Origin of the sequence: Phenylobacterium sp., from assembly GCF_031360265.1 — a bacterium.
Classification (GTDB): domain Bacteria; phylum Pseudomonadota; class Alphaproteobacteria; order Caulobacterales; family Caulobacteraceae; genus Phenylobacterium.
Genome location: NZ_JANMBF010000011.1, coordinates 1 through 44205, shown reverse-complemented (window position 1 = coordinate 44205; position 44205 = coordinate 1). Strand labels below are relative to the sequence as shown.

Here is a 44205-nt window from a genome sequence, read left to right as displayed (position 1 = left end):
GTCGAGGGCCTGGAGGCCGGGGCGGACGACTATCTGGTCAAGCCCTTCGCCTTCGCCGAGTTGCTGGCGCGGGTGAATGCTCTGGCGCGACGGCCGCCGACCCAGGACATTCGCACCGAACTCAGCGTCGCCGACCTGAAGCTCGATCTGCTCAAGCGGACTGTCAGTCGCGGCGGGCGTCGGATCGAGCTGCAGCCGCGCGAGTTCCAGCTGCTGGAATATCTGCTGCGCCACGCCGGCCGGGTGGTCACCCGCACCATGCTGCTGGAAAGCGTCTGGGACTTTCACTTCGATCCCAAGACCAACATCGTCGAGACCCATATGAGCCGGCTGCGCGGCAAGGTGGATCGCGGCCACGCCCACGAACTGATCCATACTGTGCGCGGCGCGGGCTATGTGCTGCGCGAGCCGGACTGAGATGTTCCGCTCGACCGCCCTGCGCCTTGCGGCGCTCTACACCGCGGTGTTCGCGCTGGCGGTGGTGGTCCTTGGGGCGATCACCCTGTTCACCATCCGCCGAGCCCTGTCGGACGAGTTCGACGCCCGCATCCGGGCGGAGTCCGCGGCGATGGTCCAGGAATACCGGTCGGAGGGTCTGAAGGGCGTCGTCGAGGCGGTGCGCGAGCGCGACCGCACGCCCGGCGCCATCGACTACGGCGTCCAGGGCCGGGCCGGCGAACCCCTGGCGGGGCGGCTGGCCGCCAGCGTGGGCCCGCCGGGCTGGTCGGTGCTGCGGCGCGGCGGTCGCGGGCGTGAGAGCGAACCGATCCGCGTGCTCACGGTGGTGCTGTCCGACGGCAATCGCCTGCTGGTCGGCGACGAGGAGGAACGCATCGAGGCGCTGGACGGCGCCCTGCTGCGCGGCTTCATCGGGGCGTTTTTGGGGGTCATCGTGCTGGGGGCCGTGAGCGGCTATGCCCTCAGTCGGGGCGTTCACCGGCGGCTGGCGGCGATTTCGACCACGGCGGAGGCGATCATTGACGGCGATCTCGCCCGCCGCGTGCCGGTGCGCGGCGCCAATGACGATCTCGACCGCCTCGCCCTGACCTTCAACCGGATGCTGGACCGGATCGCGGGGCTGATGGAGAGCCTGAAGCAGGTGTCGAGTGACATCGCCCACGACATGCGCACGCCGCTGACCCGCCTGCGACAGAAGCTGGAGGCGGGCCTGGCGGCGCCGGCGGAACGCGGCCAGGCCCTTGAGGGGGCGCTAGGCGACCTCGACTCGATCCTCGACACCTTCGCCGGCCTGCTGCGGATCGCCCAGATCGAGGGGGGCGCCCGGCGCGCCGCGTTTCGTCCCGGGGACCTCGCCGCCATCGCCGCGACAGTGGTCGAAGCCTTCGCGCCTTCGGCCGAGGACGCCCACCAGACCCTTCGCCTCGAGGCCGCCGGCCCGGTCCCGGTGATCGGCGACCCCGAACTGCTGACCCAGATGCTGGTCAATCTGGTGGAGAACGCCCTGCGGCACGCCGGCGTCGGCGCCGCGGTCCGGGTGATCGCCGCGCGCGCGGACGGCGCCTCGATGCTGTCGGTGATCGATAACGGGCCGGGCGTTCCCGACCTTGAGCGCGAACGCCTGTTCGACCGGTTCTACAGACTGGAGGCCAGCCGCTCGACGCCGGGCAGCGGCCTGGGCCTGGCGCTGGTGGCCGCCGTCGCCAAGCTGCACGGCGCCGAGGTGCGGCTGATCGGCCGGACCCCGGGCCTGGAGGCCAGGGTCACGTTTCCGAAACTCGATTGACGGGACGCCGCAAACATTGGGATTTGACAATCTGGCTGTCATCAGCCGGCCAGCCTCCCGCCGCTAGAAGCTCCGGAAACCTGGGAGACCCACCGTATGTCCGCCCCTCGCGTCGCCGCCCGTTTCGCTGCCTTGGGCCTTGCCAGTCTGGCGCTTTCCGGCGCGGCCCAGGCGGCGGGCTCCGGATATCGCGTCCTTGATCGGATCTCGGGTCCGGATGGCGGCTGGGACTATGTGCGGGTCGACAGCGTCAGCAACCGGGTTCTGGTGGCGCACGGCGGGTCGGTGCTGGCGATGGACATCGCCACCAAGGCGCTGACGCCGGGCCTGGCGCCCGGGCCGATGCTGCACGATCCGTTGCCGGTCAACGGCGGGGCGGAGATCATGGTGACCAATGGCGGGTCGGCCTCGGCGGTGTTCATCGACGCCAGGACCGGCGCTGAAGTGGCGCGCGTCAAGACCGGTGTCGGACCCGACGCCGCGACGTTCGATCCCCATTCCGGCCTTGTCCTGGTGATGGATCACGTGGCCGGCGACGTGACGCTGATCGATCCCAAGGCGCACAAGGCCGTCGGATCGATCGCCGTCGGCGGAGCCCTGGAGGCCGCCGCGGTCGATGGCTCGGGCCGGGCCTTCGTCAATGTCGAAAACAAGAACGAGATCGTCGTGCTGGACATCGCCCAGCGCAAGGTGGTGGCGCGCTATCCGCTGGCCGGCTGTGACGGACCCACGGGGTTGGCCTATGACGCCGACGGCAAGCAACTGATCGCCACCTGCGACGGGTCGACCGTCGTGCTGGCCGCGCCGACCGGCAAGATCGTGGCGACTCTGGCGACGGGCAAGGGCGCGGACGGCGTAGCCTTCGACGCCAAGGCGCGCCTGGCCTTCGTGCCGGCCGGGCGCGAGGGGACCCTGTCGGTCGTGGCGGTCGGCAAGGGCAAGGCCGCCATCGTCGACACCGTGCCGACCCAGGCTGGAGCCCGCACCATCGCGCTGGACCCGCGCAGCGGGCGTCTCTATCTGCCCGCCGCCGAGTATGGCTCCCGGCCCGCCGGGGGCGGACGCCCGCCGATGCTGCCCGGCAGCTTTAAGATTCTCGTCGTCGGCAAGTGACGTCGGGCTCAGGCTCCGCCATGCGACAGGCTTCCCCGCGCCCAACGGCCGACGCAGGCCCGGCGCGATCCGCGGCGCGGGGCGTCCTCGGATTGCTGACCGTCGCGGCGGTGGGACTGAGCGGCTGTGCGCTCTATCGGCCCAGCCCGCTTGCCGATGGACCCAACCTGCGCGATTCGGCTCAGCGCCTCACAGCCGATCCCGCACGCCTGCGGCTTGCGCCGCTGAAGGCCATCCGGATTGACGCCCTCGACGGACTGACTCCGCTGGAGATCGCCGTCCTTGCGGTGCTCAACAACCCCGACCTGGACGCCAAGCGCCGGGCGGCCAAAGTCGGCGACGCCCAGGTCTTCGCCGCGGGCCTGCTCCCCGACCCCCAGATCACCGCCTCGGTGGACAAGCCGATCGCCGGCCCCGACACGCAGACCGCCCGCGCGTTCGGCGCCAGTTTCGACCTGGCGGGGCTGCTGGCGCACACCTACGTCCTGCGCGCCGCCCGGTTCACGGCCAAGGCGACGGATCTCAACCTCCTGTGGTCGGAATGGAGTGTGGCCCAACAGGCCCGTCAGCTGGCGGAAACCGCGATGGCGGCCGAGGGGCGCGCCGCGGTTCTGCGGCAGGTCCTGGCGCTGGCTGCCGACCGTTCGGCGCGCTCGACCCGAGCCCTCGACAAGCGCGATGTCACCTTGCAGATCGCCGCCGCCGACCTCGCCGTCAAGCTCGACGTCCAGACCCAACGCCTCACCGCCGAGCACGACGCGCAGAAGGCTCGCCGCGACCTCAACGCGCTTCTGGGTCTGCGCGCCGATGTGATCCTGCCGCTGGTTCCCGCGCCGCCCGCGACGGTCTATGACGCCGCGGCCATCGACCGGGCCCTGGCAAGTCTGCCCGAACGCCGGCCTGACCTGCTGGCGTTGAAGTCGGCCTATGGGGCGCAGGACGCCAACGTGCGCAAGGCGGTCCTGGCGCAGTTCCCTCTGAGCAGCGTCGGGTTGGCGACCGCCCGGGACACGGCCGGGGTCATCACCCAGGGCCTCAGCGCCGCCTTCGCCCTGCCGATCTTCAATGGCGGCCGGGGTGCGGTGAAGGTCGAGAACGCTACCCGCGAACAGCTGCGGGCCGAGTATCAGGCAAGGCTCGATCAGACGGACGCCGATGTGAGGAACGCCGAGCGCGAACGGGCCGGCGCCGCTCGGGCCGCGACCCTGCTGGCGTCCGATGTTCCGCGCTTGGAGGCCCTGGTGCGCCCGGCGATCATCGCCTACGACCGCGGCGACATCGACAGCCAGACCTATCTGACCCTCAGCCAGACCGCCCTGTCGCGGCGCGCCGACCTCGACGACAAGGAACTCGCCGCGCGTCTCGCCGAGATCAGTCTCGAGACGGCGCTCTTCCTGCCACCCGCCGAGTCGAGAGCAACGCCATGAGCCGTCAACGTCAGCTGATGATCCTGGTCGCGGTGGTGCTTCTCGCGGGGCTCGTCGCGCTCTTCATGCTGCGCGGGGGAAAGGGCGCGGACGCAAGCCCCGAGGTCAGTCCGACGGCGGTGGTCACCTTGGCCCCGATCCGCAACCTTCAGTTGGAGAGCCTGGTGTCGGTCTACGGCGTGGTCCAGCCTGACCCCGCCGGCAGCGTCACCGTGGCCGCGCCCAAGGCCTCGATCGTCAGCCTGGTGCTGGTGCGCTCGGGCCAGACGGTGAGCGCGGGCCAGGCCCTGATGGAGATCGCCAACGCCCCGGGCGCCGAGCTAGCCTACCGGCAGGCGTCGGACGCCGTCGGCTTCGCCAGGACGGAGCTTGCGCGCGTGCAGCGACTTTATGACGAGCGGCTGGCGGCCTCGGACCAGTTGACGGCGGCGAAGAAGACCGTCGCCGATTCCCAGGCGGTGCTGGACGCGCAGAAGCAGCAGGGGTCCGGCCGCGCGTTGCAGGTGGTCCACGCGCCCAAGGCCGGCGTGGTCACCGCGGTGTCGGCCGCGGCGGGCGACCATGTGGCCCAGGACGCGCCCCTCGTGGTGCTGGCGCGCGCCGATCGGGCCATGGTGAAGCTCGGCCTCGAACCGTCCGGAAAGTTCGCCGTCGGTCAGGCCGTCACCCTGAAGCCGGTTTTCGGCGGCCCACCGGTCGTCTCGCGCATCGCCATGGTCGGCAGAGCAGCCGACCAACTGACCAAGACGCTTGACGCCATCGTCCCGCTGAACGGCGCCAGCCTGCCGATCGGCGCCGCGGTGGAAGGACAGGTGGTCACCGGAACACACGCCGGAAAGGTCGTGCCCCGCAACTCCGTGGTGTTCGACGAGACCGGACCGCACATCTTTCTGATTTCCGGCGGAAAGGCCCATCGCGCCTTTGTTGGCGTCGGCCTGGACCAGGGCAAGGACATCGAGATCATCGGCCAGTTTCCCACCGGCTCCCAGGTCGCGGTTGAAGGCGCCTTTGAACTGCAGGACGGCATGACCGTCACGGTCCGCGGCAAATGAGCCTCGCGCATCTTGTCTCGCAGCGTCGGCGCTCGCTGCTGACGCTCCTGTCGATGCTGGTGGCCGCCGGCGTCGCCTCGGCCTTCCTGCTGCCGGTGAGCCTGTTCCCGACGGTGTTCTTTCCGCGCATCGCCATCGCCATCGAGGCCGGCGACCGGCCGCCGGATCAGATGGAAGTGACCATCACCCGGCCCGTCGAGCAGGCGGTGCGCGCGGTCCCCGGCGTCCGCAACCTGCGATCGACCACCAGCCGTGGCTCGGCCGAGATGTCGATCAATTTCGCCTGGGGCTCGGACATGGACCTCGCCCTGCAGCGGGTGGAGGCCGCGGTCAGCCGCGCGCAGACCGCGCTGCCGGCCGGTGTGACGTTCAACGTCCGTCGGATGGATCCGACCACCTTCCCGGTGGCCGCCTACAGCCTGACCTCCCAGCGGGCGACGCCGGTGGAACTGCGCCGCTTCGCCGATCGCGTGCTGGCTCCGACTCTTTCGACCATCGACGGGGTCGCGAAGGTCAAGTCGGAGGGCGGAGCGGCCGGGGAGTACCGGATCGAGACCGATCCGGCGAAGCTGTGGTCCCACGGCCTGACCCTGGACGACGTCGCCACGGCGATCGCCGGCGCCAATGTGCTCGCAGCCTCCGGCCGCATCGAGGACCAGGGCAAGCTCCTGCTGGTGCTCACCGACTCGCGCCTCACCGATCCGCGCCAGATCGAGAGCGTAGTCGTCAAGACGACCAACGGAATAGCGGTTCGCGTCCGCGACGTCGCCCAGGTCAAGGCCGCGCCGGCCCCGCAATGGATCCGGGTGACCGCTGACGGGCGCGACGCGGTGCTGGTCAACGTCTATCAGCAGCCCGGCGGAAACACGGTGCAGATCGCCAAGGCGGTGCAGGCCGCGTTCCAGAAGGCGCGCGCCCAGGGTCCCGCCGACATGCAGGTGAAGGCCTGGTACGATCAGAGCGAGCTGATCCTCGACTCCGCCTCGTCCCTGCGCAACGCGATCATCATCGGCGTGGTGCTGGCGGCTCTGGTGCTGCTGGTGTTCCTGCGGGACTGGAAGGTCACCCTGGCCGCCGTGATCGCCGTGCCCGCGGTGCTGGCCGGGACCGCCCTGGTCCTGAAGCTGGTCGGCCAGAGCTTCAACATCATGACGCTCGGCGGCATGGCCGCGGCCATCGGCCTGATCATCGACGACGCCATCGTGATGATCGAGCACATCGAGCGGCGATTGGCGGCGACGGCTGACAAGGGTCGCGCCACCATCGAACGGGCGGTCTCGGAGTTTCTTCGGCCGCTGGTCGGCTCCTCGTCGGCGACGATCGTCATCTTCCTGCCGCTGGCCTTCCTGACGGGCGTCACCGGCGCCTTCTTCAAGGCGCTGTCGATCACCATGGCGGTGTCGCTGACCGTGTCCTTCCTGGTGGCCTGGTGGCTGGTGCCGGTGATGGTCGAACAGCTGGTGAAGACGCGCGGCCATGTTGCCGAGCTCGACCCCAACGGCCGGATCATGCGCCGCTATCGCCGGGCCCTGGAGGCTTGCGTGGGCCGCCCGATCCTGGCGCTGTGCGCGGTCGTCGTGCTGGCGGCCACGGGCCTGCTGGCCTTCATGAATGTCGGCACCGGCTTCATCCCGAAGATCGATGAGGGGGGGTTCATCTTCGACTATGTCGCGCCCCCCGGCATGTCCCTGACCGAGACCAACCGCCTGATGGGCCAGGTCGAAACCATCATCCGCGCGACGCCCGACGTGGACACCTATTCCCGGCGTACCGGCGGCCAGCTCGGCGGCGGTCTGACCGAGCCCAACCAGGGTGACTTCTTCATTCGCCTCAAGCGCACCGGGCGCCGGCCGATCGAGGAGGTGATGGATGAGGTACGCGGCAAGGTCCAGGCGCAGGTGCCGGGCCTCCACGTCGAGACCGCCCAGTTGATGGAGGATCTGGTCGGCGACCTTACCGCCGTGCCGCAGCCCATCGAGGTCAAGCTCTATTCGGACAACGTGGCGCTGCTGCAGCAGACGGCGGTGGTCGTCGCTGACGCCATCGGCAAGGTGCGCGGCGTCGCCGAGGTCAAGACGGGGGTGGTCATCGCCGGCGACGGGCTGGATATCCATGTCGACCCCGTGCTGGCCGAGCTCGAAGGCATCGATTCCCGCGAGGTCAGCCGGCAGCTCAGCGGCCTGTTGAGCGGCAACGTGGCGACCCAGATCCAGTCTGGAGCCAACCTTGCTGACGTTCGCGTCTGGACGCCCGAGGCTTCCCGCGCCCGCATCGACCAGGTCGGCGGGCTGATGCTGAAATCCCCCGCCGACGGGCACCTGTTCCCGGTCTCGCGCGTGGCCACGTTGCGAGTGATCAACGGCCAGGCCGAAATCGCGCGGGAAAACATGCGCCGCATGGACGCGGTCACCGCCCGCGTCACCGGCCGCGACATCGGCTCGACCGCCAAGGACGTTCAGACCGCGGTCGCCAAGGCGGGTGTCCTGCCGGTCGGCGTGACCTTCGAGATGGGCGGCCTGTTCGCCGAGCAGCAGGCGGCGTTCCGCGGCATGGCCCTGGTGTTCGCCGCCGCCGTGGCCGCGCTCTTCGTTCTGCTGCTGGTGATCTATGAGAGTTTCCGAACCGCTTTCACCATCCTGCTGATGCCCTTGACGGCGGCGTCGGCGGTGGCGATCGGCCTGTGGCTTACCGGGGTCGAGCTGAACATCATGGCGCTGATGGGCACCACGATGATCCTCGGCATCGCCACCGAGGTGGCGATCTTCTATTTCACCGAATATGAGGCGTTGATCGAAGAGGGTGTCGAACCCGAGCGGGCGCTCGTCGAGGCGGGCGTCAACCGGCTGCGGCCGATCGCCATGACCACGCTGGCCGCAATTCTGGCGCTGGCGCCTCTGGCGCTGGCGCTGGGCGGGGGCTCGTCCATGGAGCGCCCATTGGCGATCGCCATCATCTCCGGCCTGATCGCCCAGGGGCCCCTGGTGCTGCTGGCCATGCCGGCGCTCTACCGGCTGCTGGGCGGGACCCGGCGGCGACCACCGGCCGCAGCCGCGCAAGGCCCATCGAGCTAGACCTGCTTCGCCAGCACCCGGGCGACCACCGGCGCGAGCCGGCCGGCGATGATTTTCACCCCTTGGGCGTTGGGATGGATGGCGTCGGCCTGGTTCAGCGCGCGGTTGCGCCCCACGCCCGCCAGCAGGTCGGGATAGAGGGTCACGCCGTGGGCCCTGGCCAGGCTCGGGAACACCGTGTCGAAATCGTGGGCGTAGCCCCGGCCGAGTTCCGGCGGCGCCTTCAGGCCGGCCAGCACCACGCCGATATGGCGCTGCTTCAGCCGCACCAGGATGCGCTCGAGGTTGGCCCGCGTGGTCTTCGGGTCCAGGCCCTGCAGCAGGTCGTTGCCGCCCAGCGCCACCACCGCGACCGCCGTGCCGGGCTGGACGCTGAAATCGACGCGGGCCGCCCCGGCGCCGCTGGTGTCCCCGGAGACGCCGGCGCCGCGCACGACGCTGGCCACGCCCAGCCGCGCCAGCGCCAGCTGCAGCTGCGCCGGCAAGGCCGCCTCGGCGGGCAGGCCCAGGCCCGCGGTGATCGAGTCGCCGAGGATCGTGACGATCTGGCCGCGCGCCGCCAGCGCCCTGGCCGGCAGCGCCAGCAGGCCACCCGCGAGGAGGAGGCGGCGCGAAATCGAGAGGGGTCGTGTATCGGCCATGCGCCGTCCTATCTAGGGTGCTGCTGCAACCGTTCAAACTCCGAGGCGTCCGTTTGTCCGAAGCTTTCGATCCGCTGGTCCTTGAGGCCATCTCGCTGACCCTGCCGTCGGCGGCGGGACCGGTGGAAATCCTTCGCGGGCTCGATGTACGGGTGCGAAGCGGCGAGCGTGTGGCGCTGGTCGGGCCGTCGGGTTGTGGGAAGTCCTCGCTGATCGCGGTGGCGGCCGGGCTGGAGCGCCCGACCGGCGGCAAGGTCGTTCTGTTCGGCCAGGATCTGGCGGGCCTCGATGAGGACGGCCGGGCGCGGTTGCGTCGGGGCCGGGTGTCGCTGGTCTTTCAGGGTTTCCACCTGCTGCCCAATATGACGGCCGAGGAAAACGTCGCCGCGCCGCTGGAGATCGCCCGCACGCCAGGCGCCACCGAGACCGCCCGGGTCTGGCTCGACCGGGTAGGGCTCGCCGCGCGGGGCCGGCACTATCCGCATCAGCTGTCCGGCGGCGAGCAGCAGCGGGTGGCCCTGGCCCGGGCGCTGGCCTGTCGGCCCGCCCTGCTGTTCGCCGACGAGCCCACCGGCAACCTCGACGCCGCCAACGCCGGCCATGTCGCCGACCTGATGTTCGACCTGGTGGCGCAGACGGGCGCCGCCCTGGTGCTGGTGACCCACGACGAGACGCTCGCCGCGCGCGCCGACCGGGCGGTGCGCCTGCGCGACGGCCGCGTTGTCGAGGCCGCATGACGCCGCTTTCCCTGCGCTTTGCCGGTCGTGAGCTGCGCGCGGGCGTACGGGGGTTCCGCATCTTCCTGGCCTGTCTGGCGCTGGGGGTGGCGGCCATCGCCGCGGCCGGTTCGACCGCCGAGGCGTTCCGGCGGGGCCTGGCCAGCCAGGCCAGCGAGATCCTCGGCGGCGATCTGGCCTTTTCCATCGGTCAGCGGCAGTTCACCCGCCCTGAGCGCGACGCCCTGGCGGCCCGGGGCCGGGTGTCGTTCTCGGTGGCCACCATCGCCATGGCCCAGGCGCCCGACGGCGAACGGCGGCTGATCCAGATGCGCGGGGTCAACACCGCCTATCCGCTGGCCGGGCAGGTGACTCTGCAAGGCGCGACCTCGCTGCAGGCGGCGATCGCCACCCGCGACGGGGTGGCCGGCGCGGTGGTCGAGCAGCCGTTGCTCGATCGGCTGCGCCTGAAGCTCGGCGATCGTTTCGTCGCCGGCAACCTGCCCTTGATCGTCCGGGGCGTGCTGATGGGCGAGCCGGACCGCTTGTCGCGCGGCTTTGCGCTCGGCCCCCGGGTGATCACCAATATCGCCGCGGTGGAGCAGGGCGGGTTTCTCGCGCCCGGCCTGCCGTTCGGCGAGACGGCGCGACTGGCGCTGCCGCCCGGAACCCCGCTGGAGGCGGCGAAGGCCGACCTGAAGCGGGTGCTCGACCCCAGGGTCCGGGTCCGCGACCGCGAGGACGCCGCGCCCGGCATCCACCGGCTGATCGACCAGCTGGAGTATTTCCTGGGCTTCATCGGCCTGGCCTCGCTGGTGGCCGGCGGACTGGGAGTGTTCGGCGCGGTCAGCGCCTATCTGGAGGTCCGCAAACCGGTCATCGCCACGCTGAAGGCGCTGGGGGCGGAGGGCGCGCTGGTGCGCGACATCTATCTGATCCAGATCGGCCTGCTGGCCGGGCTCGGCGTCGCCATCGGCCTGGGGATCGGGGCCATGGCGCCGCTGATCCTCGGCGCGCTGGTGCAGGACAAGCTGCCGATCCCGGCGCTGTTCGCGGTCTATCCCGGACCCCTGGCCAAGGCGGCGGCCTTCGGTCTGCTTTCGGCAGCGGCGTTTTCCCTGGCGCCCCTCGGCCGCGCGCGCTCGACGCCGCCGGCCTCCCTGTTCCGCAGCGATCTTTCCGGAACCCTGAAGCTGGGCCCGGAAATCGTCGGCGCCGTGTTGGCGGCGGCGGGCCTCGCGGCCCTGGCGGTGGCGACCGCGCCGACGCCGCTGGCGGCGGCGATCATGATCGCCGGCGTGGTGGTGGCCTTCGGCCTCCTGTGGGCGCTGGGCTGGGGCGCGGCGATCCTCGCCGGACGCGCCAGGGCGGGAGCCAGAGGGCCGCTCCGCATCGGCCTGGCCAACCTGGCCGGCCCGCACTCGGCGGCGCGGACCGCCTCGCCGGCCATCGGCCTTGGCGTGGCGCTGCTGGCCGCGGTGGTGCTGATCCAGTCGAGCCTGCTGGCCCAGGTGTCAGAGGTGGCGCCGCGCACCGCGCCGGCCCTGGTTTTCACCGACATCCCTGGCGAGCGCACCGCCGAGTTCGACGCCGCCGTCGCGCGCGCCTTCGGCCAGCCGCTGACGCCGAAGACTTACCTGCGCGAGCCGTTCGTCACCGGCCGGATCACCCGCGTGCGCGGGGCGCCCGTCGATCCCGCTCGACTGCCTCGCGCCGAGCGGTGGGCCTATGACAGCGATATCTCCATGTCGGCGATCGCCGCCGAACCCGACGGCGCGGGCATTGTCGAGGGCCGCTGGTGGCCCGCTGCCTACGCCGGCCCGCCGCTGCTGGCGCTTGATGTCAAGGCCGCCAAGGGCGCCAGGATCAAGCTCGGCGACACCGTCACCCTGTCGGCGCTGGGCCGCGACATCGAGGCCCGCGTGGCGGTGCTGCGCAAGGTCGATTTCGGTGGCTTCGGCGCGAGCTTCCCCCTCGTGCTGACCCCCTCGGCCTTCGCCGGCGCGGACCTGCGTCAGGTGGCCATCGCCAAGGCGTCGAAGGCTCAGGAAGCCGCGGTGATCCAGGCGCTCGGCCCGGCCTTTCCGCAGGTCAATGTGATCTCCGTGCGCGAACAGCTGGAGGCCGCCACCGACCTCTTCGACCGCCTGGCCCTGGCGGTGCGCGGCGCCGCGGCCGTGGCCGCGCTCGCCGGCCTGCTGGTGCTGACCGGGGCCATTGCGGCGCGCGCCCGGGCGCGGACCCGGGAAGCGGCGATCCTCAAGGTGCTGGGCGCCTCGCGGGCGCAGATCCTTGCCGCCTATGTGCTGGAATATGGCGTGGTGGGCTTGATCGCCGGGGCGGCGGGCGTGGCGCTCGGCTACGCGGCGGCCTGGCCGGTGGTGGTCAAGGTGTTCAAGGCCCAGTGGAGCCTGGACTGGGCCGGCGTCGCGGCCCTGCTGGCGGCCGCGGCCCTGGTCTCCGGCGTCGGCGGGCTGCTGGCCGCGTTCCAGGCGCTGTCCAAACGCCCGGCCCCGGCGCTGAGGGCGGACTAACCCTCGAACCCGCTGAGGTCCGGCATGCGGCCGTTCCAGCCGGACACCGTCTCGAAGGCCGCGCCCAGCGCCACCACCATGGCTTCGTCGCGGGGCCGGCCCAGGATCTGCAAGGCCGCGGGCAGGCCGCCCTGGGTCAGGCCGCAGGGCACGGTGATGCCCGGCAGGTCGAGGTAGTTGGCCGCGCGCGTCAGGCGGCTGAGCGGAGACGTGGTCTCGTCGATCTGGTCCAGCGGCGGGCTGGGGATCGGGCAGGTGGGGGTGACCAGTCCGTCATAGCCGGCCAGCCAGGCGTGGAACTGCTGCTGATCCTCGGCGCGCCGGGCGTGGGCCTGGGCCAGCTGTTCGTCGGAGACCTCGCGGCCGGCCTCGAAGCGTTTGACGATCCAGGGGTCCATGACCGCGCCATACGTCTCGATCCGCGTCCGCCAGATCCGCCAGCCCTCGGCGGCCATCAGCAGGCCGTTGGTGGCGAAGCTGTCCTCCAGCGCCCGGTGCGGCCGGACCATCTGTACGGTGACGCCGGTCTTGCGCAGCCGGTCCAGGGCCGCGAGATAGAGCCGGCCGACCTCGCGATCGACCTCGCCCAGGTGCTCCAGCGGGATCGCGGCCAGCCTTCGGCCGGCCACATCCAGGCCCAGGGCCGCCTCGGCGTCGAAGGCCGCGCGCACCGCCTCCGCGCCATCCGGGCCGGAGATTACGCCCAGCATCCGCGCCGCGGTCGCCACGTCCCGGGCCAGCGCGCCGACCGTGTCCAGCGGCGGACTGAGCGGATGGACGCCGACGAGACTGACCAGTCCGCGCCCGGGTTTCAGCCCGACCACGCCGCAGACCGCCGCCGGGATGCGCACCGAGCCGCCGGTGTCGCTGCCCAGGGCCGCGTCGCAGAGCCCGGCCGCCACGGCGACCGCCGAGCCTGACGACGATCCGCCCGGGGCGCGATGGGTCTTGGCGTCCCAGGGGTTCCACGGCGCGCCGACCGCCCGGTTGGTCCCCCAGCCGCCGTAGGCCAGCTCCACCGTGTGGGTCTTGCCTACCGCCCGCCAGCCGGCGTCCAGCAGCCGCTGCACGACCGCCGCATGGGACCCCGGATGCGCCGCCAGGGGAACCCGGGCGCCGCCGCCGGTGGGTGCGCCGGCGACGTCGAACAGATCCTTGATGGCGAAGGTCGGGCCGTCGCCGTCGCCGAGCGCCGGCTCGAACAGGCGCACGAAGGCTTTCAGCCGGCCGTCGTAGCGATGGATGCGCGTCAGGGCCTCTTCGGGCGACATCGGGCGTCCTTTGGCGGGCGTCACATCGCGCGCCGGCGGACTATTGCCGGTTGTGCGCCCGGAAACCAGATGACGCGCGCGCCGGGCTGTGGCTTTTCCTGATCATGGCCTCCGCCGCGCCCGATCCGCTTCGAACCACAGTCCGGTTCCTCGGCCGGGTGCTTGGCGACGTGATCCGCACCGAGGACGGCGAGGCGGTGTTCAGCCAGATCGAGGACATCCGCCAGGCTTCGGTGGCGTTTCACCGCGAGGGAACCACCAAGGCCGCCGGGCTGATGGCCGAGCGGCTGGGCGCGCTAAGCCTGACCGACACCGTGCGCTTCGCCCATTCCTTCGCCTGTTTCCTGCAGATCACCAATATCGCCGAGGACCAGATCCAGCGGCGGCGCGGGCGCGGCGGCGACAGCCGGCCCGACACGCTGGCCGGGGCGATCCGCGCGCTGGAGGCGCAAGGCACGGGCCTGGACGTGGTGGTCGACCTGCTGCGCCACGCCCTGATCGCCCCGGTGATCACCGCCCATCCCAGCGAGGTGCGCCGCAAGAGCGTGCTCGACCGCGTGGGGGCCATCGCCGACGACCTCGACGCCTTCGACCTTGCCGCGAGCCAGGACGACCGCGCGGTGATCGAGCGCGAGCTGGTCCGTCAGGTGTCGATCTTCTGGCGCACCCGCCTGTTGCGCTCAGTCAAGCCGGGGGTCGGCGACGAGATCGAGAACGCGGTCTCCTATTTCGAGCGCAGCTTCCTGCCGGAGCTGCCCAGGCTCTATGCGCACTGGCAGCAGGTGCTGGGCAATCCGGCGGACCTGACCAGCTTCCTGCGGGTGGGCTCCTGGGTCGGCGGCGACCGCGACGGCAACCCCTTTGTCACCGCCGATGTCCTGCGCCAGGCCATGGCGCGGCAGTCGCAGGCGGCGCTGCGGCTCTACCTTGAGGACATCCACGCCCTGGGCGCAGAGCTTTCGATGTCGGCCCGGCTGGCCGCCGTCACCCCGGCCTTGCAGGCCCTGGCCGACGCCGCCCACGACGCCTCGCCGCACCGCGCCGACGAGCCCTATCGCCAGGCGCTGACCGGCATCTACGCCCGCCTGGCCGCGACCTATCTGCGCCTCATCGGCGAACCGCCACCGCGCAGCCCCGCCGCCGTCGCCACGGCCTACGACACCCCCGACGAGCTCAAGGCCGACCTGACCACGGTGCTGGCCAGCCTGGTCGAAATGCATGGCGCGGCCTTCGCGGAGGGGCCGTTGCCGGACCTGATCCGGGCGGTGGACACCTTCGGCTTCCACCTGGCCCGGCTGGACCTGCGGCAGAACTCATCCGTCCACGCCCGGACCGTCGCCGAGCTCCTGAAGGTCGCCGGCGTGGCCGCGGACTACGAGGCGCTGGACGAGGCGGCGCGCCGCGCGCTGCTGATCGGCGAACTCAGCCACGGCCGGCCGCTGCACTCGCCCTTCGCCGACTACTCAGAGGAGACCCGGCGCGAGATCGCCGTGCTGACCGCCGCGGCCGAGGTCAAGCGGCTCTACGGCCGCGACTCGATCCGGGCTTACATCGTCTCGAACACCACCTCGGTCTCCGACCTGCTGGAGGTCTATCTGCTGCTGAAGGAGGTGGGCCTGTTCACGCCGGGCGACCCGCCGCGCACCGCCCCGAGGGCCCAGGTGTTCGCCGAACCGCTGTTCGAGACCATCGACGACCTGCGCGCCGCGCCGGAAACCCTGAAGACCTATCTCTCGCTACCGCTGATCCGCCAGCTCGTCGAGCCGATCGGCCTGCAGGAGGTGATGATCGGCTATTCGGATAGCAACAAGGACGGCAGCTACCTGACCTCGACCTGGGAACTCTATCAGACCTCGCGCGCGTTGGGCCGCGTCGCCCGCGACGAGGGGCTGCGGCTGCAGCTGTTCCACGGCCGGGGCGGGGCCGTGGGCCGGGGCGGCGGGTCGAGCTTCGAGGCGATCCTCGCCCAGCCGGCGGGTACGGTGAACGGCCGCATCCGCATCACCGAACAGGGCGAGGTGGTGGCCAACAAATACGCCGACCCGGAGCTGGCGCGCCAAAGCCTGGAGACGCTGACCGCGGGCGTGGTGCTGGCCTCGCTGCGCAAGTCCGCGGAGGCCGACCTGTCGGCAGCGCAGGCCAGGACGATGGGGGCGCTGTCGCGGGGTTCGATGGCCGCCTATCGCGCGCTGGTTCACGAGACGCCGGGCTTCGTCGATTACTTCTATGCCGCCACCCCGATCAGCGAGATCGCCGACCTCAACATCGGCAGCCGCCCGACCTCGCGGCAAGCGACCCGCAGCATCGCGGGCCTGCGGGCCATTCCGTGGGTGTTTTCCTGGGCGCAGAGCCGGGCCATGCTGCCGGGCTGGTATGGCTTCGGCTCGGCGGTGCGCGATGCGGGCGTGCCCCTGCCGGCGCTTGCCGACCTGCATGACAGCTGGCCGTTCTTTTCCTCGGCGCTGGCCAATATGGAGATGGTGCTGGCCAAGACCGACATGGCCATCGCCGCACGCTATGCGGCGCTGGTCGAGGACCGCGCCCTGGCCGACGCCGTGTTCGGCCAGATCCGCGCCGAATGGGAGCGGACCACCCAGGCCTTGCTGGCGATCACCGGCCAGACCACCCTGCTGGACAAGAATCCCGACCTCGCCGCCGTGATCCGCTCGCGCATGCCCTATATCGACCCGCTCAATCACCTGCAGATCGAACTGATCCGCCGCCGTCGGCGCGGCGACGCGGACGACGCGGTGAGGGAGGGCATTCACCTGACCATCAACGGCGTGGCGGCGGGGCTGCGGAACACGGGATGAACCTCTACGACCGCCTCGCGGCAGGGTTCCCGCCTGATCGCAACCGTCCGGCCTTCCGGCTCGGCGACGGCTCGGCGGTCACCTATGGCGCGCTTGAGGCCAGTGTCGGCCAGGTCGCCGGCCAGCTGATCGCTAAGGAGGTCCGGCCCGGCGACCGGGTCGCCCTGCAGGCCGAGAAGTCCGTCGCGGGGGTGACGATCTACCTCGCGACTCTGAAGGTCGGCGCGGTGTTCCTCCCGCTCAACGCCGCCTATACGCCGGCCGAAGTCGATTATTTCGCGGCAGACGCCGAGCCCGCGCTGTTCATCACCGATGCCGAGGCGTTCGTCGCCGAAGCCGCGTCCGCCGCGCCCCTCAGCTCGACGGTCGCCCGCGCCGCCGACGATCTCGCCGCGATCATCTACACCTCCGGCACTACCGGGCGGTCCAAGGGCGCGATGCTGAGCCATGGCGCCCTGGCCGCCAACGCCGTGGCCCTGCACGAGATCTGGGGGTTCACGCCCGACGATGTACTGCTCCACGCCCTGCCGATCTTTCACGTCCACGGCCTGTTCGTCGCCCTGCATTGCGCGTTTCTCAGCGGCGCCGCGATGGTCTGGCTGCCCAGGTTCGACGACGCCCAGGTTTTGGCGGGTCTGGCGAAGTCGACCGTGATGATGGGGGTCCCGACCTTCTACACGCGGCTGCTGGCCAATCCCGGCTTCACCCGCGAGCGGGCGGCGCACATGCGGCTGTTCGTCTGCGGATCCGCCCCCCTGCTGGACTCCACATTTGCCGAGTTCGAGGAGCGGACGGGTCAGCGCATCCTGGAGCGCTACGGGATGAGCGAGGCGGTGATCATCACCTCCAACCCGCTCGACGGCGAGCGGATCGCGGGCAGCGTCGGCTATCCGCTGCCCGGCGTCGAATTGCGGATCGGTGGCGGCGGGGACACTGGCGTCATCGAAATCCGCGGGCCCAGCGTGTTTTCCGCCTATTGGCGGATGCCAAAAAAGACCGCCGAGGAGTTCACCGCCGACGGCTTCTTCATCACCGGCGACGTGGGCCGCCAGGACCCCGACGGCCGGGTCTGGATCAGCGGCCGGGCGAAGGACCTGATCATCACAGGCGGCTACAACGTCTATCCCAAGGAGGTCGAACTGGTGCTGGATGCGCTGCCCGGCGTCACCGAGAGCGCGGTGATCGGCGCGCCACACCGGGATTTCGGCGAGGGCGTGCTGGCCGTGGTGATCGGTCAGGGTGATGAAGCGGCCCTGATCGCCGCCTGCCGCGAACGGCTGGCGGCCTACAAGGCGCCCAAGCGGATCGTCTTCGTCGACGACCTGCCGCGCAACGCCATGGGCAAGGTGCAAAAGAACCTGCTACGCGAGCGCTACACGGACCTGTTCAAGGTCGGCTGAAGACATATTGGGACACGCATGGACCTGCAACTGAAGGGCAAGACCGCCGTGGTGACCGGCGGCACGCGCGGCATCGGCCGCAGCATCGCGGAATGCTTTGCCGACGAGGGCGCCAACGTGGCCATCTGCGCGCGCAACACCGAGCAGATCGCCGAGACGGTCAAGGCGCTCGAGGGTCGGGGCGTCACGGCCTGGGGCGCGGTGGTGGATATCGCCGACGGCCCGGCGCTGCAGGCGTTCATCCGCGAGGCCGGCGAAAAGCTGGGCGGCATCGACGTCCTGGTCTCCAACGCCAGCGCCCTGGTGCAGGGCAATGCCGAGCCCGACTGGCAGGCGATGTTCGACATCGACATGCTGGGGGCGATTCGCACGTGGGAGGCGGCCAAGCCGTACCTGGAAGCCGCCGCGGCCAGGCGCGGCGACGCGGCCTTCATCATCATCTCGTCGGTTTCGGCGGTGAATTCGGACAACCCGTCGGCCTATGGCGCCATGAAGGCGGCCCTGATCCACTTCGCCAAGGGCGTGGCGCGGCAGAACGCGGCGGGCAGGATCCGCTGCAATGTGGTCTCGCCGGGCACGGTGTTCTTCGACGGGGGCGCCTGGGACAAGGTCAAGACCAATATGCCGGGCTTCTTCGACCAGATGATCAAGCGCAACCCCACCGGCCGGATGGCGACGCCCGAGGAAATCGCCGCGGCCACGGTGTTCCTGGCCAGCCCGCGCTCGACCTTCACCACCGGCATCAACATGATCGTCGACGGGGCCATTACCCAGCGAGTGAACTACTAGCCGCGAGCGCCTCCCCACGGCAGCCAGGAGCCCCCCTTGCGCTATGTCCGAATGCCCATCGAGGTGGAGAGCCCGGAGGAGTACGGCTACGCCCGCATCCGGTTCAACCTGTCGGAAAGCTCGATCGCCGACCGGCGGCTTTCCGATCTCGGCCTGACCCTCCCCGACATGCCGCTGCTCTATGGCGAGCATCGCGGCCGCGAACGGCTGCGCGAGCTGATCGCGGCGCAAGGCGAGGGGCTCTCGGCGGCCGACGTGCTGGTCACCGCCGGGGCGGCAGGCGCGCTGTTCATCGTCGCCACGGCCCTGCTGAGCCGGGACGATCATCTGGTGGTGATCCGGCCGAACTACGCCACCAACCTGGAGACGCCGCGCGCCATCGGCTGCGCGGTGACCCCCATCGACCTGGTGTTCGAGGACGGTTTCCGCCTGAACCTTGACCGGGTCGCCGCCGCGCTGACGCCCCGGACCCGGCTGGTCAGCGTCACCTGCCCGCACAATCCGACCGGGGTGATGCTGGGCGAGGCCGAGCTGCGGGCGCTGGTCGATCTCACCGCCCGCCATGGCTGCCGGCTGCTGGTCGACGAAACCTATCGCGACCTGTCGTTCGCTGCGCCGCTGCCGCTGGCGGCCGCGCTGGGCGCCCATGTGATCGGGGTCTCCTCGCTGTCCAAGGCCTATGGCGTGCCGGGGATCCGCGCCGGCTGGCTGATCACCCGCGACCCGGCGCTGCAGGAACTGTTCCTGGCGGCCCACGAGCAGATCAACATCTGCGGCAGCGTCATCGACGAATGGATCGCCGAGCAAGTGCTCGAACGCCGGCGCGAGATCCTGGGTCCCACCCTGACCGAGATGCGCCGCCGGCTGGCCCAGGTCAGCGCCTGGATGGCGGGAGAGGACCGGCTGGAATGGGTCGCGCCGTCAGGCGGGGTGGTCTGTTTCCCCCGCATGGTCGCCGAGCCGCCGGGCGGAACCGAAGCCTTCTATCGCCGCCTGCTGGAAGATCACGGCGCCTATGTCGGGCCAGGCCACTGGTTCGAGATGCCCGACACTCACTTTCGGGTGGGCTATGGCTGGCCCACCGCTGAGGAGCTCGAGGGGGGGTTGGCCGCGATTTCCGCCGCCCTGCGCGGCTGACACCCGGCGAGGCGGCGATGAACGGCAGATAACTCCGCTCCCAGGCGCCATTCAGTTGCTTAGGTATCTACTCCAGTTCAAGACGGGTCTCCCGAGGGATGCCAGTCGCAACAGAGGATTGGAGAAAGACATGAAAGTCGCCGCTATTTCTGGCGCCGTGATCGCCGCCTTGGCGGCCGCCGGTGTCGCGACCCCCACCTTGGCGCAGTCGTATGGCCACGCCCGTGACTCCGGCTGCCGCAGCGATGGCACGGCCGGGACCGTCATCGGCGGCATAGCCGGCGCCATCCTGGGCTCCAATCTCGCCGCCCACCACGGCGGCCGGGCTGGCGGCGCGGCCATCGGCGGCGTCGCCGGGGCGCTGATCGGCAACAGTGTCGCCCGCGGGTCCTGCGGCGATCGCGGTCACAGCAGCCGCTATTCGTCCGCCCCGGCCTACAGCAGCGGCTATTACAGCCAACCCGACTACGGCTATGGCTACGCGCAGCCCGCCTACGGCTACGCCCAGCCGAGCTACGTCTATGTCCAGCCGAGCTACGGCGCCTATCGGGGCGGCTATGGCGATTACTACGGCGACAACGGCTACGGCGGCTACCGCGACCATGGCGACGATCATCACGGCCACGACGACCATCACGGCCACGACGATCATCGCGACAACACCCGGGACGGCGACGACTGACACCTGATTGTCTGTCCGATCTGAGCGGCGGCCGCATCCCAGCCAGGGTGCGGCCGCAGCCGTCTTTGCGGGTCTTGCGGACCGCCGTCAGGCAGGCTCAAGAAGGCGGCATGGACAACCTCTTCTTCGACCTGCGCGCGACGCACAATCCGCACCGCTGGTTCATGCCGCTGAGCCCCGGGGTCTGCGTCGGGCCGCCGGACAACATGTTCATGTTCGGCGGCGTCGGCCTGGCGTCGGCCATCGCGGCGATGGAACGCACCACCGGCCGGCCGCTGATCTGGGCGACGGCCCAGTATCTTTCCTATGCCCGGCCGCCCAGTGTCGTCGATCTGGATGTGCGTGTCCCGGCCGCCGGCAAATACAACAGCCAGGCGCGGGTGGTCGGCCATGTGGGCGACACGGAAATTTTCACCGTCAACGCCGCGCTCGGCGCACGGCCCAGCGATCTGTCCCGCCAATGGCTGGCCATGCCCGACGCCCCGCCGCCGGAGGACTGCGAACCGGGCGACCACTGGCGCGGCGCGACGGGCCTGCACAGCCGCATCGAGGTGCGCGTCGCCAAGGGTCACTACGGCGGCGACCGGGTGGGCAACCCTGAGGAAGACGGCCGGTCCCTGTTGTGGATCCGGCCGCGCGAGCGGTTCGCCGTCGACGCCCCGATGCTGGCGATCATGGCCGACCATGTGCCGTCGGGGATCGGCAACGCCCTGGGTCAGAACGCCGGCGGCAATAGCCTGGACAACACCCTGCGCATCCGCCGGATCGTGCCGACGGAGTGGGTGCTCTGCGACATCCGCATCATGGGCGTCCATGGCGGGTTCGGGCACGGCGCGATGTATATGTTCGCCCAGGATGGGGAATTGATGGCCACGGCCAGCCAGTCGCTGATCGTCCGCGTGCGCGAGCGGCCGGAGGATCGGTAGCGGTCTTTTCGAGCCCCTGGCTCAGGTCCGCGCGGGGATGATCACGGGCAGGGTCTCGTAGCCCTTCACGAAGCTAGAATAGACGCGCTTGGGTTCGCCGACGACCTGGATCAGCGGGAAGCGCTTGAGGATCTCTTCCCAGATCACCTTCAGCTGCAGTTCGGCCAGCCGGTTGCCGACGCAGCGATGGATGCCGAAGCCGAAAGAGATGTGCGTGCGGGGCCGCTCGCGGTCGATGATGTAGGCGTTCGGATTGTCGATCACCTCTTCGTCGCGGTTGCCCGAGACGTACCACATGATGACCTTGTCGCCCTTACGGATGGTCTTGCCCTGGAACTCGAAGTCGCGCAACGCGCGGCGGCGCATGTGGGCCAGCGGGGTTTGCCAGCGGATTGTCTCGGAGACCATCGAAGGGATGAGATCGGGATTGGCGCGCAGCTTGGCGTACTGGTCCGGGTTCTGGTTGAGCGCCAGGATCGAGCCGGAGATGGTGTTGCGGGTGGTGTCGTTGCCGCCGACGGTCAGGAGCACGATGTTGCCGAAATACTCACGCGGCTCCATGGTCCGCGTCGCCTCGCCATGCGCCAGCATCGACACCAGGTCGCCCGTCGGCGGCGCATTGACCCGCTGGTTCCACAGTTGCGTGAAATAGGCGTGGTACTCGACGAAGATTTCCATCTTCTGCTCGATGGTATCCACCAGGCCCTGACCCGGGGCGGCGGTGACCACGTCGGACCAGTAGATCAGCTTGCGGCGATCCTCCTGCGGCATGCCGAACAGGGTCGCCAGCGTCATGCCGGTGAGTTCCTTGGAGACCTTGTCGACCCAGTCGAACTCCTCGCCGATCGGCAGGGCGTCGAGGATCGAGGCGGCGCGCTCGCGGATCAGCGGCTCCATCACCTGCAGGTTCATCGGCGAGACCGCGGGACTGACCACCTTGCGCTGCACGTCGTGCTTGGGCGGGTCCATGGCGATGAACATCGGCAGCGGCCCGGCGCCCTCCGTCTGTTCGGCGATGGTGATGCCGCCTTCTGACGAGAACACCTGATGATTGGTGTCTATCGACATGATATCGTTGTATTTCGTGATCGACCAATAGGGTCCGAACTCGTGCTCCTCGGTATAGTGCACGGGGTCTTCGGCGCGCAGGCGCTCGAAGATCGGCCACATGGTGTCGGCCTGGAACAGGGCCGGCTGGGCCGGGTTGAGCTTCGCCAGGGGGGTTGCGTAGGCGTCCTCGCGAGCCTGTGCGAGGTTTGCCAGATTGCCGTCCGCCATGATGCGTCCTCCCGATTTCGACCCGATTTTAGCATTGCATAGATCGCAAAGTGACGCCTGCGTCAACTTCTCGGGAAACGCTCCCGGGCGCTGGAGGCCGCCGGTGTGGCGTGAGACAAGCGCGGTGTGCCCGAGCTGATCCGCATCGACGACCCCGACGATCCCCGACTGGCGGACTACCGCGCGGTGCGCGAGCGCGATCTGGTGGGCCGCGGCAAGGGGTTCATCGCCGAGGGACAGGTGGTGCTAGAGAAACTGATCCAGGCGGGCCGCCACCCCTTGAGATCGGTGCTGGTGGCCGACAAGCGGGTGGACGCCCTGGCGTCGCTGTTCGTGGGCCTGCCCGCGCAGCTTCCGATTTACGCCGCGGGGCAGGGCGTGATGGACGCCGTGGCGGGCTTTCCCATCCATCGCGGGCTGCTGGCGGCCGGGACCCGCGCGGAGATGGGGTTCGCGCAGGTGCTGCGGGCGCTTCCGGCCAGGGCCCTGGTGGTTTTCCTGGTGGGCATCGCCAATCACGACAACATGGGCGGCCTGTTCCGCAACGCCGCGGCCTTCGGCGCCGACGCCGTGCTGCTCGATGACGGCTGCTGCGATCCGCTCTATCGCAAGGCGATCCGGGTCTCGGTGGGCGCGGCTCTGACTACGCCCTTCGCCCGGGGCGGGCCGGCGGCGGCGATGGCGGCGGCGCTGAAAGCGGCGGGTTTTTCCCTGGTCGCCCTGTCACCGCGCGGCGAGGTCGACCTGCGCGACGTGGCGCCCGCCGCGCGCACGGCGATCCTGTTCGGCGCCGAGGGTCCGGGGTTGTCGCCGCAGATCCTGGCCCTGGCGCAGACCGTGCGCATACCGATGTCCGGCGACTTCGATTCCCTCAACGTCGCCACCGCCAGCGGCATCGTGCTGCATCACCTGGCGTCCGCGCCGAAGGCGTAGCCGGAGATCGTCACGTCCATGACCGTGTCGCGAAAGCTGAGCCGTCCCGGCTCGCCGCGCGCCGCGCCGGCGGCCACGAACAGCGGCGCCAGGTGCTCCTCCCGAGGATGGGCGTCGCGGGCGTAGGGCCCACGGTCCCAGTGGCGGATGGCCTCGTCCCGGCCGGCCGGATCGGCCATGGCCTCGCCCAGCCAGGCGTCGAACGCCTGCGACCTGGCGGTGAAGGCCGGCGAGAAGCCGCCCATGTTGTGCCAGCTCATCCCCGAGCCGACGATCAGCACACCCTCGTCGCGCAGCGGCGCCAGGGCGCTGCCGGCGGCCAGGTGCGCTGCGGGATCGAGGTCGGCGCGCAACGACAGCTGCACCACGGGTATATCGGCGTCCGGGGTCGCCAGCAGCAGCGGCACGAAGACCCCGTGGTCATAGCCTCGCGTGGCGTCCTGCGCCGTTGGGAAGCCTGCGCCGCGCAACAGCGCCTGGACCCGCGCCGCCAGGGCCGGCGAGCCCGGCGCGTTGAAGGCCAGCCGGTAGGTGTGCTCGGGAAAGCCATTATAATCGAACAGCATCGGCGGCGCCGGCGCCGAGCCCACCGTGAAAACCGGCGCTTCCCAGTGGCCGGAGATTATCAGGATCGCCTTGGGCCGCTCCGGCAGGTCGGCGATCAGGCCCTTGAGCCAGGCCGCCGTCGCGTCCCAGGTGTCGGCGGGGCCGCGCGTCCAGTCCATGAAGAAACAGGGCCCGGCGCCGTGCGGGATGTAGAGGGTGGGAAGGGTCATGCGAACCTCGGTCTTGGGGTCAGGATCAGGCCGCGGCCTTGCCGGCCAGTATCGTCTCGATCCAGGCGCTGAACGCCTTGCCATAGGTGGTCAGGAACGCGGCGGTCCCATCATTGGCAAGTTCGCCCGCCTCGTTGAACAGCGAAAACGCGTTGCCGACATAGGCCTCGCTGGTGAGCACGGGCACGTTCAGGAATACCAGCGACTGGCGCAGGTGATGGTTGGCGCCGAAGCCGCCGACGCCGCCCGGCGAGACGCTGACCACAGCGCCGGGCTTGCCATTCCAGACGCTGGAGCCATAGGGCCGCGAGCCCACGTCGATGGCGTTCTTAAGTGCGGCGGGGACGGAGCGGTTGTATTCCGGGGTGACGAACAGCACCGCGTCGGCCGCCGCGATCTTCGCGCGGAACGCCACCCATTCGGCGGTGGGCGTGGCCTCCAGGTCCTGGTTGAACAGCTGCAGGCCACCGATCTCGACCTCGCTGAACGTCAGGTCTGGCGTCAGTTTTTCGAACGCGTGCGCGAGCTTGCGGCTCACAGAGTCCTTGCGGAGGCTGCCGACAATGACGGCGACGCTGCGGGGTTGGGTCATCGGGTGGTCCTCTATGGTTGTGGACATCTGTTGCGATAGGAGATGGACCCGCGCCGCGACGTTGATAATCCGGCGCTGGCGCATAAATGTGTTTCCGGCACGGAAGTAATCGCATGGACCGCTTCGATGAGATCTCAGCCTTCGCCGCGGTGGCCGACGCGCGCAGCTTCACCCAAGGGGCGCGGCGGCTGGGCGTGTCGGGCGCTCAGGTGTCCAAGCTGGTGGCCCGGCTGGAGAACCGGCTGGGCGCGCGCCTGCTCAACCGCACCACCCGCGACGTCTCGCTGACCGACACCGGCCGGGCCTATCTGGAGCGGGCGCGGGTGCTGCTGGAGGATTTCGAGACGCTGGAGGGGTCGGTGCGCGACCAGAGCGGGCCGCGCGGCCTGCTCAAGGTCTCGGCCCCGGTGTCGTTCGGGGCGAGCCAGCTGACCCCGGCGCTGCTGGACTTCGCCTGCGCCTATCGCGATGTGTCCCTGGACGTCTCGGCGACCGACCGGATGGTCAATCTGGTGGAGGAAGGCTTCGACGTCGGCGTGCGCATCGGCCTGCTGGGCGACTCGTCGGTGATCGCGCGCAAGCTGGCGGCCGTGCGGATCGTCACCTGCGCGGCGCCTGACTATCTCGCCCGGGCCGGCGCGCCGACCACGCCGGCGGATCTCGGGGCTCACGAGGCGATCCTCGACACCAACGCCCGCGACCCGCTGGTTTGGCGCTATGGCCCGATGAACGATCGCCACGAGGTCCGCGTCCACGGCCGGATGAGCTTCAGCGGCGCGGACGCCTGCGTCGCGGCCGCCCGGCGAGGCTTGGGCGTCACCCGCACCCCGGCCTTCGCCGCCGCCGAGGATCTGCGCGCCGGCCGCCTGGTCCCGTTGCTGTGCGCCTGGGAGCCGGAGATGATCTTCGTCCACGCGGTCTATCCGCACGCCCGCCACCTGGCCGCCAAGGTCAGGGTGTTCGTCGATTTTCTGGCCGCGCGCTACGCCGGCGAGCCGGAGTGGCACCAGGGCTGGGGCGCCGCGCACCCGGCCTCTTGAGGCGTCGCTTCCTAGGCGTCAGCGGGTCTTGGCGGCCAGCCGTTCGGCCAGGTACCGCCGCAGCGCGCTCGACGGCTCGTCGCCCGTCCAGGCCTGTTCGAAGGCGTCGACTCCGGCGGCGATCGCCGCGCTCATCGGCAGCTCCTCCCAGCGCTGCATCAGGGTCTTCTGGATCCACACCGCCTGCGGCTCAGCCTCCAGCAGCTTCCCCAACAGGGCGTCGACGGCGGCGGGGAGGGCGGCGGGCGCGTGGATTTCCTCGACCAGTCCCCAGGCCAGCGCGTCGGCCGCCCCGAAGGTCTCGCCGGTCATCAGGATCCGCCGCGTGCGGCCCCAGCCGATCAGCGAGGGCAGCAGGGCCGCTTCGACCACCGAGGGAAGGCCCAGCCTCACCTCCGGCATGCCGAACATCGAGCTGTCGGTTGCCAGCCGCAGGTCGCAGGCCGCGGCCACCTCCAGCCCCGCGCCCAGGCACCAGCCGTCGATGGCCGCGATCACCGGAACCGGCGTGTCGCGGATCGCCCGGCAGCAGCCATGAACCTTGAGGATGAAGTCCCGCGCCTGCGCCGGACCGGCCAGCGCGGCCATCTCATCGATGTCCGCCCCGCCGATGAAGGCCTTGCCGCCGGCGCCGGCCAGCACGACCGCCCGCACGCTCGCATCGATCGCCAGCTCGGCGAACCGTGCGACCAGCTGTCCCATGACCTCCGACGACAGGCTGTTCAGCTTCTTTCGGTTGTCGAGGGTGACAAAGGCGACCCGACCGCGCGGGTGATCCTCATAGCGGACCGCGACGTAGGCGATCATTGTGCGGCAGGCATCTTGGCGGTCCACCCGGAGCGCGGAAAAGCCTCCAGCCACCCGAACACAACCGCCTTGAGCGCGATCCGGTGGTCGCAGAACGCGCGGTCGGTTGGCAGGGTGACGTTCATGTCGTGGCCGCCGCTCGGCATAGGCGCCTGCGGGGGCTCGCGGCGGATAGGTCTCGTGCGGCGCCGCATGTCGCCTCCCGGTGCGGCCGGAAGCGGCCCCCCGCCTGTCTAGGTCCGCCGACCGCGTTGGGCAATCGCCCTGCGGCGCGCCGCCGCCTACTGGACGGCCTTGCCCTGGCTGGTGTCCATCCGGGCTGCGAGCTCGTCCTTGCGCGCCTGCATCCGTGCGCCGACAGCCCTCAGGTCCATCTCGGTCTTCTGGACCTTGGGGAAGTAGTCTTCTTCCTCTTCTTCGACGTGGTGCTCGATCTGCTCGCCGAGCACCTTGACCTTGGCGTCGAAGAGATCTTCGCCGGCCTTCATGGCCTCGATCTCGTCCATCAGGTCCCTGGCCGCGGCGTGCTCGACCACCGCCTCGTCGACGATGTCCTCGTTCTTCAGAAAGTCGCGGCTGATCGGGTAGAAGATCTCTTCCTCGATGGTCATGTGGATGCGCAGCTCCAGGCAGATCCTGTCGGCCAGCGCCGTCTTGCGATCCTCATCCCTGGCGGTCTCGAACTGAGCGAACAGCTTCTCAACCGCGCGGTGATCGGCCTTGAGCAGCGCAATGGCGTCAGGACCCTTGCCGGCTGTCGACGTCGTGGCGGTCTTGATCGGGGTCCTTTTGGCGGTCGAGGGGGTGGTCGTGGCCATGGGGTGTTCTCCGGTCCTGCAACTGGGGAGCCCGCGCCCCCCTTGGTCGTGTGAACCCCCGGACGGGATCGCAGTTCCACTTGATTTTCCGCTCGGCTACGGCTGGTTAGGGCGATGAGCCGGGGCGCCGAAGTCATGGTGGCGGGCGCGGGCGCGCTGGGGCTGAGCCTGGCGCTGGCGCTCGCCGACGCGGGCTGCCGGGTGACCGTCTGCGATCCCGCCGGAGAACCCCGTGCTTCGGCCGTCGCGGCCGGGATGCTCGCCCCGGTGTTCGAGGCCGTGTTCGACGCCGGGGCGGCCGGCGATCTGGATCTGCTGCTGGCCGCGCGCAACCTGTGGCCAGCCCTGGCCGCCCGCACGGGCATCGCCATCGACCGGTCGGGCGCCGCGGCGGTGGGATCGCAGGCCTGGCTGGCCACGGTGCGGGCCGGGCTGACGCGCCTGGGTCTGCACGGCGCGGACCTGCCACGCGAGATGCTCGGGGACCTTGCGCCCGGGCTGGCCCCGGGGCTCCAGGGGCTGCTGGTGCGCGAGGACTGGCGGCTGGAGCCGCGCCCGGCCCTGGCCGCCCTGCGGCGCGCGGCAGGCGAGGCGGGGGTCGGTTTTCGCGCCGAGCGGGTCACGGCCCGGGGCGGGGCGGATATCCTGGTGGTCGCCACGGGCGCCGATCAGGGCCTGGCCGTCGCCCTTCCGCAACTTGGCGCCCTGACGCCGATCAAGGGCCAGATCCTGCGGTTCGCGGAGCAGGGCGCGGGCCGGCTCAGCCTGCGCGGCCAGGGGGCCTACGCCGTGCCGGCCGGCGGTGGATTGGCGGTCGGCGCGACCATGGAGCCGGGCCTGGCCGACATCGCGATCGACCCTGTGGCCCTGGCCCCGCTGTCGCGGGCGGCGGAGTGGATGTTCCCGGACCTGGTCGGCATGACCTCCAGCGCCTCGGCCGGCGTCCGGGCGGCGACCCCCGACGGCCTGCCGATGGTCGGATTTTCCACGACGCCGGGGGTCATCCTGGCGGTCGGCGCGCGGCGCAATGGCTGGCTGCTGGCCCCGCTGGTCGCCCAGATCGTGACGGCTTGCGTCACGGGCCGCGATCCTGGCCCCTATGCGCGGCGCCTTGACCCCGGCCGCTTTGCGAGGACGCCATGAACGGCTTCTGGTTCACCGACGAGCAACAGGCGATCCGCGACGGGGTGCTGAAGCTCTGCGCGCGCTTCGACGCGGGCTATTGGCGCAGGGTCGATGAGAGCGGCGATTTCCCCGAGGCGTTCGTCACCGCGATGACGCAGGCCGGCTGGCTGGGCGCGGCCATGCCCGTCGAGCTTGGCGGGTCGGGTCTGGGCCTCACCGAGGCCGCCATCGCCATGCAGGCGGTGGCCGAGAGCGGGGCGGGGTTTTCCGGCGCCAGCGCGCTGCACCTGAACATCTTCGGCCCCATGCCCCTGGCGAAATTCGGCACGGACGAGCAGAAGACCCGGCTGATCCCGCGGCTGATTTCCGGCCAGGACCGGATGTGTTTCGGGGTCACCGAGCCCGACGCCGGCCTCGACACCACCAGCCTGACCACCCGCGCGGTCCGCACCAACGACGGCTATGTCATCCGCGGCCGCAAGATGTGGACGACCATGGCGCAGCGGGCGACCAAGATGCTGATCGTCGCGCGCACCACACCGCGCGCCGAGGTCGCCAAGGCCACCGACGGCATCAGCCTGTTCTACGTCGACTTCGATCGCGAGAAGATCCAGGCCACGCCGATCCCCAAGATGGGCCGCAAGGCGGTGGAGTCCAACGCGGTGTTCATCGACGACCTGCATGTGCCCGCCGACGCCCTGGTGGGCGAGGAGGGGCGGGGCTTCTACTACCTTCTGGAGGGGCTCAATCCCGAGCGGGTGCTGATCGGCGCCGAGGCGGTGGGCCTGGGCCGCGCGGCGCTGAACCGGGCCGCCGGCTATGCGCGGGAGCGCGTGGTCTTCGGCCGGCCGATCGGCCAGAACCAGGGCGTCGCCCACCCCCTGGCGCGCGCCTGGATGGACCTGGAGGCGGCCAACCTGATGGCCTTCAAGGCCGCCGCCCTGCACGACGCCGGGCGCGACTGCGCGGCCGAGGCCAACGCCGCCAAATATCTGGGCGGGGAGGCGGGGTTTCGCGCCTGCGAGACCGCGGTCCTGACCCACGGCGGCATGGGCTACGCCAAGGAGTATGACGTCGAGCGCTACTTCCGCGAGTCGATGATCGCGCGCATTGCTCCGGTCAGCCGCGAGATGATCTTCAATTTCATCGCCGAACGCGTGCTGGGGCAGGCGAAGAGTTACTGAGGGGCGGGTCGCCCGACCTGTCGCGCCGGTGAACGATCCGGTTCCGCGACCGTTCACGTCCGATGACGGATAGTCCTCGAGCAAGTTCCGAGGGACAGGGCGGAACGGTGAAGCTAGCTACGGGTTTCAATGTGATGACCTATCGCCATCTTTTCCTGACCGCCGCCGCCACAAGCCTGATGCTCGCCGCGTGCACCCAGCAATCCACCGCGCCCGCCACCGGCGCACCGATCGCCAGCTTGCCCCTGGCCCAGGCCGCGCCGCCGCCCGAGATCGCGGCGCCCTATGCCAACGCTCTGCCGCCGGCGCCGCCGATCCGCCGCGCCGTGCAGCCGCGCCGGCCGGTCTACGCCTATGTCGACGACGCCTACCGGATGAGCCACGCCTTCGCCGACAGCCCGCCAGACTACACGGTCGCCTACCAGGGCGAGCGCCCCTACGTCTGGCGTTCCACGGGCGGCGAGTATCGGGTGGTCGAGCAGACCCCGGACGGCGAGCGTGAGTATTTCTACCGTGGCGACAGCGACTATCCGTTCCTGGTCCGCGACAGCCGCAATTCCTATGCCTATGACAACGACCAGCTGGTTGAAGTCTACGACACTTACGGTCGGCCCTACCCGAACTACGCCCCGTCATTCCTGGACATCGCCGCGCGCTACCTGTTCCGCGCACGCGGCCTGCACAGCGCCGCGTTGCACGAGCAGCGGCAGGCCGCCTACGCCGGCGACTGGCGGGCCCGCCGCGACGCGGTCCTGGCCCCGCAGCAGACGTGGGGGGCAGAACGGCAGCGCAATCCCGACTGGCGGCGCATCCACGACGAGCGGCTCCAGCAACAGCCGCAGCAGCAGGTCATCTGGCAGCAGGAGCGCCAGCAGCGACTGGCCTGGGCCGCCCGCGCCGCCCCGATCGTCGCCGCGGCTCCGATCGCGCCGCCGCGCGATGGGCGTCCGCCGGACGGCCTCGGCGGCTTTGCAGGCGGCCGCGCCCAGGCCGAGGCCCGGGCCCGACAGCAGCAACAGAACCAAGCCCAAGCCGAAGCCCAGGCGCAAGCCGGACTACGCGCCCAGGCTGAGGCCCAGCGCCAGCAACAAGCTCAGGCGCAGGCGCAGGACAGCCAGAGGCGTGTCCAGGCCGACCTAGCCCAGCGGGCCCAGGCCCAGGCGGCGAACCAGGCCCGGGACCAGTTGCGCGCCCAGGCCGCCGCCCAGCATCAGCAGCAGGCGCAGACGCAGGCACAGCAGCAGCGCGCCCAGGCCGACGCGGCGAGTCGCGCCCTTGGTGACGCTCGGCGCCAGCAGCAGGCCCAGGCCCACGCTCAGGAACAGGCTCAGCAACAACGGGCCCAGGCCGACGCCGTCAACCGCGCCCGCGGCGATGCTCAGCGCCAGCAACAGGCTCAAGTCCAGGCCCGGCAACAGGCCCAGGCTCAACAGCAGCAACGCCTCCAGGCCGACATCGCCAACCGCGCCGGCCAAGAGGCCTCCCGCCAGGCTCAGATCGCCGCTCAGCAGCACCAGCAGCAGGCGGCTCAGGCCGGCGCTCAGCAGCATCAGCAACAGGTGCGGCAGGCGCAGGCTGTCGCCCAGCAGGCGCAGCAGCATCAGGCGGCGGCCCAGGCAAGCCAGTCTGCCGCGCAGCACGCCCAGGCGGTCGCGGCCAACGCCGTCGCTGCGGCCGGGAAGGACAAGGCGGCCAAGGCCGGTGGCAAGCCCGTCAAGCCCAATGAACAGCAGAAATAGCGCCGCTCTGTAAGTTTCCCGACGCCCGTCCCACTATCTCTGTCGAACGGGGCGGCGACCGGTGGACCTGAGCAGTGGACAGGACGAGCGCTATACAGCCGCCGCGACGGAGTTCGGTCCGGCGATCGCGCGGCTGGCGCGGGCCTATGAGGCTGAGGCCGATCCGCGTGGCGACCTGATCCAGGACATCCACGTGGCGCTCTGGCGCAGCCTGGCGGCCTTCGACGGGCGCTGCTCCCTGCGCACCTGGGTCTATCGGGTGGCGCACAACACCTGCGCCAGCCACGTGCGCCAGCGCCGGCGCTGGCGCGGCGAGCGGGGCGCAAGCCTGGAGGCGCTGGTGACCGTTGCCGATGCTGACGATCCCGAAGCCGCGGTCGGCGAGCGCCGCGCGCTGGAACGGCTGATGGCGATCATCCAGCAACTGGGCTCGCCCGACCGGCAGGTGGCGCTGCTCTATCTCGAAGACCTCGACGCCGCGGCCATCGGCGAGATCACCGGCCTGTCCGCCGGCGCCGTGAGCGTCAAGATTCACCGCCTCAAGGCCGTGCTGGCCCGCCGGTTCGCAGAAGGAGGCCGCGCATGAGCCAGCCGCCTGACGATCATCTGAAGGCCCTATGGCAGGGCCAGCAAACGGAGACGCCCGCCATGACCGCCCAAGCCGTCCGCATGCTGGCGCGCAACTATGCCGACAACTTCCGCGCACGCATCTGGCTCGGCGTCACCTTCGCCATCTTCGAGGTGTTTCTCTTCGGCCTCCAGGCCTGGCGGGCGCCGACCGGCTACCTGCGGGCGGGCGATATGATCATGATGGCCGGCGGTGTCTGGATGATCTGGCGTATCGTCGCCAAGCGGCCGGGCCGGTTGCCTCCGCCCGAAGCCTCGACCGCAACGCTGATCGAATTCCATCGCGCCCAACTGGAACGCCAGCCGACCGGCGCCTCGTGGATGGCGGTGACCGCAGCGCCGATCTTCCTGGGAATGGCGGTCGTCCTGGTCGGCCTGCAAAGGGCCCGGCCGAACATGAGCTTGGCGAACTTCGCGCCGGTTGTCGTCCTGATCATCGTCTGGTGTATCTGGGCGTTCGTCCTGCAGAAGCGCCAGGCGAAGCGGCGGGCCGAACAGATCGCCGAGATGGATCAGCTGCGGCGCGGTTAGCTTGCGCCCCCGGCCGGCCCAGATCGTCCTTATGATTAGCGCCGCATTAACCATGACGGTTCAGGACTCCGGGCATGACGGTCCAGGGCATCCGAGGCGTGGTCGAGGCGGCGATCCAGCGCGCCGCCCAGGCGACGGGCGTCGACTTCTCGTTCCTGATGAAGACGGCGAACCGCGAGAGCGGGATGAACCCCGCCGCCAAGGCCGGGACCTCGTCGGCCGCCGGCCTCTTCCAGTTCGTCGAACAGACCTGGCTTTCGACGCTGAAGCAGCATGGGGCCAAGCACGGCTATGGGCGCTACGCCGAGCTGATCGCCAAGGGGTCCGACGGGCGCCTCCACGTCGCCGGCGATGCGGCGCACCGCGCGGTGATGAACCTGCGGCTCGACCCGCACGCGGCCTCGCTGATGGCCGGCGAACTGACCTCCGATTCCGCCGCCTATCTGAAGGGCCGCACCGGCCGCGCCGCGACGGCCGGTGAGCTCTACGCCGCTCATTTCCTGGGGCCGCAGGGCTCGGCGCGGCTGATCGAGGCGGCGCAACGCCAGCCGGGGACGGTTGCCGCGGGCCTGTTTCCCGACGCCGCCCACGCCAACAAGGCGATCTTCTATCGCGACGGCCGCGCCGCCACCGTGGGCGAGGTCTACGCCAACCTGACCAGGGCGGCCGGCCATGGGGGCGTGGCCGCCGAGCCCGCCCCGCCGGCCGACGACGGCTTCATCCAGACCGCTTCGGGTCGTCGCCTGGATCGCCAGCGACAGCAGGAAGCGATGATCTCGCTGATCCTCAACGGAACCCAGCCCGGCGAGGCGATGGGCGCCGGCCAACGGCTCACCGGCTCGCTGTTCACCACCGAGATGCTGAAGATGTTGTCCGACAGCCAGCGCAGCTAGGCGGCCGCCTCCGCTGCGAAGATCGCCTCGATCTCGGACGCCGAATAACCGATCTCGGCCAGCACCTCGCGGGTGTGTTCGCCCAGCGTCGGCGAGCGCGGGCGCACGGTCGCATCGGCGCCGGGGAAGCGCGCGGGCGCGGCCGGCGAGGGGAAGGTGCCGCCCTCGCCGTCCTCCACCTGGACGATGGCGCCAGACGCCATGACCTGCGGGTCGGCGGCGACCTGGGCCGGGGTCTGCACCGGCGACCAGACCATGTCAGCCGCATCCAGCTTGGCGGCGATGTCGTCGAAGCTCATGGTGGCGAAGGCGGCATCGAGTTCGGCCACCAGCAACGGCGAGTTCTCGCGGCGCGCGCGGCCGGTGGCGAAGCGCTCGTCGTCCACCAGGTCGGGGCGCCCGGCGATGGCGGCGAAAGTCGGCCAGTCCTTGGCGCCGCCTCTGGGGCTGTGCACGAACCAGCGCTCGTCGGCGCTCTTGAAAAAGGTGGCGATGGGGTTCATCGGCAGGTTGCGCGGACGGTTTGAGGCCAGCCGGCCGAACTTCAGCTGCACGGCAAGGTCGGATCCGACCGTGTAGACGCCGGTGGCCAGCAGCGAGGTCTGCACCAGGCGCCCGGCGCCGGTCTTCTCGCGCTCATATAACGCCGCCAGGATCGCCGAGACGGTGGCCAGCGAGGTGATGTGGTCGCCGAACCCCGAGCGCAGCATGAACGGGTCCATGCCCTTGGGCGTGGTCATGTTGGCGACTCCGGCGCGGGCCCAGAAGGCGGTGACGTCGAAGCCCGGCTTGTGGGCCTCGGGGCCCTCGAGGCCGTAGCCGGTGACCTGACAGAACACCAGCCGCGGATTGGCCGCGCGGATCGTCGTCTCGTCGAGGCCGGCGCGCTTCAGGGCGGCGGGTCGCACATTGGTGATGAACACGTCGGCGGTGGCGGCCAGTCTGGCCAGCGCCTCGCGGCCCTGCGGCTTGCCGACGTCCAGCACCACCGCGCGCTTGCCGCGGTTGTCGAGGTCGAAGGTCGGGTTGCCCTTCAGCTCGGTCTTCAGGTCTGCGAAGGCGTGGCGCATCTGATCGCCCCCGGGCCGCTCGACCTTGATTACGTCCGCGCCCCAGTCGCCCAGGATGCAGGCCGCGCCCGGCGCGGCTATGTAGGAGGCGAATTCGACGACCTTCAGGCCCTTGAGCAGCACGCAGGATCTCCCCGATTTTCTCCTATGCTAGAGCACGAACGACGGTTTGGGGGAGAGGATTCTGCCGGCGCGCCTCGGGCGTCGCCGGTCCGGGTTTGCGGAAAATGTTAATCCACAGGTTCCCTGGCAACCGGGCGTTAAGCATGACCGTAGACAGTCAGACTCATGGGAGGGGCGGGTCCAGGGTTGGATTTGGCGCCCTGTCTGGGGCTTGCGGCCATATGGCGACGACGCGATCGGCGCTCACGGACGATGATATCCGGACGCTGGTGAAGGGCGCCACGGCCGATGAGCGCGCCGCGGCCGCCTTGAAGCTTTGCCGCGCCATCGACGCGGGCGAGCTCAGCGCGGGAGACCGCGCGACCGCCGCTGAGATCCTGCGGATCATGGCCGCCGACGCCGCCGAACTGGTGCGCCGCGCGCTGGCCGTCACCTTGAAGGCGTCGCCGCTGGTGCCGCGCGACGTCGCCCTGGCGCTCGCCCGCGACGTTGAAACCATCGCCCTGCCGATCCTCAACTTCTCGCCGTCGTTCCTCGATGAGGATCTGGCCCAGATCGTGCGTCTGGGGGGGGCGGTCCGCCAGCTGGCCATTGCGCGCAGGCCGGCCCTGTCGCGCACCGTCACCGAGGCGATCGCCGAGCATGGCGGCGACCGCGCGGGCGCCGCGGCCTGCGCCAACGACAACGCCGACTTCGCCGAGGAAGCCCTGCAACGGGTGATCGCACGCTTCGATTCCTCGGAAAGCGTGCTGGCCGCCGTCGCCTACCGCAGCGTGCTGCCGCTCTCCGTCGCTGAGAAGCTGATCACCCTGGTCAGCGACCAGGTGCGCGACCACCTGATCGCGCATCACGCTCTGGCGCCGGAAACGGCGCTGACTCTGGCCATGGGGTCCGCCGAGCGGGCCACCGTCGATCTCGTCGAACAGGCCGGGCGCGCCGCCGATGTGCGCGGCTTCGTCGCCCATCTGAGCCATGAGGGCCGCCTGTCGCCCTCGCTGCTGCTGCGGGCGCTGGCCCAGGGTCACATGACCTTTTTCGAGTGGAGCGTGGCCGAGCTGGCCGGCGTGCCACACCATCGCACCTGGCTGATGATTCACGACGCCGGACCCCTGGGCCTGCGGGCGATCTATGAGCGCGCGGGGCTGCCGGCGCGGCTGTTCCCCGCTTTCCGCGCCGCGGTGGACACCTTCCATTCGATGGAATTCGACGGCGGCGCGCGCGACCTGGAACGGTTCCAGGAACGCATGTTGCAGCGCTTCCTCACCCAGCCGCAGACCGCCGCGCGAGACGACGTCGACTACCTGATCGACAAGATGGACCAGGTCTCCCGCCAGGCCCGCGCCGACGCGGGGATCGCCCAGAGCGCCTAACCCTGCGGTCTACGGCTTGGTCGGGTGGCCCACGGCCCAGACATAGGCGGACACGGCCGCCAGGTCGTCGGGTGACAGGTGGGCCCCTCCCATCGGCGGCATCGCGCTGCGATACTGTTTGGGCGCCGGGACGCCCTTGGCGATGACCTCGGTGATCGACGCCAGGCTGCCGTCGCCCCAGAGCCAGGTCCCTGAGGTCAGGCTGGGCCCGAGCGGACCGCCGGCGGCGTCCTGGCCGTGGCAGGCCCCGCAGGCGCCGGCCTTGAACAGCCGCAGGCCGGCGACCACCTGGTCCGGCGTGGCGCCTGGCGGCGTCGGAAGCGCGGCTTGCGCCGGGATCTGAGCCGCCGGAATCTGGGCGGACGGAATCTGGGCCGAGGCGACCGGGGCGTCGGGTTGGCCCCGGTAGGTCACCCGCCAGATGCGGCCCTTCACGTCGTCCGAGATGAACAGCGCGCCGTCGGGCGCCACCGCCAGGCCCATGGGCCGGAAGATCGCCTTGCCGACAGCCTTTCCCGGGCCGGCGAAGCCGTCGGCGAACACCACGAACGGGCCGGACGCCTTGCCGTCGCGCAGCGGCTGGAAGACCACATTGAATCCGTCCTGCACGGCGGGCGCGCGGTTCCAGGAGCCGTGGAAGGCGATAAAGGCGCCGCCGCGATAGGCGACCGGGAAGGCCTTGGCGGTGTAGATCTTCAGGTCGTTGGGCGCCCAGTGCGCCGGGAAGGCGGCGACCGGCGGCCCCTTGCCGGCGCAGCCGCCGCGGGCCGCGCCGCCGTCGCCGCCATATTCCGGGGCCAGCACCAGCGCCTTCTGGGCCCCGTCGTAGTAGCAGGCGGGCCAGCCGTAGTCGCCGCCCTTGCTGACCTGCAGCAATTCCTCGGCCGGCAATTCGGTGGCGCGCGCGGCGTCGGGATAGAGCGCCGGCCAGTTCTGCAACAGCTGGTCGCGCCCGTGCTGGGTCGCAAACAGCCGCCCGGCGGCGTCGAACGCCAGGCCCATGCCGTTGCGGATCCCGGTGGCGTAGCGTTCAGCGGGCGAGAATTTCTGGCCGAGCCGGCCCGCGTCATAGAGCCAGATGCCGGCGCGGGTTTGGGTTTCCAAACAGGGGTTGGCGCCCGGGACGCCGGGGACCCGGTTGCGCGGCTGGCAGGCGTTGGTCGCGCTGCCCATGTCGACGAACAGGCGACCCTTGGCGTCGATCACGAAGGGGTGCATCGGATGGTCGCCGCCCAGCGGCATGCCGGACAGCACCACCTGGGGCTTGCCGCCCGGCGCCGCGCCGCCGGCGGCCAGGGCGTAGCGGACGATCCGGTCGTTCACTTCGGCATAGACGTAGCCACCATAGATCCCGATGCCGGTGCCGCCGGCCGCGCCCTCGGCGCGCGTCTCGCCGAACGGAGTGACCGCATCGGCATGTCCGTCCCTGTCGGTGTCCTGCATCGCCACGAGGAACCCGGCGGTGCGCGGCTTGGAGCCGGCATAGTAGGGGCCGCTCCACAGGTTGGCGTAGACCACCCCGCTGGGCGCCACGGCGATATGGCGGACGTTGCCGAGGTTGTCGGCGAAGACCGTGGCGCAGAAGCCGGGCGGCAGGGTGATCCCGCCGCCATCGCCGACGCAGGCCGCGCCTGCCGCCGTCGGTCCCGCCAGGGCCGTCGGCGCCTGGCCCGCGGCCAGCAGCACCGTCGCGCCAAGGCTGGCGGCCACGATCCCCTTAAGTCCGGCGTGCATCGGCGCTTCCCATCCTGTCGACCAAGCAAGTCGGATACCTATCGCGTCACCGGCCGCACAGGAAGACGGGTTAAACCGCGGCTTGCGCGCCGGACGCCGGGGCCTCAAGCTCGAGTGATGACCGAGACCCCCGAGAACAAGTCCCCCGACATCAAGTCCCCCGAGATCAAGCCGGCCGCCACCATCCTGCTGCTGCGCGACGATCCGACCTTCGAGGTGCTGATGGTCAAGCGCCATCACCAGATCGACTTTGCGTCGGGCGCCCTGGTGTTTCCGGGCGGCAAGAGCCACGCCGGCGACCACGATCCGGCCTGGGTCGACCACGTGCTGGGCTGGGAGACCTATGACGCCGAGCAGCGCGGCCTGCGCATCGCCGCCATCCGCGAAGTCTTCGAGGAGGCCGGAATCCTGCTGGCCAAGCGCCGCGATGGCCAGCCGATGAGCGGCGAGGCCTGTCCGATGGATGTCCGCCAGGCGGTCGACGCGGGGACAACGCGGTTCCTCGACGTGATCTGCGACCTCGACGCGCGGCTGGACCTCGCGGCGCTGACGATCTTTGCCCGCTGGATCACGCCGCCCCTGACCCCCAAGCGGTTCGACACCTGGTTCTATGCGGTGAGCGCGCCCGCCGAACAGCTGGCCGCCTGTGATGGGCGCGAGACGGTCGACGCCGAGTGGATCGCGCCGCGCGAGGCGTTGCGTCTGGCCGCGGCCGGCGAGCGCAAGGTGATCTTTCCCACCCGCATGAACCTGCAACTGCTGGCCGAAGCCGCGGACGCGCACGACGCGGTGCGCCGCGCGGCGGCCCGCACCCTGGTCACCGTCCTGCCGCAAATTCAGCAGCGGCCGGCGGGGCGGGTGCTGGTGTTGCCCCCGGACGCAGGTTACGGCCTCGTCGAGGAGTCTCTGGAAAACGTCATGTAATCAGATCGTCAGGAAGAGAACCTAAGCGCCCATGGCGCGGACGCGGCGCTCGAGTTCCTCCACCAGAACACGGCCGACGGGATGCTCTTCAGACTTGATCTCGTCGCGCACGGCGGCCTTGATCGCGTCAATATGGGCGTCGATCAGTTCCAGCGGCGCGGCGGCGCGCTTGTCCTTGTCGTCGATCATCCGGCTCAGCGAACTGGCGACGCGGGTGATCAGCGGATAGCCGTAGGTTGTGCCCAGGCCCTTCAGGTCGTGGGCCCGGAGATACAGGGAATCCATGGCCTCGGCGGTCGCGCCCTCGACCCGGATCGCCTGACGCGCGGCTTCCAGCTTGGTGATCTCGTCGGCGAGCCACTGGGCGAAATTGCTCGAAAGACTCTTCAGCGCCGCTTCGGCCTTGGCGATCGCGGCCGGATCGATCGCACCGAGCCGCCCAGACCCACCGAGCCTCTGGCGAAGCGCGCTGTTCGGCGGGATCGTCTGCCCGGAATTCTGCTGGCTCACGCACGCGCCCCTCTGTTAGCCGTCGACAATCTCTAATCGCGACCCGTTAATAACCCGTGAGCCGCAACCTATGGTTTCGGCTGGCATTTCGGTGATGATCGGCGGATTTCAGTCCGAAAACTGTTCCGCCAGCACCCGTTCCTCAAGGCTGCGGCCCTCATCGAACAGCATGTTCAGGGCCACGTCCCGATCCTCGGCGACATGGACCTCGAGCACATCGCGGACCTCGAAATTGTCCGCCACGGCGCTGACCGGGCGCTTGCCCGGCTCGAGGATTTCGAAGGTCACGCGGGCGGTGTGGGCCAAAAGGGCGCCGCGCCACCGCCGGGGCCGGAAGGCGCTGATCGGGGTCAGCGCCAGGACCCGGGCGTCCAGCGGGATGATCGGGCCATGGGCGGACAGGTTGTAGGCGGTGGAGCCGGCCGGCGTGGAGACCAGCGCGCCATCGCAGGACAGTTCTTCCAGGCGCAGCTTGCCGTCGATGGAGATGCGCAGCTTGGCGGTCTGGCGGGTCTGGCGCAGCAGGCTGACCTCATTGATCGCCAGCGCCACGTGGGTCTTGCCATGCAAGTCGGTGGCGGTCATCCGCAGCGGCCGGATAACCGCGCGCTCGGCCGCGGCGATCCGTTCCTCCAGGCGGTCCTCGTTGTAGTCGTTCATCAGGAACCCGACCGAACCCCGGTTCATGCCATAGACCGGCAGGCCGGCGGGCATGTGGTCGTGGAAGGTCTCGAGCATGAAGCCATCGCCGCCCAGGGCGACGATCACCTCGGCCTGCGCCAGGGGCACATCGCCGTAGCGTGCGGCGAGGCGCGCACGCGCGTCCTGGGCCTCGGGACGTTCGCTGGCGGTGAAGGCGATGCGCGTCAAGACGGGGCCGGGCCGGTGGAAGTCACGCGCTCAGAAGCCGTCAAGCCCGGGGCCTTGTCAAACCGAGCGGGCGGCCTGGCGGAAGGCCGCGGCGGCCACCTCGGCCGTGACCGGGCCAAACGCACCGGCCGCGCGCTGGGCGCCCTCGGCTCCGCCGCCGGGGCGGCCGTCGTTCAAGTGCCGGATCAGCTCCAGGATGCTGGGGAAGACGCTGCGGTCAATGTTCACCGCCGCGCAGGCCAGGCCCAGCAGCTCGGGTCGTTCGGAATCGATCACCCGCTGCACATGGCCGGCCTCGAAGCCGCCCAGGGTCGCCAGCGCCACCGTGAACAGCGACAGCCGTCCTTCCTGCAGGGCCCTGACCAGGTAGCCGGGGCGAAGCTGGCCGGCCAGGTGCAGCTTCTCGGTAAGCTTCAGTTCCATCGCTTCGCGCTCGCCGTCACGGGCCAGGATGACCGGCCCAGCGGCGGCGCCAGCGCCGGCATGCGCTTCCCGCACCGCCTGGGCCAGGGCGTCGGCCAGCTGCGCGGGATCGAGGCGGAAGCGGGCCGACAACGAATCGCGCAGCGCCTGACCCACCCAGACGTAGAGCTGCAAGGCCAGGTCGCCGGAAAGACCGGGATGGCGCGCCAGCGGGGACCGGAGGGCGGCGATCTCGCGGGCGGCCAGGACCAGCCGCTTCATATCGCCCGGCGCCAGCGCCGCGGAGTGGTTGCCGGCCAGGGCGGTCATCACCGCCGGCTCGGCGGCGTCCAGGATGGCGGCCACCACCGGCGCCGTCAGGTTTGGTCGGCGCGCCACCTCGATCTGGTGTTCGATCGTCGCCTCGACCAACAGGCGGATCAGATCGGGCTCCTTGAGCAGGGCGCTTCTGGCGATGATCGGTCGGGCGATCTCGATCTCGTCGAGCGCCAGGACGTTGACCAGGGCAGGCGGCGTCCAGGCCGCGTCGGCGAGCTTTTCGGCCAGCCGCCTGCGGATTTCGCGCTCGGCGCCGGCCACCAGGCCCAGAAAGATGGAATTCAGCAGCAGCTGAACCTGCGGCGACGCCATCGTCGCCTCGTCCTCGCCGGCGTCGCAAAGAGCCACGACGCCCAGCAGCAGGCGTTCCCGATCTCCGGGGGTCCGGCTCTTTGCGAGTTCAAGCAGGCTTTCGCTGCTCATCGCGACGCTCAAGCCTGACCCTCCATTCTGTCGGTTCGGCTGTGCCTGAAACTGCTCCGCGCGAATGAAAACATGCTTAAACATCGGCAAGTTCATTTCTATGGAGGCGCCATCCATGGCCGACCCGCTGATTCTGGCGCTCGATCAGGGAACCACCAGCACCCGGGCCATCCTGTTTGACGCCGCCGGCCGGGCCCTGGCCGAGGCGGGTCGCCCCCTGGACCAGATCTATCCCGCCGACGGCTGGGTCGAGCATGACGCGGAGGCGATCTTCACCGCATCGGTGGAGGTGCTGCGCGAGGCGGTCGCCAAGGCCGCGCGGTCGATGGCGGAGATTGCGACTATCGGCATCACCAACCAGCGCGAGACGGTGGTGGTCTGGGACAAGGCCAGCGGCCGGCCGATCCACAACGCCATCGTCTGGCAGGATCGCCGCACGGCGCCCGCCTGCGACGCCCTGCGCGCGGCCGGTCGGGAGGGCCGGGTCACGGAGATCACCGGCCTGCTGCTCGACCCCTATTTCTCCGGGACCAAGATCGCCTGGCTGCTGGATCGTGTGGACGGCGCCCGCGCCCGGGCCCAGGCGGGCGGGCTGCTCGCCGGGACGATCGACAGCTGGCTGATCTGGAAACTGACCGGCGGGCGCGTCCACGCCACGGACGCCACCAACGCCTCGCGCACCCTGGTGTTCGACATCCGCACCCAGGCCTGGTCGGCCGAGATGGGCGACATGCTCGGCGTGCCGCTTGGCCTGATGCCGCAGGTGCGCGACTGCGCCGGTGATTTTGGCGAGACCGATCCTGGCCTGCTGGGCCGGGCGATCCCCATCCGCGGTGTGGCCGGCGACCAGCAGGCGGCGCTGATGGGTCAGGGCTGCATCCGGCCGGGCGAGATGAAGGCCACCTACGGCACCGGCTGCTTCATGCTGCTGAACACCGGCGAGACCCCGGCCCCGTCGGCCTCGCGGCTGCTGACCACCGTGGCCGCCCGGGTCGGCGGCCGGACCACCTATGCGCTGGAGGGGTCGATCTTCATCGCCGGGGCCGCGATCCAGTGGCTGAACGAGGGACTCGGGGTCGGCGGCGGGCCGCAGGGCGTCGAGACCCTGGCCGCCCAGGCCCGCGACGACACCGGCGTGGTGCTGGTGCCCGCCTTCACTGGCCTGGGCGCGCCCTGGTGGGATGCCGGCGCCCGCGGCGCACTTCTTGGCCTGACCCGGGATTCCGGCCTGGCGGAAATCGCGCGGGCCGCCTTCGACGCCTGCGCCCTGCAGACCCGCGACCTGATCGAGGCGATGCGGACCGACGCCCCCCTGGCGTTCGAGGGCCAGGTCGAGCTGCGCATCGACGGCGGCATGTCGCGCAGCGCCTGGTTCAGCCAGCGGCTGGCCGACCTGACCGGCGTGGCGGTGGGGCGGGCCACCTATCAGGAGACGACGGCGCTTGGCGCGGCGCTGTTCGCAGGCGTCGGGGCGGGGGTCTATGCGAACGTCGAACAGGCCGCCGGCGCGCGCCCGAAGACCGAGGCGTTTCAGCCGGCGATGGAGCAACCCCGCCGCGCGGCCGCCTACGCCCGCTGGCTCGACGCGGTGGCGCGGGTGCGCAGCCAGATCAACGCGAACGCTTGACGCTGAGGGCGCCCGGCGCGACCCTGTGGGCGATCAGAAATCAGGAGACGCCCCATGGCGGATGGATCGAGTGTCGGCGTCGCCTCGCTCAAGGGCAAGGTCAGCGCCGAGGAGTGGCAGGCTCGCGTCGATCTGGCCGCGCTCTATCGGCTCGTCGCGCTCCACGGCTGGGACGACCTGATCTACACGCATATTTCGGCGCGGATACCGGGACCCGAACATCACTTCCTGATCAACCCCTATGGCCTGCTGTTCGAGGAAATGACCGCCTCGGCGCTGGTCAAGATCGACCTGGAGGGCGGCATTCTCCAGGACACGCCCTATTTCATCAACCCGGCGGGCTTCACGATCCACTCGGCGATCCACGCCGCGCGCGAGGACGCCAAGTTCGTGATGCACCTGCACTCCGACCACGGCGTGGCCGTCGCCGCGCAGTCGCAGGGCCTGATGCCGCTGTCGCAACACGCCCTGGTCGTCCTGCCGCGGCTGGCCTACCACGACTATGAGGGGATCGCGCTCAATCACGACGAGCGCGAGCGTCTGGTGGCGGACATCGGCGACAAGACCCTGATGTTGCTGCGTAATCATGGTACGCTGGCCGTCGGCGACAGCGCCGCGAACTGTTGGGTCGGCATGTATTACCTGGAGCGCGCCTGCACCATGCAGGTGGCGGCGCTTTCAGCTGGGCCGGCCGGGGTGTTGATCGCGCCAGACGCCTCGCAGGCCGAGGTTCGCAGTCAGGTGAGCCGCGGTATCGGCGGCGCGCTCGCCTGGCCAGGGTGCCTGCGCAAGCTCGACCGGGAATCGCCCGGCTACGACGCTTAAGGCCCCCCGGTCGAGTTCCCGGCGGCCACCGAGTGTTCACGGGCGCCGCCCAGGAAGCCGCGCGAGCGTTTTCCGGCTGCTGTTTCAGCGCCGCAACCTACAGCCATTGTTCTGTGGCCGGGGCAGTCTACTGACGCAAAGGTAGAGCGCGCCTCTGGGTCCAGAGGAGCGCCTGCGAGGTTTCAGGCGACGGAGTCCCCCGGTTTGTTGCGACGGCATTTTTTCCTGGCGGCCGCGCTCGTGGTCCTGGTCGTCATGGTCCTCGCGGGGGTGTGGAAGCTGACCCTTGGCAAGGCGGCCGCCCCCGGCGGGGGCGGTGGTCCGCCGGC

The 44205-nt window shown here is 70.4% G+C and carries 39 protein-coding genes; 26 read left to right on the top strand and 13 right to left on the bottom strand.

From position 1 onward, the window contains the following. The 6 genes from RMN86_RS00580 to RMN86_RS00555 all read left to right on the top strand — a co-directional run. A partial coding sequence (locus RMN86_RS00580; RefSeq protein WP_309603878.1) for a response regulator transcription factor occupies positions 1-417 on the top strand: 417 nt, incomplete at its 5' end. A gap of 1 nt (position 418) precedes the next feature. After that, positions 419-1744: an ATP-binding protein gene (locus RMN86_RS00575; RefSeq protein WP_309603877.1), complete on the top strand. Its 1326-nt coding sequence runs from the start codon at positions 419-421 to the stop codon at positions 1742-1744. 96 nt (positions 1745-1840) lie between these two features. Then, positions 1841-2857, top strand: coding sequence for a YncE family protein (locus tag RMN86_RS00570; RefSeq protein ID WP_309603876.1), 1017 nt, complete (start codon positions 1841-1843; stop codon positions 2855-2857). Between the two features lie 92 nt (positions 2858-2949). Further along, positions 2950-4284, top strand: coding sequence for a TolC family protein (locus RMN86_RS00565; RefSeq protein ID WP_309603875.1), 1335 nt, complete (start codon positions 2950-2952; stop codon positions 4282-4284). After that, complete coding sequence (locus RMN86_RS00560) at positions 4281-5336, top strand: efflux RND transporter periplasmic adaptor subunit (protein WP_309603874.1); 1056 nt, start codon at positions 4281-4283, stop codon at positions 5334-5336. Before RMN86_RS00565 ends, RMN86_RS00560 begins: the two co-directional genes overlap by 4 nt. Beyond that, positions 5333-8407 (top strand): efflux RND transporter permease subunit, encoded by a 3075-nt coding sequence (locus RMN86_RS00555; protein WP_309603873.1) that lies wholly within the window; start codon positions 5333-5335, stop codon positions 8405-8407. Before RMN86_RS00560 ends, RMN86_RS00555 begins: the two co-directional genes overlap by 4 nt. On the opposite strand, the gene RMN86_RS00550 is transcribed toward RMN86_RS00555, so the two are convergent. Continuing rightward, entirely contained in the window at positions 8404-9048 is a 645-nt protein-coding gene (locus RMN86_RS00550) for an arylesterase (protein ID WP_309603872.1), read from the bottom strand. The genes RMN86_RS00555 and RMN86_RS00550 overlap by 4 nt on opposite strands. A gap of 53 nt (positions 9049-9101) precedes the next feature. Here RMN86_RS00550 and RMN86_RS00545 point away from each other — a divergent pair, with 53 nt between their 5' ends. Together RMN86_RS00545 and RMN86_RS00540 are read left to right on the top strand one after the other, a co-directional pair. Further along, positions 9102-9785 carry an ATP-binding cassette domain-containing protein gene (locus RMN86_RS00545; protein WP_309603871.1) on the top strand — a complete coding sequence of 228 codons (684 nt, stop codon included), beginning with the start codon at positions 9102-9104 and terminating at the stop codon, positions 9783-9785. Further along, positions 9782-12298 (top strand): FtsX-like permease family protein, encoded by a 2517-nt coding sequence (locus RMN86_RS00540; RefSeq protein ID WP_309603870.1) that lies wholly within the window; start codon positions 9782-9784, stop codon positions 12296-12298. Before RMN86_RS00545 ends, RMN86_RS00540 begins: the two co-directional genes overlap by 4 nt. Here the strand turns inward: RMN86_RS00540 and RMN86_RS00535 are convergent. Next, the gene (locus RMN86_RS00535; RefSeq protein WP_309603869.1) at positions 12295-13569 is read right to left on the bottom strand and encodes an amidase; all 1275 of its coding nucleotides are present in this window, start codon (positions 13567-13569) and stop codon (positions 12295-12297) included. The two genes, RMN86_RS00540 and RMN86_RS00535, sit on opposite strands and share 4 nt — an antisense overlap. 104 nt (positions 13570-13673) lie before the next feature. On the opposite strand from RMN86_RS00535, the gene ppc reads away from it, so the two are divergent. The 6 genes from ppc to RMN86_RS00505 all read left to right on the top strand — a co-directional run bounded on the left by ppc (position 13674) and on the right by RMN86_RS00505 (position 21316). After that, on the top strand, positions 13674-16382 hold the full coding sequence (gene ppc / locus RMN86_RS00530; protein WP_309603868.1) for a phosphoenolpyruvate carboxylase: 2709 nt from the start codon (positions 13674-13676) through the stop codon (positions 16380-16382). Continuing rightward, entirely contained in the window at positions 16379-17782 is a 1404-nt protein-coding gene (locus tag RMN86_RS00525) for an AMP-binding protein (protein ID WP_309603867.1), read from the top strand. The genes ppc and RMN86_RS00525 overlap by 4 nt, the downstream gene beginning before the upstream one ends. A gap of 18 nt (positions 17783-17800) precedes the next feature. Next, complete coding sequence (locus RMN86_RS00520; RefSeq protein ID WP_309603866.1) at positions 17801-18571, top strand: SDR family oxidoreductase; 771 nt, start codon at positions 17801-17803, stop codon at positions 18569-18571. 36 nt (positions 18572-18607) lie between these two features. Then, positions 18608-19708 (top strand): pyridoxal phosphate-dependent aminotransferase, encoded by a 1101-nt coding sequence (locus RMN86_RS00515; protein ID WP_309603865.1) that lies wholly within the window; start codon positions 18608-18610, stop codon positions 19706-19708. 130 nt (positions 19709-19838) lie between these two features. After that, positions 19839-20390: a glycine zipper 2TM domain-containing protein gene (locus RMN86_RS00510; RefSeq protein ID WP_309603864.1), complete on the top strand. Its 552-nt coding sequence runs from the start codon at positions 19839-19841 to the stop codon at positions 20388-20390. A 110-nt stretch (positions 20391-20500) separates the two neighbouring features. Next, the gene (locus tag RMN86_RS00505) at positions 20501-21316 is read left to right on the top strand and encodes an acyl-CoA thioesterase domain-containing protein (protein ID WP_309603863.1); all 816 of its coding nucleotides are present in this window, start codon (positions 20501-20503) and stop codon (positions 21314-21316) included. 21 nt (positions 21317-21337) lie between these two features. Here the strand turns inward: RMN86_RS00505 and RMN86_RS00500 are convergent, their stop codons facing one another. Next, a complete protein-coding gene (locus RMN86_RS00500; RefSeq protein ID WP_309603862.1) occupies positions 21338-22594 on the bottom strand; it encodes a cytochrome P450 in 1257 nt (418 codons plus the stop codon). Between the two features lie 126 nt (positions 22595-22720). Here RMN86_RS00500 and RMN86_RS00495 point away from each other — a divergent pair, with 126 nt between their 5' ends. Next, the gene (locus RMN86_RS00495; protein WP_309603861.1) at positions 22721-23527 is read left to right on the top strand and encodes an RNA methyltransferase; all 807 of its coding nucleotides are present in this window, start codon (positions 22721-22723) and stop codon (positions 23525-23527) included. Here RMN86_RS00495 and RMN86_RS00490 read toward each other — a convergent pair. Together RMN86_RS00490 and RMN86_RS00485 are read right to left on the bottom strand one after the other, a co-directional pair. Continuing rightward, on the bottom strand, positions 23500-24303 hold the full coding sequence (locus RMN86_RS00490) for a class III extradiol ring-cleavage dioxygenase (protein WP_309603860.1): 804 nt from the start codon (positions 24301-24303) through the stop codon (positions 23500-23502). The two genes, RMN86_RS00495 and RMN86_RS00490, sit on opposite strands and share 28 nt — an antisense overlap. Before the next feature lie 25 nt (positions 24304-24328). Next, positions 24329-24895 carry an NAD(P)H-dependent oxidoreductase gene (locus tag RMN86_RS00485; RefSeq protein WP_309603859.1) on the bottom strand — a complete coding sequence of 189 codons (567 nt, stop codon included), beginning with the start codon at positions 24893-24895 and terminating at the stop codon, positions 24329-24331. Positions 24896-25008: 113 nt separating this feature from the next. On the opposite strand from RMN86_RS00485, the gene RMN86_RS00480 reads away from it, so the two are divergent. Then, a complete protein-coding gene (locus RMN86_RS00480) occupies positions 25009-25935 on the top strand; it encodes a LysR family transcriptional regulator (protein ID WP_309603858.1) in 927 nt (308 codons plus the stop codon). Positions 25936-25953: 18 nt separating this feature from the next. On the opposite strand, the gene RMN86_RS00475 is transcribed toward RMN86_RS00480, so the two are convergent. The 3 genes from RMN86_RS00475 to RMN86_RS00465 all read right to left on the bottom strand — a co-directional run bounded on the left by RMN86_RS00475 (position 25954) and on the right by RMN86_RS00465 (position 27560). Then, a complete protein-coding gene (locus RMN86_RS00475) occupies positions 25954-26742 on the bottom strand; it encodes an enoyl-CoA hydratase (protein ID WP_309603857.1) in 789 nt (262 codons plus the stop codon). Then, complete coding sequence (locus tag RMN86_RS00470) at positions 26739-26867, bottom strand: hypothetical protein (protein WP_309603856.1); 129 nt, start codon at positions 26865-26867, stop codon at positions 26739-26741. The genes RMN86_RS00475 and RMN86_RS00470 overlap by 4 nt, the downstream gene beginning before the upstream one ends. A gap of 156 nt (positions 26868-27023) precedes the next feature. Next, a complete protein-coding gene (locus tag RMN86_RS00465; RefSeq protein ID WP_309603855.1) occupies positions 27024-27560 on the bottom strand; it encodes a hemerythrin domain-containing protein in 537 nt (178 codons plus the stop codon). Between the two features lie 114 nt (positions 27561-27674). Between RMN86_RS00465 and RMN86_RS00460 the strand changes: the two genes are divergently transcribed. From RMN86_RS00460 to RMN86_RS00435, 6 genes are all read left to right on the top strand, one after another. Further along, entirely contained in the window at positions 27675-28703 is a 1029-nt protein-coding gene (locus RMN86_RS00460) for an FAD-dependent oxidoreductase (RefSeq protein ID WP_309603854.1), read from the top strand. After that, entirely contained in the window at positions 28700-29869 is a 1170-nt protein-coding gene (locus RMN86_RS00455; protein ID WP_309603853.1) for an acyl-CoA dehydrogenase family protein, read from the top strand. Before RMN86_RS00460 ends, RMN86_RS00455 begins: the two co-directional genes overlap by 4 nt. A 134-nt stretch (positions 29870-30003) precedes the next feature. Beyond that, positions 30004-31608, top strand: coding sequence for a hypothetical protein (locus RMN86_RS00450; protein WP_309603852.1), 1605 nt, complete (start codon positions 30004-30006; stop codon positions 31606-31608). Positions 31609-31669: 61 nt separating this feature from the next. Then, the gene (locus RMN86_RS00445) at positions 31670-32194 is read left to right on the top strand and encodes a sigma-70 family RNA polymerase sigma factor (protein ID WP_309603851.1); all 525 of its coding nucleotides are present in this window, start codon (positions 31670-31672) and stop codon (positions 32192-32194) included. Beyond that, complete coding sequence (locus RMN86_RS00440) at positions 32191-32766, top strand: hypothetical protein (protein ID WP_309603850.1); 576 nt, start codon at positions 32191-32193, stop codon at positions 32764-32766. The genes RMN86_RS00445 and RMN86_RS00440 overlap by 4 nt, the downstream gene beginning before the upstream one ends. Before the next feature lie 74 nt (positions 32767-32840). After that, positions 32841-33659: a transglycosylase SLT domain-containing protein gene (locus RMN86_RS00435; protein ID WP_309603849.1), complete on the top strand. Its 819-nt coding sequence runs from the start codon at positions 32841-32843 to the stop codon at positions 33657-33659. On the opposite strand, the gene RMN86_RS00430 is transcribed toward RMN86_RS00435, so the two are convergent. Beyond that, a complete protein-coding gene (locus RMN86_RS00430) occupies positions 33656-34852 on the bottom strand; it encodes a CoA transferase (RefSeq protein ID WP_309603848.1) in 1197 nt (398 codons plus the stop codon). The genes RMN86_RS00435 and RMN86_RS00430 overlap by 4 nt on opposite strands. A gap of 221 nt (positions 34853-35073) precedes the next feature. Between RMN86_RS00430 and RMN86_RS00425 the strand changes: the two genes are divergently transcribed. After that, complete coding sequence (locus tag RMN86_RS00425) at positions 35074-36222, top strand: DUF2336 domain-containing protein (RefSeq protein WP_309603847.1); 1149 nt, start codon at positions 35074-35076, stop codon at positions 36220-36222. Between the two features lie 9 nt (positions 36223-36231). On the opposite strand, the gene RMN86_RS00420 is transcribed toward RMN86_RS00425, so the two are convergent. Further along, positions 36232-37956, bottom strand: a complete 1725-nt coding sequence (locus RMN86_RS00420; protein WP_309603846.1) for a c-type cytochrome — start codon at positions 37954-37956, stop codon at positions 36232-36234. A gap of 117 nt (positions 37957-38073) precedes the next feature. On the opposite strand from RMN86_RS00420, the gene RMN86_RS00415 reads away from it, so the two are divergent. Next, positions 38074-38880: an NUDIX hydrolase gene (locus tag RMN86_RS00415; RefSeq protein ID WP_309603845.1), complete on the top strand. Its 807-nt coding sequence runs from the start codon at positions 38074-38076 to the stop codon at positions 38878-38880. 21 nt (positions 38881-38901) lie between these two features. Here the strand turns inward: RMN86_RS00415 and RMN86_RS00410 are convergent, their stop codons facing one another. From RMN86_RS00410 to RMN86_RS00400, 3 genes are all read right to left on the bottom strand, one after another. Continuing rightward, a complete protein-coding gene (locus RMN86_RS00410) occupies positions 38902-39390 on the bottom strand; it encodes an Hpt domain-containing protein (protein WP_309603844.1) in 489 nt (162 codons plus the stop codon). Positions 39391-39498: 108 nt separating this feature from the next. After that, positions 39499-40260: an NAD kinase gene (locus tag RMN86_RS00405; RefSeq protein ID WP_309603843.1), complete on the bottom strand. Its 762-nt coding sequence runs from the start codon at positions 40258-40260 to the stop codon at positions 39499-39501. 57 nt (positions 40261-40317) lie between these two features. Further along, positions 40318-41436, bottom strand: a complete 1119-nt coding sequence (locus RMN86_RS00400) for a DUF2336 domain-containing protein (RefSeq protein ID WP_309603842.1) — start codon at positions 41434-41436, stop codon at positions 40318-40320. Positions 41437-41539: 103 nt separating this feature from the next. Here RMN86_RS00400 and glpK point away from each other — a divergent pair, with 103 nt between their 5' ends. Together glpK and RMN86_RS00390 are read left to right on the top strand one after the other, a co-directional pair. Then, positions 41540-43051, top strand: coding sequence for a glycerol kinase GlpK (gene glpK, locus RMN86_RS00395; protein WP_309603841.1), 1512 nt, complete (start codon positions 41540-41542; stop codon positions 43049-43051). Positions 43052-43105: 54 nt separating this feature from the next. Continuing rightward, positions 43106-43876, top strand: coding sequence for a class II aldolase/adducin family protein (locus RMN86_RS00390; RefSeq protein ID WP_309603840.1), 771 nt, complete (start codon positions 43106-43108; stop codon positions 43874-43876). Positions 43877-44205 lie beyond the last annotated feature (329 nt).

Coding starts and splice junctions, on each gene's coding strand:
- RMN86_RS00575 (WP_309603877.1), top strand. CDS start 419: ATGTTCCGCTCGACCGCCCTGCGCCTTGCGGCGCTCTACACCGCGGTG.
- RMN86_RS00570 (WP_309603876.1), top strand. CDS start 1,841: ATGTCCGCCCCTCGCGTCGCCGCCCGTTTCGCTGCCTTGGGCCTTGCC.
- RMN86_RS00560 (WP_309603874.1), top strand. CDS start 4,281: ATGAGCCGTCAACGTCAGCTGATGATCCTGGTCGCGGTGGTGCTTCTC.
- RMN86_RS00555 (WP_309603873.1), top strand. CDS start 5,333: ATGAGCCTCGCGCATCTTGTCTCGCAGCGTCGGCGCTCGCTGCTGACG.
- RMN86_RS00550 (WP_309603872.1), bottom strand. CDS start 9,048: ATGGCCGATACACGACCCCTCTCGATTTCGCGCCGCCTCCTCCTCGCG.
- RMN86_RS00540 (WP_309603870.1), top strand. CDS start 9,782: ATGACGCCGCTTTCCCTGCGCTTTGCCGGTCGTGAGCTGCGCGCGGGC.
- RMN86_RS00535 (WP_309603869.1), bottom strand. CDS start 13,569: ATGTCGCCCGAAGAGGCCCTGACGCGCATCCATCGCTACGACGGCCGG.
- ppc (WP_309603868.1), top strand. CDS start 13,674: ATGGCCTCCGCCGCGCCCGATCCGCTTCGAACCACAGTCCGGTTCCTC.
- RMN86_RS00525 (WP_309603867.1), top strand. CDS start 16,379: ATGAACCTCTACGACCGCCTCGCGGCAGGGTTCCCGCCTGATCGCAAC.
- RMN86_RS00520 (WP_309603866.1), top strand. CDS start 17,801: ATGGACCTGCAACTGAAGGGCAAGACCGCCGTGGTGACCGGCGGCACG.
- RMN86_RS00510 (WP_309603864.1), top strand. CDS start 19,839: ATGAAAGTCGCCGCTATTTCTGGCGCCGTGATCGCCGCCTTGGCGGCC.
- RMN86_RS00505 (WP_309603863.1), top strand. CDS start 20,501: ATGGACAACCTCTTCTTCGACCTGCGCGCGACGCACAATCCGCACCGC.
- RMN86_RS00500 (WP_309603862.1), bottom strand. CDS start 22,594: ATGGCGGACGGCAATCTGGCAAACCTCGCACAGGCTCGCGAGGACGCC.
- RMN86_RS00490 (WP_309603860.1), bottom strand. CDS start 24,303: ATGACCCTTCCCACCCTCTACATCCCGCACGGCGCCGGGCCCTGTTTC.
- RMN86_RS00485 (WP_309603859.1), bottom strand. CDS start 24,895: ATGACCCAACCCCGCAGCGTCGCCGTCATTGTCGGCAGCCTCCGCAAG.
- RMN86_RS00480 (WP_309603858.1), top strand. CDS start 25,009: ATGGACCGCTTCGATGAGATCTCAGCCTTCGCCGCGGTGGCCGACGCG.
- RMN86_RS00475 (WP_309603857.1), bottom strand. CDS start 26,742: ATGATCGCCTACGTCGCGGTCCGCTATGAGGATCACCCGCGCGGTCGG.
- RMN86_RS00470 (WP_309603856.1), bottom strand. CDS start 26,867: ATGAACGTCACCCTGCCAACCGACCGCGCGTTCTGCGACCACCGGATC.
- RMN86_RS00465 (WP_309603855.1), bottom strand. CDS start 27,560: ATGGCCACGACCACCCCCTCGACCGCCAAAAGGACCCCGATCAAGACC.
- RMN86_RS00460 (WP_309603854.1), top strand. CDS start 27,675: ATGAGCCGGGGCGCCGAAGTCATGGTGGCGGGCGCGGGCGCGCTGGGG.
- RMN86_RS00455 (WP_309603853.1), top strand. CDS start 28,700: ATGAACGGCTTCTGGTTCACCGACGAGCAACAGGCGATCCGCGACGGG.
- RMN86_RS00450 (WP_309603852.1), top strand. CDS start 30,004: ATGACCTATCGCCATCTTTTCCTGACCGCCGCCGCCACAAGCCTGATG.
- RMN86_RS00440 (WP_309603850.1), top strand. CDS start 32,191: ATGAGCCAGCCGCCTGACGATCATCTGAAGGCCCTATGGCAGGGCCAG.
- RMN86_RS00435 (WP_309603849.1), top strand. CDS start 32,841: ATGACGGTCCAGGGCATCCGAGGCGTGGTCGAGGCGGCGATCCAGCGC.
- RMN86_RS00425 (WP_309603847.1), top strand. CDS start 35,074: ATGGCGACGACGCGATCGGCGCTCACGGACGATGATATCCGGACGCTG.
- RMN86_RS00420 (WP_309603846.1), bottom strand. CDS start 37,956: ATGCACGCCGGACTTAAGGGGATCGTGGCCGCCAGCCTTGGCGCGACG.
- RMN86_RS00415 (WP_309603845.1), top strand. CDS start 38,074: ATGACCGAGACCCCCGAGAACAAGTCCCCCGACATCAAGTCCCCCGAG.
- glpK (WP_309603841.1), top strand. CDS start 41,540: ATGGCCGACCCGCTGATTCTGGCGCTCGATCAGGGAACCACCAGCACC.
- RMN86_RS00390 (WP_309603840.1), top strand. CDS start 43,106: ATGGCGGATGGATCGAGTGTCGGCGTCGCCTCGCTCAAGGGCAAGGTC.